60 protein-coding genes, 1 tRNA gene and 1 rRNA gene (1 of these 62 running past the window's edge) are annotated in these 57671 nt (G+C 43.5%); 31 read left to right on the top strand and 31 right to left on the bottom strand.

Features of this window, described 5'->3' with window-relative positions:
* The 16 genes from HMPREF0999_RS17825 to HMPREF0999_RS17750 all read right to left on the bottom strand — a co-directional run.
* Positions 1-529, bottom strand: the 5' portion of a protein-coding gene (locus HMPREF0999_RS17825) for a hypothetical protein (protein WP_008774118.1). 239 nt of this gene lie to the left of the window's left edge; the window shows 529 of its 768 coding nt (coding positions 1-529); the start codon lies at positions 527-529; its stop codon lies beyond the left edge, outside the window.
* A 1-nt stretch (position 530) separates the two neighbouring features.
* Positions 531-1067 (bottom strand): LptE family protein, encoded by a 537-nt coding sequence (locus tag HMPREF0999_RS17820; RefSeq protein ID WP_005861582.1) that lies wholly within the window; start codon positions 1065-1067, stop codon positions 531-533.
* A gap of 3 nt (positions 1068-1070) precedes the next feature.
* A complete protein-coding gene (locus HMPREF0999_RS17815) occupies positions 1071-2261 on the bottom strand; it encodes a sigma-54 interaction domain-containing protein (protein ID WP_005865833.1) in 1191 nt (396 codons plus the stop codon).
* A 104-nt stretch (positions 2262-2365) separates the two neighbouring features.
* Positions 2366-3193 carry a lysophospholipid acyltransferase family protein gene (locus HMPREF0999_RS17810; protein WP_005861578.1) on the bottom strand — a complete coding sequence of 276 codons (828 nt, stop codon included), beginning with the start codon at positions 3191-3193 and terminating at the stop codon, positions 2366-2368.
* 3 nt (positions 3194-3196) lie between these two features.
* A complete protein-coding gene (locus HMPREF0999_RS17805) occupies positions 3197-4084 on the bottom strand; it encodes a CDP-alcohol phosphatidyltransferase family protein (RefSeq protein WP_005861576.1) in 888 nt (295 codons plus the stop codon).
* A 7-nt stretch (positions 4085-4091) separates the two neighbouring features.
* Positions 4092-4820: an SDR family NAD(P)-dependent oxidoreductase gene (locus tag HMPREF0999_RS17800; RefSeq protein WP_005861574.1), complete on the bottom strand. Its 729-nt coding sequence runs from the start codon at positions 4818-4820 to the stop codon at positions 4092-4094.
* A gap of 11 nt (positions 4821-4831) precedes the next feature.
* A complete protein-coding gene (locus HMPREF0999_RS17795; protein WP_005861572.1) occupies positions 4832-5299 on the bottom strand; it encodes an adenylyltransferase/cytidyltransferase family protein in 468 nt (155 codons plus the stop codon).
* Between the two features lie 168 nt (positions 5300-5467).
* A complete protein-coding gene (gene pdxA, locus HMPREF0999_RS17790) occupies positions 5468-6577 on the bottom strand; it encodes a 4-hydroxythreonine-4-phosphate dehydrogenase PdxA (RefSeq protein WP_005861570.1) in 1110 nt (369 codons plus the stop codon).
* Positions 6578-6593: 16 nt separating this feature from the next.
* Entirely contained in the window at positions 6594-7631 is a 1038-nt protein-coding gene (locus HMPREF0999_RS17785) for a DUF4837 family protein (RefSeq protein ID WP_005861568.1), read from the bottom strand.
* Between the two features lie 16 nt (positions 7632-7647).
* Positions 7648-8679, bottom strand: coding sequence for a 23S rRNA (adenine(2503)-C(2))-methyltransferase RlmN (gene rlmN, locus HMPREF0999_RS17780; RefSeq protein WP_005861566.1), 1032 nt, complete (start codon positions 8677-8679; stop codon positions 7648-7650).
* Positions 8680-8815: 136 nt separating this feature from the next.
* Positions 8816-10951 (bottom strand): SurA N-terminal domain-containing protein, encoded by a 2136-nt coding sequence (locus HMPREF0999_RS17775; RefSeq protein ID WP_005861564.1) that lies wholly within the window; start codon positions 10949-10951, stop codon positions 8816-8818.
* 96 nt (positions 10952-11047) lie between these two features.
* Positions 11048-12301, bottom strand: a complete 1254-nt coding sequence (locus HMPREF0999_RS17770) for a hemolysin family protein (RefSeq protein WP_005865821.1) — start codon at positions 12299-12301, stop codon at positions 11048-11050.
* A 1-nt stretch (position 12302) separates the two neighbouring features.
* Entirely contained in the window at positions 12303-12968 is a 666-nt protein-coding gene (gene lptC, locus HMPREF0999_RS17765) for an LPS export ABC transporter periplasmic protein LptC (RefSeq protein ID WP_008774124.1), read from the bottom strand.
* Between the two features lie 2 nt (positions 12969-12970).
* Positions 12971-14335, bottom strand: coding sequence for a tetratricopeptide repeat protein (locus HMPREF0999_RS17760; protein WP_009276540.1), 1365 nt, complete (start codon positions 14333-14335; stop codon positions 12971-12973).
* An 85-nt stretch (positions 14336-14420) separates the two neighbouring features.
* Positions 14421-15701 (bottom strand): membrane protein, encoded by a 1281-nt coding sequence (locus HMPREF0999_RS17755; protein ID WP_005865814.1) that lies wholly within the window; start codon positions 15699-15701, stop codon positions 14421-14423.
* Positions 15688-16515, bottom strand: a complete 828-nt coding sequence (locus tag HMPREF0999_RS17750; protein ID WP_005865812.1) for a type III pantothenate kinase — start codon at positions 16513-16515, stop codon at positions 15688-15690. The genes HMPREF0999_RS17755 and HMPREF0999_RS17750 overlap by 14 nt, the downstream gene beginning before the upstream one ends.
* 36 nt (positions 16516-16551) lie before the next feature.
* Between HMPREF0999_RS17750 and HMPREF0999_RS17745 the strand changes: the two genes are divergently transcribed.
* The 9 genes from HMPREF0999_RS17745 to HMPREF0999_RS17705 all read left to right on the top strand — a co-directional run bounded on the left by HMPREF0999_RS17745 (position 16552) and on the right by HMPREF0999_RS17705 (position 23938).
* Entirely contained in the window at positions 16552-17598 is a 1047-nt protein-coding gene (locus HMPREF0999_RS17745; protein ID WP_009276539.1) for a DUF2776 domain-containing protein, read from the top strand.
* A 342-nt stretch (positions 17599-17940) separates the two neighbouring features.
* Positions 17941-18014, top strand: a tRNA-Thr gene (locus HMPREF0999_RS17740).
* A gap of 126 nt (positions 18015-18140) precedes the next feature.
* Positions 18141-18671, top strand: a complete 531-nt coding sequence (locus HMPREF0999_RS17735) for a DUF4199 domain-containing protein (protein WP_008774125.1) — start codon at positions 18141-18143, stop codon at positions 18669-18671.
* Between the two features lie 21 nt (positions 18672-18692).
* Positions 18693-19643 (top strand): glycosyltransferase family 2 protein, encoded by a 951-nt coding sequence (locus tag HMPREF0999_RS17730; protein WP_005865808.1) that lies wholly within the window; start codon positions 18693-18695, stop codon positions 19641-19643.
* Positions 19640-20161: a nitroreductase family protein gene (locus HMPREF0999_RS17725; protein ID WP_009276537.1), complete on the top strand. Its 522-nt coding sequence runs from the start codon at positions 19640-19642 to the stop codon at positions 20159-20161. The genes HMPREF0999_RS17730 and HMPREF0999_RS17725 overlap by 4 nt, the downstream gene beginning before the upstream one ends.
* A 1-nt stretch (position 20162) precedes the next feature.
* Positions 20163-20729 (top strand): manganese efflux pump MntP family protein, encoded by a 567-nt coding sequence (locus HMPREF0999_RS17720; RefSeq protein ID WP_008774127.1) that lies wholly within the window; start codon positions 20163-20165, stop codon positions 20727-20729.
* A gap of 44 nt (positions 20730-20773) precedes the next feature.
* Positions 20774-22498 (top strand): dihydroxy-acid dehydratase, encoded by a 1725-nt coding sequence (gene ilvD / locus HMPREF0999_RS17715; protein WP_009276536.1) that lies wholly within the window; start codon positions 20774-20776, stop codon positions 22496-22498.
* A gap of 22 nt (positions 22499-22520) precedes the next feature.
* A complete protein-coding gene (locus HMPREF0999_RS17710; RefSeq protein WP_008780771.1) occupies positions 22521-23552 on the top strand; it encodes an FAD:protein FMN transferase in 1032 nt (343 codons plus the stop codon).
* 8 nt (positions 23553-23560) lie between these two features.
* Positions 23561-23938 carry a hypothetical protein gene (locus HMPREF0999_RS17705; RefSeq protein ID WP_005861536.1) on the top strand — a complete coding sequence of 126 codons (378 nt, stop codon included), beginning with the start codon at positions 23561-23563 and terminating at the stop codon, positions 23936-23938.
* 2 nt (positions 23939-23940) lie between these two features.
* On the opposite strand, the gene HMPREF0999_RS17700 is transcribed toward HMPREF0999_RS17705, so the two are convergent.
* From HMPREF0999_RS17700 to HMPREF0999_RS17685, 4 genes are read right to left on the bottom strand one after another with little or no spacing between them, the layout of a single operon-like run.
* Positions 23941-24522 carry a Maf-like protein gene (locus tag HMPREF0999_RS17700; RefSeq protein ID WP_005861534.1) on the bottom strand — a complete coding sequence of 194 codons (582 nt, stop codon included), beginning with the start codon at positions 24520-24522 and terminating at the stop codon, positions 23941-23943.
* A gap of 37 nt (positions 24523-24559) precedes the next feature.
* Positions 24560-25081, bottom strand: a complete 522-nt coding sequence (locus HMPREF0999_RS17695) for a KdsC family phosphatase (RefSeq protein ID WP_005861532.1) — start codon at positions 25079-25081, stop codon at positions 24560-24562.
* The gene (locus HMPREF0999_RS17690; RefSeq protein WP_009276534.1) at positions 25074-25841 is read right to left on the bottom strand and encodes a Rossmann-like and DUF2520 domain-containing protein; all 768 of its coding nucleotides are present in this window, start codon (positions 25839-25841) and stop codon (positions 25074-25076) included. The genes HMPREF0999_RS17695 and HMPREF0999_RS17690 overlap by 8 nt, the downstream gene beginning before the upstream one ends.
* The gene (locus HMPREF0999_RS17685; protein WP_009276533.1) at positions 25838-26398 is read right to left on the bottom strand and encodes a nitroreductase family protein; all 561 of its coding nucleotides are present in this window, start codon (positions 26396-26398) and stop codon (positions 25838-25840) included. The genes HMPREF0999_RS17690 and HMPREF0999_RS17685 overlap by 4 nt, the downstream gene beginning before the upstream one ends.
* A gap of 121 nt (positions 26399-26519) precedes the next feature.
* Here HMPREF0999_RS17685 and HMPREF0999_RS17680 point away from each other — a divergent pair, with 121 nt between their 5' ends.
* The 6 genes from HMPREF0999_RS17680 to HMPREF0999_RS17655 all read left to right on the top strand — a co-directional run bounded on the left by HMPREF0999_RS17680 (position 26520) and on the right by HMPREF0999_RS17655 (position 33587).
* Complete coding sequence (locus tag HMPREF0999_RS17680; RefSeq protein ID WP_009276532.1) at positions 26520-28931, top strand: TonB-dependent receptor; 2412 nt, start codon at positions 26520-26522, stop codon at positions 28929-28931.
* Between the two features lie 128 nt (positions 28932-29059).
* On the top strand, positions 29060-29470 hold the full coding sequence (gene mce, locus HMPREF0999_RS17675; protein WP_005861524.1) for a methylmalonyl-CoA epimerase: 411 nt from the start codon (positions 29060-29062) through the stop codon (positions 29468-29470).
* Positions 29471-29506: 36 nt separating this feature from the next.
* Positions 29507-31060 (top strand): acyl-CoA carboxylase subunit beta, encoded by a 1554-nt coding sequence (locus HMPREF0999_RS17670; protein ID WP_005861522.1) that lies wholly within the window; start codon positions 29507-29509, stop codon positions 31058-31060.
* 21 nt (positions 31061-31081) lie between these two features.
* A complete protein-coding gene (locus HMPREF0999_RS17665; protein WP_009276531.1) occupies positions 31082-31969 on the top strand; it encodes an OadG family transporter subunit in 888 nt (295 codons plus the stop codon).
* A 21-nt stretch (positions 31970-31990) separates the two neighbouring features.
* Positions 31991-32422 (top strand): biotin/lipoyl-containing protein, encoded by a 432-nt coding sequence (locus HMPREF0999_RS17660; protein ID WP_005865787.1) that lies wholly within the window; start codon positions 31991-31993, stop codon positions 32420-32422.
* 4 nt (positions 32423-32426) lie between these two features.
* Positions 32427-33587 carry a sodium ion-translocating decarboxylase subunit beta gene (locus HMPREF0999_RS17655; protein WP_005861516.1) on the top strand — a complete coding sequence of 387 codons (1161 nt, stop codon included), beginning with the start codon at positions 32427-32429 and terminating at the stop codon, positions 33585-33587.
* A 66-nt stretch (positions 33588-33653) separates the two neighbouring features.
* Here HMPREF0999_RS17655 and HMPREF0999_RS22770 read toward each other — a convergent pair whose 3' ends face one another.
* Both HMPREF0999_RS22770 and tsaB read right to left on the bottom strand, forming a co-directional pair.
* Complete coding sequence (locus HMPREF0999_RS22770; protein WP_005861514.1) at positions 33654-33800, bottom strand: hypothetical protein; 147 nt, start codon at positions 33798-33800, stop codon at positions 33654-33656.
* 68 nt (positions 33801-33868) lie between these two features.
* On the bottom strand, positions 33869-34585 hold the full coding sequence (tsaB, locus tag HMPREF0999_RS17650; protein WP_009276530.1) for a tRNA (adenosine(37)-N6)-threonylcarbamoyltransferase complex dimerization subunit type 1 TsaB: 717 nt from the start codon (positions 34583-34585) through the stop codon (positions 33869-33871).
* Between the two features lie 189 nt (positions 34586-34774).
* Here tsaB and HMPREF0999_RS17645 point away from each other — a divergent pair, with 189 nt between their 5' ends.
* The 14 genes from HMPREF0999_RS17645 (at position 34775) to HMPREF0999_RS17590 (ending at position 46580) form a co-directional block, all read left to right on the top strand.
* Positions 34775-35647, top strand: coding sequence for a YicC/YloC family endoribonuclease (locus HMPREF0999_RS17645; RefSeq protein WP_009018783.1), 873 nt, complete (start codon positions 34775-34777; stop codon positions 35645-35647).
* A 14-nt stretch (positions 35648-35661) separates the two neighbouring features.
* Positions 35662-36228, top strand: coding sequence for a guanylate kinase (gmk, locus tag HMPREF0999_RS17640; RefSeq protein ID WP_005861508.1), 567 nt, complete (start codon positions 35662-35664; stop codon positions 36226-36228).
* 3 nt (positions 36229-36231) lie between these two features.
* Positions 36232-36411 carry a hypothetical protein gene (locus tag HMPREF0999_RS17635; protein ID WP_005861506.1) on the top strand — a complete coding sequence of 60 codons (180 nt, stop codon included), beginning with the start codon at positions 36232-36234 and terminating at the stop codon, positions 36409-36411.
* Positions 36412-36422: 11 nt separating this feature from the next.
* Positions 36423-36998, top strand: a complete 576-nt coding sequence (gene nadD / locus HMPREF0999_RS17630; RefSeq protein ID WP_009276528.1) for a nicotinate (nicotinamide) nucleotide adenylyltransferase — start codon at positions 36423-36425, stop codon at positions 36996-36998.
* 701 nt (positions 36999-37699) lie between these two features.
* Positions 37700-37843, top strand: coding sequence for a hypothetical protein (locus HMPREF0999_RS22125; RefSeq protein WP_229033872.1), 144 nt, complete (start codon positions 37700-37702; stop codon positions 37841-37843).
* A gap of 73 nt (positions 37844-37916) precedes the next feature.
* Positions 37917-38096 (top strand): hypothetical protein, encoded by a 180-nt coding sequence (locus tag HMPREF0999_RS23005; protein WP_009276527.1) that lies wholly within the window; start codon positions 37917-37919, stop codon positions 38094-38096.
* The gene (locus HMPREF0999_RS17625; RefSeq protein WP_009276526.1) at positions 38047-39033 is read left to right on the top strand and encodes a 6-bladed beta-propeller; all 987 of its coding nucleotides are present in this window, start codon (positions 38047-38049) and stop codon (positions 39031-39033) included. The genes HMPREF0999_RS23005 and HMPREF0999_RS17625 overlap by 50 nt, the downstream gene beginning before the upstream one ends.
* 19 nt (positions 39034-39052) lie before the next feature.
* Complete coding sequence (locus HMPREF0999_RS23000; protein ID WP_009276525.1) at positions 39053-39565, top strand: cysteine peptidase family C39 domain-containing protein; 513 nt, start codon at positions 39053-39055, stop codon at positions 39563-39565.
* The gene (locus HMPREF0999_RS17615) at positions 39531-40598 is read left to right on the top strand and encodes a vitamin K epoxide reductase family protein (protein ID WP_009276524.1); all 1068 of its coding nucleotides are present in this window, start codon (positions 39531-39533) and stop codon (positions 40596-40598) included. The genes HMPREF0999_RS23000 and HMPREF0999_RS17615 overlap by 35 nt, the downstream gene beginning before the upstream one ends.
* Before the next feature lie 29 nt (positions 40599-40627).
* Complete coding sequence (locus HMPREF0999_RS17610; RefSeq protein WP_009276523.1) at positions 40628-41629, top strand: hypothetical protein; 1002 nt, start codon at positions 40628-40630, stop codon at positions 41627-41629.
* Entirely contained in the window at positions 41620-42309 is a 690-nt protein-coding gene (locus HMPREF0999_RS17605) for a galactosyltransferase-related protein (protein WP_009276522.1), read from the top strand. The genes HMPREF0999_RS17610 and HMPREF0999_RS17605 overlap by 10 nt, the downstream gene beginning before the upstream one ends.
* Positions 42310-42489: 180 nt before the next feature.
* Positions 42490-44220, top strand: coding sequence for a lysine--tRNA ligase (gene lysS / locus HMPREF0999_RS17600; RefSeq protein ID WP_009276521.1), 1731 nt, complete (start codon positions 42490-42492; stop codon positions 44218-44220).
* A gap of 12 nt (positions 44221-44232) precedes the next feature.
* Positions 44233-45228 carry an NAD(P)H-dependent glycerol-3-phosphate dehydrogenase gene (locus HMPREF0999_RS17595; protein WP_005861487.1) on the top strand — a complete coding sequence of 332 codons (996 nt, stop codon included), beginning with the start codon at positions 44233-44235 and terminating at the stop codon, positions 45226-45228.
* Positions 45229-45236: 8 nt separating this feature from the next.
* Positions 45237-46580, top strand: coding sequence for a glucose-6-phosphate isomerase (locus HMPREF0999_RS17590; RefSeq protein WP_009276520.1), 1344 nt, complete (start codon positions 45237-45239; stop codon positions 46578-46580).
* Between the two features lie 71 nt (positions 46581-46651).
* Here the strand turns inward: HMPREF0999_RS17590 and HMPREF0999_RS17585 are convergent, their stop codons facing one another.
* Positions 46652-46927, bottom strand: a complete 276-nt coding sequence (locus HMPREF0999_RS17585; protein ID WP_008780759.1) for an HU family DNA-binding protein — start codon at positions 46925-46927, stop codon at positions 46652-46654.
* A 586-nt stretch (positions 46928-47513) separates the two neighbouring features.
* On the opposite strand from HMPREF0999_RS17585, the gene HMPREF0999_RS17580 reads away from it, so the two are divergent.
* Positions 47514-48269 carry an HAD-IA family hydrolase gene (locus HMPREF0999_RS17580; RefSeq protein WP_009276519.1) on the top strand — a complete coding sequence of 252 codons (756 nt, stop codon included), beginning with the start codon at positions 47514-47516 and terminating at the stop codon, positions 48267-48269.
* A gap of 64 nt (positions 48270-48333) precedes the next feature.
* Here the strand turns inward: HMPREF0999_RS17580 and HMPREF0999_RS17575 are convergent, their stop codons facing one another.
* Positions 48334-49236 (bottom strand): sugar phosphate isomerase/epimerase family protein, encoded by a 903-nt coding sequence (locus HMPREF0999_RS17575; protein ID WP_005861481.1) that lies wholly within the window; start codon positions 49234-49236, stop codon positions 48334-48336.
* A 155-nt stretch (positions 49237-49391) separates the two neighbouring features.
* On the opposite strand from HMPREF0999_RS17575, the gene HMPREF0999_RS17570 reads away from it, so the two are divergent.
* A complete protein-coding gene (locus tag HMPREF0999_RS17570) occupies positions 49392-50780 on the top strand; it encodes a DUF1080 domain-containing protein (RefSeq protein ID WP_005861479.1) in 1389 nt (462 codons plus the stop codon).
* 77 nt (positions 50781-50857) lie between these two features.
* Here the strand turns inward: HMPREF0999_RS17570 and HMPREF0999_RS17565 are convergent, their stop codons facing one another.
* The 7 genes from HMPREF0999_RS17565 to rrf all read right to left on the bottom strand — a co-directional run bounded on the left by HMPREF0999_RS17565 (position 50858) and on the right by rrf (position 57615).
* Positions 50858-52114, bottom strand: a complete 1257-nt coding sequence (locus HMPREF0999_RS17565) for an ABC transporter permease (protein WP_009276518.1) — start codon at positions 52112-52114, stop codon at positions 50858-50860.
* A 12-nt stretch (positions 52115-52126) separates the two neighbouring features.
* Positions 52127-53305 (bottom strand): ABC transporter permease, encoded by a 1179-nt coding sequence (locus HMPREF0999_RS17560; RefSeq protein WP_009018788.1) that lies wholly within the window; start codon positions 53303-53305, stop codon positions 52127-52129.
* Positions 53302-54315 carry an HlyD family secretion protein gene (locus HMPREF0999_RS17555; protein ID WP_005865742.1) on the bottom strand — a complete coding sequence of 338 codons (1014 nt, stop codon included), beginning with the start codon at positions 54313-54315 and terminating at the stop codon, positions 53302-53304. The genes HMPREF0999_RS17560 and HMPREF0999_RS17555 overlap by 4 nt, the downstream gene beginning before the upstream one ends.
* A 30-nt stretch (positions 54316-54345) precedes the next feature.
* The gene (locus tag HMPREF0999_RS17550) at positions 54346-55731 is read right to left on the bottom strand and encodes a TolC family protein (RefSeq protein ID WP_005861471.1); all 1386 of its coding nucleotides are present in this window, start codon (positions 55729-55731) and stop codon (positions 54346-54348) included.
* Positions 55732-55842: 111 nt separating this feature from the next.
* Entirely contained in the window at positions 55843-56436 is a 594-nt protein-coding gene (locus HMPREF0999_RS17545; protein WP_005861469.1) for a Crp/Fnr family transcriptional regulator, read from the bottom strand.
* A gap of 2 nt (positions 56437-56438) precedes the next feature.
* Complete coding sequence (locus tag HMPREF0999_RS17540) at positions 56439-57344, bottom strand: hypothetical protein (protein ID WP_005861467.1); 906 nt, start codon at positions 57342-57344, stop codon at positions 56439-56441.
* 160 nt (positions 57345-57504) lie between these two features.
* A 5S ribosomal RNA gene (gene rrf, locus HMPREF0999_RS17535) occupies positions 57505-57615 on the bottom strand.
* Positions 57616-57671 lie beyond the last annotated feature (56 nt).

The following is a 57671-nucleotide window of genomic DNA, read 5'->3' as shown; positions in this document are numbered from 1 at the left end:
CTCGGATTTCCAGCCCGCTACCCGGCATACGCTGTTGGTCATTTTTAATGAACGAATCGATCAAGTCGTGATGTCGAAGCCTATTCTCCGCATCCTCTCCAGATGGCTTCTCTTCTTCCTCTTTCGATAATGACCAAAACATATAATCTGACGATACCGATGGCTGGAACAGGAACGGGGCTTCTTTCTTAGGCTCCGGTTCCTCGTTACGGTTAGAGAGGAATGCGTCTATCAAGGAGAAAGTATCCTCTTTTCGCATATCCGGCTCATGCTCCACACGGGAGTTCAAGCCATATTTATCTCCCTCTATCAGTTGGAACAGCATTTTCCGGTCCGGCAAGAATATCGCCATCTTCTCCAGCTCCGAGGTAAAACTCATATCATTTAATACGGCCAGATTCTTTAGATACAACATCCGTGCCACTTGAAAATACGGGTAATCCTCCACGATTCGTCGCAACTCAAGAAGAGTCCCCTCGGTCAATTCCGAAGGCTCCTCCATCAAACGATATAAATCCTCCGCCCTCATTCTACCAATTGGCAACCGTAGCGTTATAGATTTGGTCTACTATTTCCTCTATGATCTCCTCGCATAATGTTCCCTCTACCTGCTGCGGCATCAAGTTACTGTCGAACTCGCGGTAAGCGGAGAACGACTGCTCGAAATCCTCATCCGGGTTAACCCGGTTGGAGTAACGAACCCGCACCGTGATCGTCAACCTCGTCTGCGAGGCGATAGCATCCTCCTTCACGGCCATTGGAGCGAAATCGTAACCAGTGATCTCACCCTCCAACTCAAGGTCGCCATTGCTCGGAACCAGTTGCAGACGAGTCTGACGGATGTAAATATCCTTCAAATCCTCCGTAAACTGCGGCGCAAGGGTCGGATTCACGTAGGGAGCTTGGTTCGTGAAGTCACGAATCGTAATGGTCTTCACCTTCGTATAATCGATAGAGGCTCCATTAAACTTATAGGAAATAGAGCAAGCCGTAGCCAATACCGTCAAAAATGAGAGTATAAGCCAATTGGCTGCCGACAAACGTATGTTGACAATCTTCTTTAGCATATTTTATTCCAAATTGTATTCCTTGATTTTTCGATATAACGTACGCTCCGATATCTTCAAGTCGGCCGCCGCGTTCTTCCGTCGCCCGTTATGCTTCTCCAGAGCCTTACGGATCATCTCCTTCTCCACCTCTTCCAAGGATAAAGTCTCCTCTTCCACATCCTCGGCATCTTGGATCGTCGGGTGCATGGCATGAACCGCCGCCGGATGGATCGGATGCGCATAAGGGGTATCGTCCGCCACCGTTGGCATCGGGATATTCCCTCCCATGATATCATGCACTAATTTCTTTAGCTCGTTCACGTCCTTTTTCATATCGAACAAGACTTGATAAAGGATCTCCCGCTCGCTGTTAAATATCTTTTGATCCGGATCTTGCTTCACCAATACCGGATATTTCTCAACGTTCACGTTCGGCAGATAAAGGCGCAGGACATCCGCCGTTATATCCCGTGTCTCCTCGATTACGGAGATACGTTCCGTGATATTTTTCAACTCACGCACGTTACCCGGCCAACGGTAAGAAACCAATAATTGACGGGCCTCATCATCCAAGCGGATCGGCGGCATCCGGTATTTCTCGGCGCAATCACTGGCGAACTTACGAAATAATAAGACGATATCTTCCGGACGCTCCCGCAAGGGAGGCACTTGGATAGGCACCGTATTCAAACGATAGTACAAATCCTCACGGAATTTACCTTCCGAAACCGCCTGCACTAAATTCACGTTCGTAGCGGCAACGATACGCACGTTCGTCTTCTGTACCTTGGAGGAACCGACCTTGATAAACTCACCCGTCTCCAACACACGAAGCAAGCGTGCTTGCGTAGGAGTTGGCAGCTCTCCTACCTCATCCAAGAAGATCGTTCCACCGTCCGCTACCTCGAAATACCCTTTACGGTCGGCTAACGCCCCGGTAAAAGAACCTTTCTCGTGCCCGAAAAGCTCCGAGTCTATCGTCCCTTCCGGAATGGCGCCACAGTTTACGGCTATATATTGTCCATGCTTACGCTGACTGTTCTGATGAATAATTTGAGGGAAAGTCTCCTTTCCGACACCACTCTCTCCTGTAATAAGAACAGATAAGTCGGTTGGCGCTACCTGGAGCGCAACATCGATCGCACGATTTAATCCGGGGTTATTACCAATAATCCCAAAACGCTGTTTTATCTGTTGTACATCAACCTTCATCACTCTTTCACTTTTAAAATCTGTAATTATTTCAGTTACTCTGCCAAAATTACAAATCTTAATTCAAACTACCACTATTGATAACAGATTCTATCGGTCGTTTCTTATTTTTTAGCACCATATGTACGTTTATACAAGAACTCGGCAAGATCCTTGTCTTCCGGGATGGCGGCGATCTCTTCCGGCGAGATAGGCTCACCGATATATACATCCGCTTTCTTTCCACGCTTATTGAAAGCCTCTGTAGGAATACGCAAGGTACGTATTTGCCAGCTGATATTCCCTAGCCAATAGAAAAAATGGGTATTTTGGAAATCAAAATAAACAGGGTATACCGGTGCTTTCGCCTTACGAACTAAGCGGATCACGCTATGCGCCCACGATAAATCCCGTACCTGTTTCTCTTTTTTATTATAAAATGAGATCGCTCCAGCAGGGAAGAAACCCATCGGATGACCTTCTTTCAAGCGTTGCAGGGATAGTCGAACGCCATTGACATTCGCCGGATTCGCCCCTCGCTTGTGGGAATCGGGCACCACGGATATGAAATTATCCTCCATCGCCCCGATCTTGGTCAAGATGCCATTCACCATCACCTTAAAGTCCGGACGGCGGGAAGCGAAAATATCAATCAGCATGATTCCATCCAACGACCCGATCGGATGGTTGGAAACGGTAACAAAAGCCCCTTCCGGCAGATGATCTAAAATCTCCTTATTATGAACCTCATAGCTGAGATCGATAATGGGGTCATGCAATAAAGCGGAAGTAAACTCAGCGCCCCGTAAATGACAATTCCGGGCATGTACCTTATTAACCAGATCCACACGTAAGCACTTTATCAGCAACTTACCTAACCATGTCCCCACTCGCCCCTTGAAGAACGGGGCCATCTCTTGCAAATCGTAAATGTCAACAACACTCTTCTTCATACTTTATCCTAAAAACGAGGCACACATCTTCTCATGTTTCCTCATCACTATCGCTAGTACGATGTTCAACACGATGATCTCGTATAGGTAATAAGCCCAGACCTGTCCCGTTAGTACGATCACAAACATAACCATCGTCCGGCCATTAAAGGTCAACAAGTCTATGTAACGCATTAAATGACGACTCTGTTTACGAAAGTCCACACGGATATTCTCCGGAATATTATCCCCATACTTCGCATGCAAATTTTGTAACATACTCTGTAAGGTAGGCGTAGCCTTCACTTGCAACATCGTATACCAACGATATAAGAAGTAGAAAAACTTGTTAATGCCATACTTCATCTCCTTATGTTTCGCCTCCACCTGCTCCAAAGACTGAAACTCCGAGCCTTTATCCTTACTGATAAAATAAAGGTGAAGCGTCTTATAATAATCCGTGATATTCGCTTGGACTAAATGAGACAAACCGGATAAGACCGCCAAGGCAAAGAACCAATCCGTACCGTAATCATGAGACAAACGAAGAGCGAATCCGATATAGATCGAAGCGAACCAGATATCCCCGGCGAATCCGTCCAAGATACGCCCGATAGCGGACTTGATTCCTGTAAGACGTGCCAGCTGCCCATCCACGCAGTCGAGGATATTGGCAAATACCAACAATAATATACCGCAGATATTATATGTCAAATTATCGTGATAAAACATAAATCCGACCGCCGCACCCACGAAGATCGAGATAACCGTAATCATATTCGGGGTAATCCCCGTGCCTCGCAACATACGAGCAATACGAAATCCTATCGGACGATAAAAAATTCGGTCTATCTTATTTTCTGTTTCTATCGACTTTAACGATGCTTCGTATTCCTTATCCAACTCGCTCATTTGTTTCTTATTTATACGAGTAACCGCCATCCACAACGACTACCTCGCCATTAAAATAACTATTCTCTATCAACATTTTATAAACTTCCGCCAATTCATCCGGGTCGCAGAACCGTCCCAAAGAGACCTTGTTCTCTATATTCCGACGGATCTCGGCAGGCTTTGTTTTCTGCCATTCCGTATCGACAAAACCGGGAGCCACGGCATTCACACGCAGTTCATAGGGAACTAAGAACTTCACCATGTTTTTGACCAGCGCATGAACAGCACTTTTCGTCACTCCATATGCCAAGGATACCGAATGAGGCTGTATTCCCATCAAGGAACCCGTAAACACGATACTTCCCCCCTTATTAATCCGTCCAACAATCTTCTGTAAAAGGAAGATCGGGAAATGGATATTAGCAAAGAAAACCCGGTCCCAATCCTCGAATGAAAGTTCCTCAAAAGGATCCCGACAGGTCATTCCCGCATTGAACACAAGGCCGTCCAAACGTAGCCTATTCTCCTCCAAGAAAGAATCGATAACCCCGATCGTATTCCGATCCGAGATATCGGCCCGCAGAATAGAAACCTGTATATCGAAACGACCCACCAACTCGCTACGTACCTCCTCGGCGGTCGCTTGGTCGGAAGCATAAGTCAGTATAAGGTTATATCCGGCCTTTCCTAAACAGGACGCTACCGCCTTTCCTATCCCTTTTGTCCCACCGGTAATTAAAATAAATTTATCCATGAAACTGATCGTTATTTAGCGGCAGATCCTTTCACTGTTTCCGGCTTCGCCTGACGTTGGGTTGTCAGATTCGCCTCATAAGAATCATGTATCGTTTTTTTCAGATTCGAGGAGGAAACCCCCGTTCCGTAAGGGAAATAAAATACCTGAACGCCTAAATCCTTCAGATAGTCGTACTTTCCGAACCAGTCATCACCTACCACGAAAGCGTCGATATTCAGCTTCTTCACGATTTCCGTATGATCCAAGGAATGTTGTGGAATAACGATATCGGGAGTCTTCAACGCCTCGATGATCTGCAAACGTTCATGGAACGGAATGATCGGCTTCGCTTTATAAGAAGAGACCAACTCATCTGTACTAACCCCGACGATCAATATATCCGCCAAACTACGGGCGTAATTGATCATCCTAAGATGATTATAATGGAACATATCAAACGTTCCGGATGTATATACTATCGTTTTGTCTTTAAACATAATCGTAATTTTCGTTTTAAACCGCAAACTTACGCAAACTTTTCCTATCTTAAAAGTTTAAAACCAAAAAGCGTCCCACGTCCCATACAAAAATGTCATGTCAATAACATCCATTCGTTATTAACATGACATTTTATGTATTTATTGAAACTTGTCAGGAAAGATCTACTATAATCCGTCCGTATCGTCGTCTTTCGTCAAATCCAATTTCTCATTATCTCCCCCCCTATCGAAATATTGCTTACGCAACGGGTTGGCGGTAGCCTCCTGATAACGTAACCGGTTCCGGAAGATATCCAACGCCGCATATAAGGCTTGGCGGAACGACTCTTCTGAGGCCACGTTCTGCCCGGCTATGTCATAAGCTGTTCCATGTGCCGGAGAAGTCCGTACGATCGGCAATCCTGCCGTATAGTTCACCCCGTCATCCATCGCCAACGTCTTGAAAGGAGCGAGCCCTTGATCATGATACATCGCTAAGACACCATCAAATTTATCATACATCTGCGAACCAAAGAAACCGTCAGCCGCATAAGGGCCAAATGACATTACGCCTTTTTTCTCCGCCTCTTGCATTGCCGGTATGATAATCGTCTCCTCTTCCGTACCCAGCAATCCGGCATCACCCGCATGAGGGTTTAAGGAAAGAACCGCGATGCGTGGCTTCACAATACCGAAGTCTTGCTTTAACGACTGATTGAAAATACGCAGCTTATTCACGATATCGCCCACGTTGAGGGAAGACGCAACTTGCGACAATGGAATATGCCCCGTCACCAAAGCGACACGAAGATCATCTTTCATCAAGATCATCAAGGCTTTTTTATCCAAGCCACCGAAGCATTTCTCCAAATACTCAGTATGCCCGGGAAAATGAAAATCCTCGTTCTGGATATTATGTTTATTGATCGGGGCGGTAAGCAGTACATCCACTACTCCCCGCTTCATATCCGTAACCGCCGCTTCCAACGCCTTGAAAGCCGACTCACCGGCAACCGGCGTAGATTTCGACAACTCCACCTTGGTCTCGTCCTCCACGCAGTTAATAATGTTCACCCGGTTTACTCCCGCATCCTCCGCATGTGAAATAATATTCATATTGATAGGAGGAAGCTCCAATGCCTTCCGGTGATAAGCGGCTATCTTGGACGAGCCATAGATAATCGGCGTGCAAAGCTCCGCCATGCGGGTATCGGAAAAGGTCTTTAATATCACCTCATAGCCGATACCATTTATATCTCCGTGGGTGATCCCCACTTTAATCAGTCGTTCTTCCATATATTTTGTTTGTTTATTACTTTTTCTCTTTTGGGATATCCAATGTCTCAGTTACCGGTTCATCAAATTCACCCGGCAAACGTAACGTAAATAAGGCAGCTTCTATTCTACGCATGAAATTACGCTTGTCTGTCTCCGGAGCATACACAAATCCCTCGGCTACAACCACACGATGATTCTTTTCATCCAAGCGGGTGTGGCTTACGAACGGGCCTCCCATCATATCGCCTTGCATTCTCCACAAACCGCGCATCACGCCACAATATTTACCATTTAAGGTTATTGGCGTATACTCCACTCCCGCACGCGTTTCTGTTTGCATATAGGAACCCGGGAACGAACCCGGCAGATTCGCCTTCAATACAGAATCTCGTTTAGCGACCAGATATTCCTCCGTAAACGTATTCGGATCAGTATAAGGGAAAGTATATACGATTAAGTCCATACGGCCTGTGTTAGCGTTATTGGAAGACCAGAAGAAATCTGTCGTATCCTTATAGTACGTGAAGTTTGCCGGAGCGTTTAACATCACGTTCAGGTCGCTTTTCAGGTTATCCATAACCACCATACTATATTCCTTTTGTAATTGCTCTATCGCACGATTCATCTCCACCTTTACGAAGAAGTTGACCAACGCCTTCTCATGGGTCTTTGAATACTCGACGATCGACTCCGTATTAGGAGCTTTCAGCGAAACAACCACCTGTCCTCTAGCCCAGACATTATTCTCGTAGCCTACAGAAACTTTCGTATAAGCGGTGGGATCTATCGTAACCACTAATATATTCCTTACATACCGTAACAGACCTGTAAAATCCTTTGGTTGTACGTAGGTAATCTTCAAAGAAGGCTCGGCTTGCGGCAGTCCGGGCACCGAAGAGGCCAACTCAGACTTTATGGCTTCTCCCGCAGGGCCTTTCCAATCCTTTTGATCCATAACCACGACAACCTCATATGCGAAGCCCGTAGCTTGAGTCATCACAGAACCCGAATTACATGCTCCCATCAAAACAAGAAGCAGCAACATACCGATGAATAAAGAACGTGTTTTCATACCCGTGTGTTTTATATTATACAAATGTAACATTTTTTGCGGTAGAAAGCATTCCACAAGCGGCGAAAATATCCTCCCCTCGTGATGCCCTTATCGTACATACAACTCCTTTGGCGTTTAAGAAATCCCGGAACGCCTCCATTTTAGCGATATCGGAAGTCTCTAAAGACACATTCGGTATCGCATGAAAACGGATCAAGTTTACCCGACAAGGTATTCCACCTAATAAACAACTCAAAGCTTCGGCATGTTTCAAGCTATCGTTCAAATTTTTAAAAACAATGTACTCAAAAGAGACACGTCGTTGATGCGAAAAATCATATTGTTTGATTAAATCGATCACCTCCCTCGCTGGGAATGCCTTTTCAACCGGCATCAAGGAAAGACGTTCCATAGGATAGGGCGAGTGCAGACTTACGGCCAGATGACATTCGCTCTCCTCTAAAAAGCGTTTCAAGCCTTTCGTCACACCGATGGTTGAAACCGTGATACGCTTCGGGCTCCACGCATATCCATACGGGGCCGTGAGTATTTCCAAAACCTTGAAAAGCTCGTCTACGTTATCCAGTGGCTCCCCCATTCCCATGAAAACGATATTCGTCAATGAATCGTTTTCCGGCAAAGACTGGATCTGGTTCAATATCTGGTTCGCTGTCAGGTTTGCCGTGAAGCCTTGTTTTCCCGTCATACAAAACAAGCAATTCATTTTGCATCCGACTTGAGAAGAGACGCAAAGAGTCGCCCGATCATCCGTAGGAATATAAACAGACTCAACAAAACGCCCCGGTCCGGCAGCATATAGATATTTGATCGTACCGTCTTTCGACTTTTGATACTCAGATGGCGGATAAGCCCCGATCTCGAATGAATCCTCTAATAAAGCACGTTTGGCTACCGCTATATTCGTCATCTCCGAAATCCGGGTTATTTTCTTCTTATAAATCCAATCGGCCATTTGCTTAGCCGCATATGCGGGAAGACCCACCTCAGACGCTACACCTTTCAGTTCCTCCAAGGTCATCCCTAATAATTGTCTTTTGTCAACCATTCTATCGATATTTTCTTATTCGCGAAAGTACGAGAAATATTCCACAAAATAAAGATCCCCTGTTTTGCCGTCAAGATATATTTATTTTGACGGCAAAACAGGGGATCTTTTTTATCTTAAGTATAAATACTCTTTATTAATAGAAACGGATACGGTTGTCTTCCACCTTAGCGTTGTTGACCATAGATTGGATAGCTTGGAATCCTACACGATACGCATTCGAAGCATCCAACGCACGGATTTCCTCAGCCTCGTTGAACTCCTTACCATCTTTATTTCTTGCGTATACTTTGAACACATATACACCGTTGTTACCTTTAACCGGAGCACTTACTTGGTCAACTTGAGCCATAGAAACCATAGCGTTCAAGTTCGGTTCGATACCGATACCAGCGATACGGCGAGTACCAAAGTTCACGAACTTCACAGAGTCTACAGAAGAACCCATCGTTTCAGCATATGCCTCAACTGAAGTTAAATTCTTAGCAGCCAATTCCTGAGCGATCTTATCGCCTTTCTTCTGGGCAGCCAATTCAGCTCTCAAAGCCGGAGCGACCATATCAACCGGACGATACCCCTCGGAAATACTTCCTTCTACAGCAGCCACGACAAATTTATCACTACACTCGAAGATCTCAGAGATAGAACCTTTATCGTTCTGGAACGCCCAACGAATTACCGGACGTGAATTCTTGATAGAACCTAACAACTGATCATCTGTAGTAACCGTTGCACCTGAAATCAAGTTATAACCGGCTTCCTTCGCATTCTCCTCCAATTTAGCCATAGAGTTGTTCTTAGATACGAACTGATTCAACTCATTGTAGATGTTGCTATAGGTCTTAGAGCTAGGAGATACAGTCATGTCGATATCTGCGATCTTATATTTTTCAACATTTCCTGTTTTCTCTGTTACTTTTACAAGGTGAGTACCATATAAAGATTTCACAACCGCTACCTCATTCAATGGAGTTGAGAAGACAGCCTTCTTAAAATCATCATTCACACCTCTCAAAGCGGTAACCTCTGTAAACCAACCTAGTTCACCACCATTCTCGGCAGCTTGGTCTGCTGAGTATTTCTTAGCTAATTCAGCGAAATTAGCGCCACCTTTCAACGCCCCCATCAAGCTATCAGCCAAAGCTGTTGTCTCAGCCTCAGATTTACCGGCCAACATGATGTGGCTAACTTTTACTGAGTCCGGAGCGACCGTCTTATCGACTAGCTTAAACATTCTGTATTTGTCATTCTCGAATACAGGACCATAAACAGCGCCAACCTCAGAAGTCGTAGCGAATTGTTTCATCTCAGGATCCAAAGCCTTCTCCGTGAAGAAAGCGTCAACATAAGGAACCTCAGAGTTCTCGTTTACTACATCAGCCACTCTTTCAGACGTAGCTAGCTCCTCTTTCAAGCTCTCGATCTCGGCCTGTGCCTTATCATAATCCTCTTTACTCGGACGGATATCTACGGCGATATATTTAATTACCTTAGATTCTTTTTGTTTATAAAGCTCCTTGCGTTGGTTATACAATTTCTCGATCTCGCTCTTGCTTACCTCAATCGTTGAATCCGGAATCGTAGCATATGATTGCATAGCGTAAATGATATCCGAATTCTCGGCATTATCATTATAAGCTTCCTTAGCGTCCAATGAATTCGCGGAAATAGCCTTACTCAATAATGTCGTATATTTTTGCTCCAAACGTTGACGTTTGATGTTCTTCTCCCAGAACAACCAGAAGTTCTTAGCTTGAATCAGCTGTGCCTGTTGATCTGCCGGATAGCTAGCGATATTATCGGAATCGATTTGTTTCAAGAAATTCAACAAAGCGGCCTTATCAAAAGCACCAGTCTGAGGATTCGTAAACATTTGCATTTGTTGGATCAACGGAGAGATATTCTCACCTTGAACCATATCAAACAATTCTTCCGGACTTACTCCCATACCTAATTTAGCAGTAGCCTCGTCCAACACGACCTCTTGTACCATCGCATCGAATACGGACTGGCGAATCTGTGTCATATATTCCTCGGGCAGGCTGGCTGAACCAGATTGCATCTTATACATCTCGGCCATCTCATCAACGCGACCTTGATAATCTTGAATTTTTACAACCTCTCCATCAATCTCGGCGATCCGTTCCTGTGATTGCCTAAAATAAGTAGAACCAGAGTTTAAAAAGTCTCCAATGATAAAAGCGAACAATGCCAAACCCACCACGAGTACCAGCAGTCCTGCTTTGCTTCTAATTTTTTCCAGCGTAGCCATTTATCTTTATTATTTTTTAAAGTTTATTATTTCACATTTTAAGGGCACAAAGATATGAAAAAAAGGAAATTCCACAGCATATAATCCTTTTTTTTATCAAATCCCTACTTTCATACGTACAAGTTCGATCTTCGTAGCCGTTACTTTGATTATCTTAAACGAATATTTATCGATCTGGACAGTCTCGTTCAATTTCGGGAATTTTTGATAGAAGTGCAAGATAAAACCGGCGATGGTGACATAATCATCCGACTCCGGAAGATCCAACCCGAACATTTCGTTCAAGGTATCAATCTCCATCCTACCCGACAGCAAATACTCATTGTCCGATACTTTTTTAGCCACATGCGACTTCATATCGTGCTCGTCCTCAATCTCTCCGAAAATCTCCTCCACCAAATCCTCAAGTGTCACGATACCCGACGTACCGCCAAACTCATCCACGACAACAGCCAAGCTCTTCTTCTCTTGCATCAGCAGTTTCATCAATTTATTCGCCGCCATCGTCTCCGGAACGATCGATACGCTACGGATATGCTGGGTCCAATCCTCCGGATTCTTGAAAAGCTCGGAAGAATGGATATACCCGATAATATCGTCAATATTCTCGTTATACACCAATATCTTCGAAAGTCCTGTCTCGATAAACTTAGAACGCAATTCCTCTATCGTAGCCGACGTATCACAGGCTACAATCTCCGTCCGGGGCACGATACAATCCCTCAAACGGACATTCGAGAAGTCTAAGGCGTTTTGGAAAATCTTAACTTCCGTATCCATATCCGAATTTTGCGGAGCATCTTCCAGACTTTGCTGTATAAAATAATCCAAGTCTACCTTGCCTAATGCCTGAGGTGAACTTTTCAAGTTCTTCACGCCCCCTAACTTCAAAATCAAAAAAGATAGCAGGGATGAGAACTTGGAGACCGGATACAGGATGATATATATGATAAATAATGGTATCGCAAATATATTGAGTGATAAATTAGGATTCAACTTAAATATGGTCTTGGGAATAAACTCCCCGGCAAACAAGATCAAGATCGTAGATATCACGGATTGGATAAAAACGATCAATGCCTCATTCGCAACCACCTTGGCTATAAACGGCTCCAATACGATTGCCATCTGAAGACCATAAACGACCAACGCAATATTATTTCCTACCAACATGGTAGAGATAAACAAATTTGGATTACGATAGAAAATACCCAGTATCTTACTGGATAGACTACGTTCCTTCTTATCCAGCTCGAAACGAAGCTTATTGGAGGAGATAAAAGCGATCTCCATCCCGGAAAAGAATGCGGAAAATGCGAGGGAAATTAAAATATAAGTCAGCGTCCCCACCTTAATTACTTTTTATTGAATCTATTTGTGACACATCTACCCGGGCACTATCCCCCTGAGCTGTCCGTGTCGTATCGGCCGGAGCATCGCTCACCGGGAAAATACCTTGTGAGTTAAATATCTTATACTGAGTCATATCTTGGTTCGACTCAAAACCTATGCCTGTTATGATCTTATCTTCTTGCTCGATACGCATAAACTTATCAGAATAAACCTTCTCTTGCTTCTGGTCCCAGAACAATTGGGAAGTCTCAAAATGCTCCCCTTGCAGACTTTCCACCTCTACATTACCGATCAGCTCCCAAAGCCCTTTTTTATCATAATAATAGGCTGTATCCGCCTTAATACTCGCTTCTGTCTGGAATAAGGTATCGAACTTCTCCACGTAGATCCCCTCGGGGAAATACCAATGGGGTTCCGCCGCCTTCCCATAAATCTGCCACTCTTTCGCTTTCAAGCGATATCTCGTGATACCAGAATCGGAGATCAAGGATGACACATCCGTAGCCTTCATCGTATAAGTCTTGTCCGGGTCAAACTCAACATCAACCACCTCCTTATGCTCCTTACTGCAAGAGGCAGAAAACAAAAGAAGCATAACAACCACCACGAAGGTAGTTGTTATGCCCATATTTTCCGTTTTACAATGAAAACGATTTCCTATCATAATTACCGAATCGTTGTACGCTCTCCGATCCAACCACCGACAGTGAAAGGTTTGCCCTTCTCCAAATCCGGGTGCATGAAGATCTCCTCCGTAGAAGGAAGGTGAGCACGATAAGATGATATCAAAGTATTAGCCTCTTCAGCAACACTCGGATCTACCTGTTTCGCTTTCTCAAATTTATCGATAGCGGCATTATAAGCAGCTCTTGCCAATACTCCATCATTCGGGAAGACAGATTTAGAAGTAGCGGCATACATCTTGCCGATCAATAAATAAGCATTGCCATAGTTAGGATTTACCTCCAAAGCTTTCTGGCAATATTGTCTAGCCTTTGAATAAGCATTTTGCTCAAACAGCAACAATGCGATCATATAATAATCATCAGCTTTTGAAGTCGCGTCCGTTTCTAAATTCGCAGCCTCATCAAAGTATTTAATAGCCGTATCATAATCCTTTATCTTAACGGCTTTCTTTCCTAGCCCAACAGCAGCCTCGGCACTAGGTTCTTGACGATAAGCATAGTCTGATGCCAAAAAGTAAGCCTCGATTTCTTGGCAACCTGTTCTTCTCAACAAGGATATAGTCTCTTTCAAATAAGGTAAGTTGTCCTTATTCTCCTCGATCTTAGCAGCATACAAATTCTGCAAAGTCTCGCAATCGGCAGCACCACTATTCGCAAAGGCATTATCAACACCACTCTTATATGCGGTCAAGGCATTCACTTCTTTTTGATTGTTTGCAGCCTGCGCAGCTTTTAACTGAGCATCCAAGCCACCAGAAACCTTCAAATAATCTTGAATATACTGTTCTTTGAAATTCGGATCGTTAACCATTTTCTTCATAGAAGAGAAACTAAACAAGGAGAGACCTAGAGCCTCCGTATCAGCACCTTTCTCATCAACGATCTCCTTCAACCAAGTATAGGCCTGATTATAGTCGGCATTATCGCCAGTTTGCGCTAAATAATCTTGCACTTTTCGAGCAACGATCCAGTCTTTTCCATACCGGCGATCATTTCCAAAATATTTCACACGCTTGTCGTAAACTCCCATCAAATCATCAATAAGAGCTTTCTTCTTAGCGGGATCTTTCTCTTGGGTGATCTTCCAGCCCATAATTTTCACACCGTACAAATAGATATCTTTTGTAGCGGCAGGACACTCATCGTACACGATCTTCCAGAAATCAAAGGCGTCTTTGAAGTTTCCGGCTTTCGCGTAAGGAACGAACAAGCTGATATTGGTAATACAACGCACGCTATCCTCACCGGAACCGAACTGTGTACCATTATCTACTCCTTTCTGCGCATAAGCGCCTAACGTACCCATAGTACATCCAAGCGCTAGTAATAAAACTTTGATCTTCATATCTCTTTCTATTAAAGTTAGCTATAATATTTATATTCCTTCAAAAAAGTATCATACTCATTAGACCCTTTCGGCCATTCCCGGTTTAATCCACTTTTCGTTTAAAAAACCATAATTCGTTAAATGTATAGTTCACCGTAAACCGGAAATACTGCTCATCAATCATTGTACGTAATTCCGGACGGATCTTCACGTATTCAAATGACAGGTTCACTAATGAACGGTTATCGATCAATGGAAGCCCAAAACCGACACTCGCCCCATATTCATTATAACCATGTCCTTTATAACCATTCTCCTCGGAGCGACTGACTCTTAAGTACGAATTGCTATAATGAAAACCGGCACGGTATCTGATACGTCCCAGATAATTACGATTATCATAACGAGGAATAAATTCGGCACCAGCCGCTACACGTGTACGATTCTTGAATTGACCTTTCTCGTTATCAAAATAAGCGTTCGCCCAGTCCTCATATAAGAAGTCTGCGGCTAATGTCAACCGATTCTCTTTCACATAGGAGATACCCGCTCCGTAAGAGTTCGGCATATCAAACCGATAATTCTTAATTGTATCGTTCCTTGTATATCCGGATGTAGCCGAAGAACCGACAAGCTGAGTATCATACACAGTCGTATTCAACTTTTTTCCGGGAGAGTAAACGAAACCTACCGTGACATGCTCCGTCTTACTCAAAGGATGCGTATATTGAATACCAAAATCTAACTTTAAATCACGAATCTCATAACGTTGGTTTCTATACACATCGTCCGCCCCTGTCGAGCTCGGGAAAATCAAGTTGCGGGAATGTGTTATATTTCCAAATAAAAATCCGGCGTTCACACCAATGGAAAGACGCTTCTTCCAAATATCATAGGAGAGCCCTAAATAGGCATCGCTTAAGCCACCTTCGCCACTAAAGCTTTCTCCCCAACTTAAACCGCCCTCGGTACGGCTCTCGCCGAAATCATATCCTACATATGAATAAGGTAATAAACCGATACTCATCGCTAAACGCCGGGTGATCGGAAATTGCATGGCGATATACTCCACGTTTCCATTCATCTGTCGTTGCTTGTTCGTACCGTCATAGAACCAAGACACCTGACCGGACGCACCAAAATCAAAAAGGAATGTCAACGAATCCATGCAACTATAAGATGCTGGATTTAATGGATTTATCTGTTTAGAGGACCTTAATCCATAACCGACTCCACCCATCGCCCTTCCGGCACCAAAAGATCGATCCGCCAACTCTCCATATCCAAATCGCGTATAAGGCGAGTTCGTGTTATTTTGAGCCCACAATGGCAATTGTGTAAAGATAAGAAAACTTATTATTACTACCTTATTAATTTTCAACATTATACTCTAAGATTCTGTTTAATCCTGTCAACACTAAATTAATGTCTGCAAAGATGGAGTTTTTTAGCCGTCTTTCAAAATAAAACGAATGACCGCCTGTTAAAAAAACCAAAAGATCCGGATATTTTACTTTCAGCTCGTCAATATATCCGTCCATCTCGTAAACAATCCCATTCACCACACCCGCTTGGATAGCCGTTTCCGTACTTCTCCCGATAAGCGGTATATCATCCTCTTCCGTTACCAAAGGCAGTTTCTTCGTAAAATGGTTCAACGCTCGAAAACGGGTTGTCATCCCCGGAGAGATATTCCCCCCCAGAAAGATACCCGGCGCTTCTATCACCTCATACGTGATAGCGGTACCGGCATCGATAACCAGCAGATTTTTTCCCGGCCGCAAATAATTCGCCCCCACGACAGCGGCCAAACGGTCCTTGCCTAGCGTTTTCGGCGTCCCATATTCCACCTTGATCGGTAAAGCTACATGTTCATCCAGAAAGACAAAACGCTGAAGCTTATTTTTTAGATAAGCGATCAACTCATCGTCCGTATCTATCACCGTCGATAAAATGCCTTGCGTAAAAGCGTACTTCTCAAAAAGAGCAGCGACCACAGATACACCGAATTGCTTGTATACAAAAGAAGCCTCTATATGCCCATTTTTATACACAGCGACCTTTGATGACGTGTTACCTTGTTCTATAATAAGATTCACTTCTCTGATATTTTCCGCAAAGAAAAACAAAAATGATGAAATAACACGCAAAAACATCGCATAACCTCTAAAATTCTTCTTGAACAAAAAGGATCGCATCTCTGTTTGAAGAAAAATCTAAATAAAAAACAAGTTATGAATTACGGGATTAGTGTCTTATTCAGGGCGATTCCATTGCTAATGGCCCTCTTTTGTTTCGGTTATGGATTTTTTGTCTTTAACTATGGAGTGGACTCCAGCAGATTCGTCGCCGGACCTGTCGTATTCTCTCTTGGCTTTATTTGTATAGCTTTGTTCGCTACGGCAGCGACCATTATTCGTCAAATTATCCACACATATAATAATGTAGCCAGATTCGCTTTGCCTATCCTTGGATATCTCTCGGCAACCATCACTTTTCTGGCGGGCTTTATCTTACTCATGTCCTCACCGGCGCCAGCAGACTTTGTCGCGGGCCATGTCATTTGCGGGGTGGGCCTTATAACCGCATGCGTAGCGACAACGGCTACCGCCTCTACCCGATTCACCTTAATACAAATGAACGCCAAAAGCGACGATCCCAGAATACCTGACAAAGCGTTCAACTTTTGGCAGGGGGTATTCTTGATCCTTGTAGCATCATTTATATCCATAGTCGCATGGATTTGGGCTTACCGGTTGCTAGCGCATAGCGACGAGCATTCCCAATACTTTGTCGCCGGGCACGTGATGGCCGGACTAGCATGTATTTGCAGCAGCTTAATCGCTTTAGTCGCCACGATCGCCCGACAAATAAGAAACACATATTCCCGATTGGAAAAAAGGCTATGGCACCGTTTTGTCATCCTGATGGGATCTATCAGTCTGATATGGGGTCTCTTCGTATTAGGAGATAGCGACCCGGCTAATGCCTCAACCGGATATATCATGATCGGCCTTGGATTAGTTTGCTATAGTATCTCCAGCAAGGTGATCTTGCTGTCTAAAATATGGAGGGAAGAATTCAAGCTTGCCAACCGGATTCCATTGATTCCTATATTCACGGCTTTATTCTGCCTTTTCCTCTCCGCTTTCCTTTTCGAGACGGCGGCCGAGCATAGTTATTATGCCATTCCCGCACGGGTATTGGCCGGACTGGGAGCGATCTGCTTTACGTTGTTCTCCATCGTCAGCATATTGGAAAGCGGAACCTCTTCCAAGTAAACTGTTTTTTCATCGTGATGAAAATACTTTTTCTTCACGGTGAAAATACTTTTTCTTCATGATGAAAATGTTTTTCCTCACAATGAAAAAATCAACATTCTTTGATAAACCATCGGCCACAACACATAAAACATTCTTTAACACTACCAAAAGCATAAGGTTTTCAATTCTTTATAAACAATTATCATCCCAAGAGTAAGAAAACGCTTGCAAAGTAAAAAATAATATCTACTTTTGCACCCGGGTAAGTCCTACACGGCATGCTCCCTCGGAATCCCCCAGGGCTTGACCGCAGCAAGGGTACTTGGTTGTAGCGGCGCGATGTAGTAAGCTTACCCACCTGCCTCTTTAGCTCAGTTGGCCAGAGCACGTGATTTGTAATCTCGGGGTCGTTGGTTCGAATCCGACAAGAGGCTCAGATAAAACACAACTTAAAAGGAAGCTTATACGTAGGCTTCCTTTTTTCTATTTTAGACATAATATAGTTGCGCATTTGCATTAATATATTAACTTTGCTGATAAGAATTCAAAACAGCAACATCATGGAAGAGAATAAGAATTTACTTTTAAAAGGCGCTATGACTTATGGTTTGGCCATGGGCATATATTGGGTAGTGAAATACATCTTTTTCATCTTCAGCGTTTCCGTCCCCTCCTTGAGTCTTGTCTATTGGCTATTGACGCTCGCCGTCCCTTTCATCGCCTACTACATGACGAAAAGATATCGGCACGACATCGGTGGAAGGATCAGTTTCTTTCATGCATGGAGATTCGGCACGATGTTGTATTTTTTCGCCGCATTGATCGTCTCGCTTGAATACTTTGTCTTTTATCAGTTCATCGCCCCACCTGATTTCGTGGCAAATGCGATCGGACAATTAACGACTGCATTAAAAGATAGCCAAGTTAGCTCGGATATGCTCGACTCGCTCAGCAATATTCGCATCTCGCCAATCCATATGGCCATACAAGGAATATTTAATAACGTATTTTACGGCATCATACTTTCTATACCGGTAGCGGCTCTCTTGTGCAGGAACAATTCGACTGGTTCCATCACTGAAAACCGCTAAAAAGTTAATTACAGACAAATAATGGACATATCAGTTGTTATCCCGTTGTATAACGAAGCCGAGTCTTTACCCGAGTTATTCTCGTGGATAGAGCGGGTGATGAAAGAACATAATTATACCTACGAAGTCATTTTCGTGAATGACGGTAGTACGGATAATTCTTGGGAAGTGATCGAGGAGTTGAAACAACGTTCTCCACATATCCGGGGAATCAAGTTCCGTCGCAACTACGGCAAGTCGCCGGGATTGCACTGCGGATTCCAGCGGGCTAAAGGTGACGTAGTCATTACCATGGACGCCGATCTACAGGACAGCCCGGATGAGATACCCGAACTTTACCGGATGATCACCGAAGACGGGTACGATCTGGTATCCGGTTGGAAAAAGAAAAGATATGACCCGTTGTCTAAGACGATCCCCACGAAATTATTCAACGCGACAGCTCGTAAATTCTCGGGAATAAAGAACTTACACGATTTCAATTGCGGATTGAAAGCGTATAAGAATGTTGTCATTAAAAATATAGAGGTGTATAACGATATGCACCGTTACATACCTTATTTAGCTAAGATTGCCGGATTTCACAAGATTGGCGAGAAAGTAGTGAAACATCAAGCCCGCAAGTACGGAACTACTAAATTCGGGTTGGATCGCTTCGTGAACGGTTATCTTGATTTGATCACGCTTTGGTTTACTTCCAAATTCGGAAAGAAACCGATGCACTTCTTCGGTTTATGGGGAAGCGCTATGTTCTTCATTGGTTTTATCGCTCTAGTAATCGTACTCAGCATGAAATTGATCTCGATGTACTCTGGAGATCTAAGACCTTTGGTTACAAGTTCCCCTTATTTCTATATTTCATTGACAGCGATGATTCTGGGAACCCAGATGTTCCTAGCGGGCTTTATCGGGGAGTTGATTTCCCGCAATTCTCCGAATCGCAATAACTATAAAATAGAGGATGAGATATGAGTTTCCTAGAATTAGCGAGAAAACGTTGCTCTATCCGAAAGTATGCCCCCAAAAACGTAGAGCAAGAAAAGATTGATTATATCCTAGAAGCAGCTCGTTTGGCCCCTTCGGCGGTAAATTATCAACCTTGGTATTTTGTATGGGTTCAAAGTGCGGAAGGAAAAGCTAAATTACAAGAATGCTATCCCCGGGAATGGTTCAAGCAAGCGCCTTATTACTTGATCGTTTGCGGAGATCATCAGCAATCTTGGAAACGGAGCGATCATAAGGATCATATGGATATCGATACGGCTATCGCCACGGAACACATTTGTTTAGCCGCTGCCGAACAAGGATTGGGTACTTGTTGGGTTTGCAATTTCGACACGGAGCTTTGCCGTAAACATTTTAAAATTCCGGAAACGATCGAGCCTGTTGTACTGATACCGTTCGGCTATCCTTCCGACCCGGCATTATTCGATGAGACTCCAAAGAAACGTAAGCCCATAGAAGAAATTATTAAACGGGAATCATTCTAGTATGTTATACATTGAAGTTCTGCTACTAGCGATCGGCTTATCCATGGATAGCCTAGCAGTATCAGTTACCGGCGGCGCAGTTCTTAAGAACAACTGCACCGCCGGTAATATTATTAAGATAGCGAGCGTGCTCGGTATATTCCAAGCCGGAATGACCGTGATTGGTTATACGATGGGATTAGGATTCGAAAAATACATTTGCGCCTTCGATCATTGGATCGCATTTACCCTCTTGCTTTACTTAGGTGGAAAAATGATATACGATAGCACGAAGGAAGAGGAGGAAGACGGGAAATTCGATCCTCTATGTAACCGGACATTATGCGGATTGGGAATAGCGACAAGTATCGATGCCCTCGCCGTAGGAATCTCTCTGGCGATCTTAAAATCACCGCTCTTGCTGCAAGCCTCGACTATCGGTGTTGTCACCTTCGCTATCTCTGCCTTCGGCGTCTATTTCGGTAACCGATTCGGCAAGAGAATCGACTTGAAGCTGGACCTCATCGGAGGTTTAATCTTAATCGGTATCGGTACAAAGATTTTGATAGAGCATGTATTCTTTAGCTAGGGATACCTTATTGAATAAATAACCTTATACATTAATTAATAGACATGAAAAGCCAGCAATTACGAAAACTAGCGCCGGAGCTGGATTCACTCCGGCTAGGCAGCGGTTGGAAAATCGACGAATTGAGTAAACCGCAAATCATTGTAGAAAGCAGTTACGGACATAGCCATCCGGGAAGCGCCCATCTGGATAAATTGATGGACGAGGCCGGAATCGGTATAAAGGAAAAGGGGGGACGTGCCGCAAACTACTTCGTCACTGATATTTGTGATGGAGAGGCGCAGGGACACGATGGTATGAACTACTCATTAGTCTCCCGTGATATCATGGCCGCCATGATGGAGATTCATGTAAAAGCGACTCCTTTCGACGCTGGTGTCTTTATAGCCAGTTGCGACAAATCCGTCCCTGCGCATTTGATGGCGATAGCCCGGCTAGATATGCCTGCTATATTCATGCCTGGTGGTATAATGAAAGCCGGTCCCAACCTACTCACGTTAGAACAAATCGGTACCTATAGCGCCCAGTACGAGCGAAAAGAAATAACGGAAGAACAATTCATGGTTTATAAGCGTGACGCATGTCCGGATTGTGGAGCTTGCTCTTTCATGGGCACTGCCTCTACGATGCAAGTAATGGCAGAAGCGCTAGGCATCGCTTTACCGGGTTCCGCCTTGATCCCCGCCCATTTACCCGAGTTAAAAGAAACCGCCCGTAAAGCCGGAGAACATGCGCTCGGACTGGCGAGAGAAGAGTTAAAACCCTCCGATATCATGACGATACAAGCGTTTGAAAATGCGATCATGGTACATGCCGCCATAGCGGGTTCCAGCAACAGCCTGCTTCATCTTCCAGCTATCGCCCATGAACTGGGAATCCAGTTATCACCGGATTTGTTCGACAAGATACATCGTAAGATCCCCTACCTTTTAAATATACGTCCCAGCGGTTTTTGGCCCGGCGAATATTTCTGGTATGCGGGAGGCGTACCGGCGATCATGAAAGAAATCAAGGAATTCCTCCATCTCGATGTCAAGACCGTTACCGGCAGAACATTGGGAGAAAACTTAAAAGATTTACAGCTCAACGGCTTCTATGAGAATTGCCATAAATATCTTCCTGCCCTAGGAGTAAAGGTTGGCGATATTATCAAACCTCTTCACACACCGATCAAGGCACAAGGAGCCATCGCTATATTGAAAGGAAATTTAGCGCCCGAAGGGGCAGTCGTAAAACATTCGGCGATTTCACCCCGCTTGATGCAAGTCACCCTGAAAGCGAGGGTATTCGATTGTGAGGAGAACGCTATTGAGGCGGTATTACAAAAGAAAATCCACCCGGGAGAAGCGGTATTTATCCGTTATGAAGGACCGAAAGGAAGTGGAATGCCAGAAATGTTTTATACGACAGAAGCGATCGCCTCCGATCCTGAGTTGGTAGAGACCATCGCATTGATCACCGACGGTCGTTTCTCCGGAGCGACCCGAGGCCCGGCGATCGGACATGTATCCCCGGAGGCTTCCGAGGGGGGACCGATCGCCTTGGTAGAGAACGATGACTTGATCCGTATCGATATTCCAGCGAGAAGATTGGATATAATCGGTACCGGCGGTATCGAGAGAAGCGCGGAAGAAATAGAAAAGATCCTATCCGAAAGGCGTGCACATTGGATAAAACCAGAGTCACAATATAAAAAAGGAATCCTTGATATTTATACACACAATAGCGTCTCCCCCATGAAAGGGGCATATATGGAATTTTTTATGTAAGTTCGCGACATAAAATTTCATAATGATGCGCAAGAATATTTCCATATTAGTCAGCCTGTTGATCTTATCGCTTACGGCTTGCTCGGACAAGGGCCAATATTTCGAAGAGAGTGGTTCTGTTTTTCATACAAGTTACCACATCAAATACAAGGCCAAGCAAATCCTAACCGATAAGATCGACAGCGAGCTGCAACGTTTTAACCTCTCCTTAAATCCTTTCAACCCCAACTCCACGATCGCTAAAGTCAATAATAACGAGGATGTGGAGGTAGATGAATGGTTTACCGAAGTATTCATTAAGGCGGAAGAAATCTCAAAAAAATCAGGAGGAGCTTTTGATATTACTTGCGCTCCATTAATTAATCTATGGGGATTCGGATTCAGTAAGATGGACAGCGTAACCCCGCAGATGATCGATAGCATCAAGGCTTTCGTCGGTTATCAAAAAGTAAGATTGGAAGGAAAGAAAATCATCAAAGAAGATCCCCGGATTCTATTGAATTGTTCGTCCATCGCAAAAGGTTATGCTTGCGATGTTATCGCCCGCCTGCTGGAAAAAGAAGGCGTAAAGAACTACATGGTAGAAATAGGTGGTGAGGTCACCATGAAAGGCGTAAATCAACAAGGTGACTGTTGGCGAGTCGGCATCAACAAGCCGGAAATAGGGACAAGTGGCGTAACAAATGATGTTGAAGAGATCGTACAATTATGCCAAAAAGGGGGGGTGGCTACTTCTGGTGACTACCGAAACTTCTACATCAAGGATGGTAAGAAATATGCCCATACGATCAATCCAGCGACCGGTTATCCCGCTGGACAAAATATTCTTAGTGCGACAATCGTGGCGGAAGATTGTATGACAGCAGACGCTTACGCTACGACTTTCATGGTTTTGGGAGTCGAGAAAGCGAAGCTACTGGCACAATCCATCCCCCAAATAGAGTATTTCATTATTTATGCGGACAACAACGGACAACAGAAAGTCACCTACTCAAAAGGTATGTTGGAATACCTTCCTAACAGAAAAACATTGGCTATCCTCGAAAATCCTTAAGTTCCTACATGAAGCGTTATCTAAATCAACTTGAATGCAAAATACTGAGAGCCGGAGATTCCCTGTTTAATTCCACAACCACGGATAACCTATTAATCTTCGTATTTTCGGGAAAACTTATTATTTACAGCCAAGAAGGGACACATATAGCGGAAGTGGCAAAAGATCATTTCATGCTACTTGCGCAAAACACCAATCATAAGGTTATAGCCTCAGCCCCTACCCGCCTTATCTTAATACATGCGGGCAGTCTATCCGACATGATCATAAATGACCCGGAATGGAATGTGGAGAAACCGGTCGTCTTACCGATTCCCCCAGCCTTAGCGCACACATTAAATCAGATAGAATATTATATGAAGGATAAATACTTTACCTTGAATTGAGATTAAAAATGTTTCAATTCCTGATAAAGCTTTTGCACAGGTAATCCCATCACGTTATAAAAACTACCATTGATAGCCTCTACCCCGATATAACCGATCCACTCCTGAATGCCATACCCTCCCGCTTTATCATAAGGTTTATATTTATCCAAATAATAATTAATCTCTTCATCACCCAATTTAGCGAAACAAACCGCAGATTCGACGGAAAAGCCTACATTTTTGTCCTTCGTCATGATACAAACACCGGTTATTACCTGATGTACATGATCCGACAAAGCATGAAGCATAGCATAAGCTTCCTCTCGATTCGCAGGCTTTCCCATAACCCCGTCAAACGTCCAAACGATCGTATCTGCCGTGATTAGCAATTCATCATCCGCCATAGTCGGTTTATAGGCCTCCGCTTTCGAACGGGCAATATATAAAGGGATCTCCATGGAGTCAATAGAATCCGGATAAGACTCGTCAATATCCGAAATTACCCTCACCTCGAAGTCGATATCCAGACCAGATAACAAATTCCGTCGTCTCGGAGAATTAGAGGCTAAGACGATCTTGTACTTTTTTAAATTCTCTAACATAACCTATTCGATTAAGCGTTACACATTCACCAAAATTTTACCACCCAAAAGCCTCCTCGCCGAACCAGTGTCCTTGAGCCCGCATCGTTTGCTCGATCACGTCCCTAGCTACGCCTTCGCCACCTCGCCGGGAGGATATATATTTCGCTATCTCCTTGATCTCCGGAGCCGCATCCGCAGGCGCCACCGGCAATCCGACTCGCGTCATTACCTCATAATCAGGAATATCATCACCCGCATACATGATGTGCTCAGGAGACAAGCCCGTTTTTTCCATGAAATCCTTAAAGTCATGCACCTTTACAGCGCTACGCATATAAATATGTTGTATTCCTAAACGAGAAAAGCGAATCTGTACGGCTTCCGTATATCCGCCCGTAATTATAGCGACCTCATAACCTTTCTTCACGGCCAATTGCAAGGCATAGCCATCCTTGATATTGACAGTACGCATCGGATCGCCATTCGGGTGAAGCGGAATCACATCGCAGGATAGCACCCCGTCTACATCAAAGACAAAAGCCTTTATTTTTCTCAAATCATAGTTTATACTACTCATGTCGAGCCTCCTTATGTATACTTCGGCTAATCAGCTCATATAGATTTCGCATATCCGGATCTTTAAGCATAGCCATATGTTTGTTTATCACATTCTCGTCATATCGTATAGCTGGTCCCGTTTGGGCTCGCACCGGCGACATTACATGTACCTTAGCGGCTGTCTCGTCTATCAAAGGTAGCAAGACCTCTCCCGGTATTTGCTGTTCTTCCAAGATCTTTTCAGCTAGCGCATACATATGATTCGTAAAATTACAAGCGAAAACCGCCGCTAAATGTAAGTTCTTTCGCTTCTCGGAGGAGAGGAAACGGACATCACTGGAGAGCGCCCTAGCCACCTCGCCCAGCACCTTCTCATCTTCAGACGAGTTCGCCTCTAAAAAGAACGGTATTTTCTTGAAATCCACTTCCCTACTCTTACTAAACGTTTGTAACGGATAAACCACCCCATATCTAGCCGTAAGACCTTCAAATACAGAGATAGGCATACTCCCTGCCGTATGCACCCACAAACCGTTATTCGGTTTTACACGGGCGATAACATCTTGGAGCACGGCATCTTTCAAAGAGAAAACATACAAGTCGGCATCTTCCACAATCTCTTCCGGGATCACGGTCCACCCACATCCCAATTCATCAGCTAAAATCTTAGCATGCTCGCTTGTGTGACTATATACTTGCCCGATACTCATTCCAGACTTACGCATTTCCAACGAAAGCCGGGTAGCTAAGTTTCCGGCACCAACAAATACGACTCTCATTCTCCCGTCTCTTTATTTTCTTCCGGAAGAGAGAACTTTCCTATATGTATCTTCTCCCATTGTAAATGGGATTCATCAAAAGGCTTACGAACCTGATCCTTATAACCGATACCAATGATAGACAAGACATCCAATTGATAAGGGATATCCAGCAACGAACGAACATAATTATTCGAATCCTCCTCGTCCTCTGTTACCCGGTTCCGGATCTGACACCAGCAACTGCCCAATCCCAAATCCTCTGCTTGCAATTGCATATAAATAGAAGCGACCGAAGCGTCCTCGATCCAAACATCGCTTTCCATCACATTCGCCAAGACAACCACGGCCAAGGCACAACCCTCCAGAAAAGCGGAACCATTTTTCTTACACCCGGCAAGTTTCTTCAACATTTCCTTATCTTCCACGACCACGAACTGCCAAGGATTACTACGTTTTGAGGCCGGAGCCATCAACGCCGCCTTCAAGATCAGTTCTACCTGCTCGGGTGAAAGTAGTTGTTCGGTAAACTTACGTGTACTTCTTCTATTTTGTATAAGTGTTGCAAAACTCTCCATTTTTTTCGTTCTTTGTACTCTTTTAATATTAAGATTCGCAAATATAAATATAATTTTTTGCACCCATATATACGTATCGTTCTTTTTTCTCGTTAGTATTTTTATAATTGAACAATAGATTATGAAGATTCGTGCGATAGCCGCGCTGCTATTTATACTTATTTCCGTGAGTGCCTTTGGCGAAGGCCGCATAAAAATCACTGGTTATGTCCGTGACGCCGACGGTAACCCTCTGGAATTAGTGAATGTCCGGGTTAAGAACACGTTGATCGGCTCCATGACCAACGAGAAGGGATATTATTCCTTTTCCATATCGCCGGGGGATTCTATCTCCATTATTTACTCTTGTCTGGGATATAATAAAGCTGAACGTATCATTCCTTCAGCACAAGCCGATATGCGCCTGAACGTACAGATGAACTATACCTCATTTGATTTAGGGGAAGTATCTGTTACTGCCATCCGCAAGCAGACCACGACCATGGAGTCCCTAAATGCGGACAAAATCAAGTTATTGCCCGATCCTTCCGGAGGTAGTATAGAGAGCTTGGTCGTTACGTTTGCCGGAGTATCGTCCAATAACGAGTTAAGTTCCCAGTATTCCGTACGTGGAGGTAGTTATGATGAAAATATCGTTTATGTGAATGGGATCGAGGTATTCCGTCCACTTCTGATTCGCTCGGGACAACAAGAGGGCCTTAGCTTTATCAATCCGGACCTAACGGAGGCGGTCAATTTCGCCGCCGGTGGCTTCGAGGCTCGTTACGGAGACAAGATGAGTTCTGTGCTGGATATTACCTATAAAAGACCTAAGATATTCGAAGGCTCGGCTTCTGCGAGCTTGTTGGGCGCGAATGCTTATGTAGGCAGTTCTATCGGTAAATTTACCCAAGTAACGGGTTTCCGCTTTAAAAGCGGTCGGTCTATTTTGGGTACCATGGATACAGACGCAGAATACGACCCTAAATTTATCGATTTGCAAACTTACATCACGTACCAATTGGCCCCTAAATGGGAAATCAATTTCTTGGGAAACCTCGCTAACAATAATTATAAATTCACCCCTTATAGCCGGGAAACCTCTTTCGGTACAGCCGAGCATCCCAAGAACTTCAAAGTCTATTTCGACGGAAGGGAAAGAGACCGTTTCCAAACCTTATTCGGTGCGCTTACATTGAAACACAACCCCAATGAGAACACAGAGTTGGGACTTCAAGCCTCCGCTTTCAAAAGCAAGGAAGAAGAGGGATACGATATCGCCGGAGAATATTGGCTGAGCGAGAACGGAGCGGAAAATCCGAATGACGACGCGTCAGCCGCCATGTCCGTAGGCCGTTATCACGAGCACGCACGAAACCGTTTGAACTCCACCGTCATGAATGTCGGGCACTATGGGATGGCCCGCCTTTTAAACAATACGTTGAAATGGGGAGCCACGGTACAAATGGAGAAAATCAATGATAAGATCAGTGAATGGGAAAAAAGGGATTCCTCAGGTTATTCTTTGCCCCAAACCGGTAATAACGTAAGTGTATATTCGAACCTCTTTTCTGATAATCAGATAGAAAGCACACGCTTTTCCGCTTATGCGCAAGACGCATTCAAATTCAGGACCAAGCAAGGTCTGTTCACGTTAGTCGCAGGGGTTAGAGGTAGTTATTGGACTTATAATAAGGAGTTCCTTTTCAGTCCCCGTGCCTCATTGGGCTTTATCCCGAACTTCGACCAAGACTTGACGCTCCGTTTCGCCACCGGACTGTATTATCAATCGCCCTTCTACAAGGAATTACGTAAAGTAGACAAAGATAAGAACGGCAATAATATCACGGTATTGAACAAAGATCTAAAGTCACAACGCTCCATCCATTTCATATTGGGAGGAGATTATACGTTCCGTGCCGTAGACCGGAATTTCAAGGTGACCGCCGAGATGTACTATAAAAAGCTGGACAATCTGAATCCCTACACCGTAGATAACGTCAAGATCCGCTATTACGGTGAGAACTGCGCCAAAGGTTACGCCATGGGACTCGATGTCAAATTCTTCGGAGAATTCGTACCGGGTACCGACTCATGGATCAGCTTCTCCTTGATGAAAGCCCAGCAAACCATCCGGGAAACAACGACCGTTCCTATGGCCAATAGCCAAGGCTACAACATCTCACTCTTCTTCCAAGATTATTTCCCGGGCTATAAACGAGTCAAGCTAAATCTGAAAGGAGTTCTATCCGGAGGACTTCCCCAGACAATCCCGGGCAAAGGATACGAAGCCGGCTATTTCCGTACGCCCGCCTACAAACGTGTAGATATCGGCCTCTCCTATCAATTGGCAGGAGGCACGGACGCTATCATGGACAGGGGCTTCTTCCGCCATTTGAAAAACATTTGGCTAGGTCTGGATGTGTTTAACATATTAGACATCAAAAACGTTAGTTCCTACTATTGGATAACAGATGTATATAATGTCCAATACGCAGTTCCAAACTATCTGACCGGACGTCAATTGAACGTTCGTCTGATTGTCGATTTTTAATAAAATGTATCTTTAAACACATTTACTGGGAGATAAAAACAAAAAATTATTTCCTCATTCATAAAAAGTAGTGTACATTTGCACACAATAGAAACAAACATTTACTAAATCTTTAAATTATTATTGACATGGAACTTACACATATCGAACATTTAGGTATCGCAGTGAAGAGTATCGAGGCTTGTTTACCCTATTATGAAGGCGTTCTTGGATTAAAATGCTACAATATCGAAGTAGTAGCAGACCAAAAAGTAAAAACCGCATTTTTCAAGGTAGGACAGACTAAGATTGAACTACTAGAGCCGACCAGCGAAGATAGCACGATCGCGAAATTTATCGAGAAAAAAGGTGAAGGTATCCACCATATCGCATTCGCGGTACCTGATGTACAGGCAGCTTTGAACGAGGCTGAGGAAAAAGGCGTTAAATTAATCGATAAAGCTCCTCGTGGTGGCGCGGAAGGCTTGAACATCGCTTTCCTTCACCCGAAATCAACTTGCAGCGTATTGACAGAACTTTGCATGCCGGGCAACAAATAATTAATCCGTTCATTTCTAACAACAAATCAAAATACAATGAGTAACCAGCTTGAAAAAGTAAAAGAGCTCATCGCACTTCGTGAGCAAGCTCGCTTGGGTGGAGGAGAGAAAAGAATCGAATCACAGCACAAAAAAGGCAAATATACCGCTCGTGAGCGTATCGCCATGTTGCTTGACGAAGGTAGTTTCGAGGAATTCGACATGTTTGTTCAACACCGTTGTACAAACTTCGGTATCGAGAAAACTAAATATTTAGGCGATGGTATCGTAACAGGTTATGGTACGATCGACGGACGTTTGGTATATATCTTCGCTCAAGATTTCACCGTATTCGGTGGAGCCTTGTCTGAGGCTTTGGCTATGAAAATCTGTAAAGTAATGGATCAAGCCATGAAGATGGGCGCTCCCGTTATCGGTTTGAACGACTCTGGTGGAGCTCGTATCCAAGAAGGTGTAAACGCCTTGGCAGGATACGCAGAGATTTTCCAACGTAACATCTTGGCTTCCGGTGTTGTTCCTCAGATTTCCGGTATCTTCGGCCCTTGCGCCGGTGGAGCCGTTTATTCTCCGGCTTTGACAGACTTCAACATCATGACACGTGGTACCAGCTATATGTTCTTGACTGGTCCGAAAGTCGTAAAAACCGTAACAGGTGAGGATGTAACCCAAGAGCAGTTGGGTGGAGCCAGCGTACACACTACAAAATCGGGTGTAGCCCATTTCGCTGTTGATACGGAAGAGGATGGTTTGCAATTGATTCGTAAATTGCTCAGCTTCTTACCTCAGAACAACTTAGAGGAAACGCCGTTAGTTGAGTGTAAAGACCCGATCGATCGTTTGGACGATGTATTGAATGATATCATTCCCGATAACGCTAACCAATCTTACGATATGTATGAGGTTATCGGTACAATCGTCGATAACAACGAGTTTCTAGAGGTTCATGCGGATTACGCTAAGAATATCATCGTAGGTTTCGCTCGTTTCAACGGACAATCTGTCGGTATCGTAGCCAACCAGCCGAAGGTTATGGCAGGATGCTTGGATAGCAACGCATCTCGTAAAGCAGGTCGCTTCGTTCGTTTCTGCGACGCTTTCAATATTCCTTTGGTAACATTGGTTGACGTTCCGGGATTCCTTCCGGGTACAGGTCAGGAATACAACGGTGTAATCCTTCATGGCGCTAAATTGCTTTACGCTTATGGTGAGGCCACCGTTCCTAAGATTACCGTTACATTGCGTAAGTCTTACGGTGGAGCTTATTGCGTGATGAGTTCTAAACATTTACGTGGTGATATGAATTACGCATGGCCGACAGCCGAGATCGCTGTTATGGGCCCGAGCGGTGCCGTAGAGGTTATCTTCGCCAAGGAAGTAGCAGCCGCTGAAGATCCGAAAGCATGCGCAGCAGAGAAAGAAGCTGAATATAAGAAAGCATTCGCTAATCCTTATAACGCAGCTCAATACGGTTATATCGACGATGTTATCGAACCACGTAACACTCGTTTCCGTATTATTCGTGCTTTGCAGCAATTGCAGACTAAGAAGTTAAGCAATCCTGCTAAGAAACATGATAACCTGCCTCTATAATCCGTAAAACAGGAGATGAATATGATAAATAAGAAAATAGGGGTATTGCTACTGTTCGCTTTGCTCATTTCATTCGGGGCAAAGGCACAGCGCGCAACCTCCATGCGAATTAATGAAGTATTGGTTATCAACGAGGATAACTTCGTTGATGACTATGGCAAACGTCATGGCTGGATTGAGTTGTTCAACACTTCGGCCGGAACGGTAAATATCGCGGGATGTTATTTGACAGACGACAAAAACAATCCCATGAAATATCCGATCCCGAAGGGAGACGTATTAACTCAGATCCAACCCCGCCAGCACACACTATTTTGGGCTGACGGACAGCCGGACAGAGGTACATTCCACGTTAACTTCGTATTAGATCCCTCTAAGGAGAATTATATAGCTCTGTATGATGCAGATGGTAAAACATTGATCGACGAAGTTACGATCCCTGCCGGACAAATGGCTGATATCAGTTACGGTAGAGTGATCGATGGTAAAGATGAATGGGCACAGCTGAAGAAAGTTACTCCCAGTACGAATAACCTAACATTGGATTCTAATGAGAAAATCGATAATTTCAAACAGAATGACTCTTTAGGTATCGGTATGACCATTACCGCTATGGCTGTAGTGTTCTTGGGATTATTTTTGTTATACATCATCTTTAAGCAGATCGGTAGATTGTCTATATCCGCAAGCAAACGTAACGCTCAGAAAGCTGCGGGAACAACAAGTGTATCGGTTGACGCCGGACAAGAGTCTGGTGAGATCTTCGCCGCTATCGCTACCGCTTTGTACGAGATGAGTGATGACAATCATGACATCGAGCACACGGTTCTTACGATCCACAAGGTACAAAGGACTTATTCTCCTTGGAGTTCAAAACTCTACGGTTTGCGTCAAACCCCACATAAGTAATTATCTAAAAACGAACAAAGAATGAAAAGTTTTAAATATACCATTAACGGTAACGTATATAAAGTACACATCAATTCTGTAGTGGATGACATCGCAGATGTTGAAGTAAATGGTACACCTTATCAAGTAAAATTAGAGAAACCGGCGAAGAAACAAATGGTTACATTGAAACGTCCGGCTCAAGCACCGACAACAGCAAGTGGCGACCCTGTAGTTACTCGTCCGGCAGCCTCTACTACACAAGGCGCTGTTAAGACTCCGCTACCAGGTGTTATCTTGCAGGTTAAGTGCAACGTAGGTGATACAGTGAAGAGAGGTCAAACATTGATTATCCTTGAGGCTATGAAGATGGAGAACAACATCAACGCAGACCGTGACGGTAAGATTATAGAAATTAAAGTACACAAGGGAGACTCTGTGCTAGAAGGTGCTGATCTCGTAGTAATCGGATAAGACTATGCAAGAGAGCTTTTTAACATTCTTAGGTGAGAACTTACAACTGTTCCTTACCTATACAGGTGTATACAACGCTACTCCGGGACATCTCATCATGATTCTGGTAGGTCTGTTGTTTATATTCCTGGCGATTAAATATGAGTTTGAACCGATGCTTTTGATCCCTATCGGATTTGGTATCTTGATCGGTAATATTCCTTTCAAGGACGCAGGTCTTCAGGTAGGTATTTATGAGCAAGGGTCTGTACTGAACATCCTCTATCAGGGTGTGACCTCTGGATGGTATCCGCCATTGATCTTCCTCGGTATCGGGGCCATGACCGACTTCTCCGCATTGATCTCCAATCCTAAGTTGATGTTGATCGGTGCAGCGGCTCAGTTCGGTATCTTTGGTGCTTATACGATTGCTCTTCAAATGGGATTTGAGCCGAACCAAGCAGGTGCTATCGGTATTATCGGTGGTGCTGACGGTCCGACGGCTATCTTCCTTTCTTCTAAGTTAGCGCCAAACTTAATGGGTGCGATCGCGGTATCCGCTTACTCATACATGGCGTTGGTTCCTATTATCCAACCGCCGTTCATGAGATTGCTTACGACTAAGAAAGAGCGTTTGATCCGTATGAAACCGCCGAGAGCCGTTTCTTCCACGGAAAAAATTATCTTCCCGATCGTTGGTTTGTTGCTTACTTGCTTCTTGGTTCCGTCCGGTTTACCATTGTTAGGTATGCTATTCTTCGGAAACTTATTGAAAGAAAGTGGCGTGACTCGTCGTTTGGCAGAGACTGCTCGTGGTCCGCTGATCGATACAATCACGATCTTATTGGGTATCACGGTAGGTGCTTCTACCCAAGCTACTCAATTCTTAACATTGAACTCTATCAAGATCTTCGGTTTAGGAGCATTGTCTTTCGTGATCGCGACTTGTGCCGGTGTATTGTTCGTTAAATTGTTCAATTTAATATTGAAAGACGGTAACAAGATTAACCCGCTTATCGGTAACGCTGGTGTATCTGCTGTTCCAGACTCAGCTCGTATCTCTCAAGTCGTAGGTTTGGAATATGACCCGACCAACTACTTGTTGATGCATGCTATGGGTCCGAACGTAGCAGGTGTAATCGGTTCCGCTGTAGCTGCCGGTATCTTGCTAGGATTCCTTGGTTAATAAAACAACTATCTATATTAAAAAAGGCGAGGTCCGAAAGGATCCCGCCTTTTTATGTTATTGTTCTCAGTTAGCTTGCTCTATAGGAACCGGACTAATCTCCGTACTCGTATCCTCCACCAACGTTGTCCCGAGGAACAACCAGATCATCAAAAGGATTATAGCGACAACCACACCAAATACCAATAGCGTATTCACACTTTTCTTTCTCATGTCTTTAACTGATTTATTCATTTTAGAATAAACAGCCGGAACATGAATTTGGTTGTGTACCCTTACTCTTATTTGTTTTTCCCTAACGCCTCGTTCAGCACTTTGTTCTTAGCGATCGTTGCTTGGAATTCTTTCAAATAGAAAGGCTCAAAATAAGCCACATTCTCAAAACGGCCATCATCATATGCTTTCTGCGACAAGGATGCCATATTTACAGCCAATGGATAGATACCAGCCATAAAACAGGCGTTCGGAGAAGTGATTACCATCTCACATTTAGCGGCACCGTCTCCAAAGAAACAAACCTTACCGTTCTCTAAAAAAGAAGCATACGAATCAGCATCTACGATATCAGCAGTCGTGGCACGTATCGTGTTGAGATGGGAATCATAAATCGAAGAGTAGACTTCCATACGGCGGGCATCCAACATAGCGCAATACAAGCAATCGGCCTCCTCCTTATTTTTCCGGATAGCGGCAGACGCTAAAATATCCAGCGTATGAATACCGATCAAAGGAATACCATACCCAAAGCATAATCCTTTAGCCACAGACACCCCGATGCGTAATCCCGTATAAGATCCGGGTCCGCTACTTACCGCCACGGCATCCAGTTTCATCCCTTTCGACTTCGCGGCCTCTAATGCCTCTTCCATATAAACGCCCAATAACGCCGCATGAGACGGCCCCTCAAAGGAAGCCTTCTCAAAGACCACCTCCTCCCCTTCCGACAGGGCTACTGAACATACGGAAGTGGATGTCTCGATATTTAAGATCAATGACATAATAATTAACTATTAACAATTGATAATTGAACGAACAAACAATCTCAATCCTTCAATCTGATTAGGTTGCGAAGGTATACAAAAATTCATTATACTATCAAGGCAGCCCTATGAGAAACATCTATTTATGAGAAAATAAACATCAAATCTAAAAGGAAACCACTATCTTTGCGCAAACTTTTGAGAAAAATGATACAATCAATGACTGGGTTCGGTAAGGTTACTGCCGAGCTCCCTTCAAAAAAAGTAACCGTAGAGATAAAGGCTTTAAACAGTAAGCAATTGGATTTGTCCACCCGTATCCCTTCCATATACAAGGATAAGGAAATGGAGCTTCGGAGCCTGTTACTTCAATCTTTGGAGCGGGGAAAAGTTGAGTTCAATATCTTTATAGAATATATAGGCAAAGATACTCCTACACAGATCAATCTTGCCGCCGTAGAGAATTATTACAACCAAATCAAGGAGATCGCAGAGAAACTGAATATCAGCGTTCCGAACGATTGGTTCCAGACCTTGCTCCGGATGCCGGACGCAATCAAGTCCGAGACCGTAGAACCGGACGAATCCGAATGGGGGGTGGTTTTAGAAACGGTAAAGGACGCTATCAAGCACCTGTGTGATTTCCGTATCCAAGAAGGAGCCATGCTTCAAAAGCTTTTTGAGCAAAAGATAGCCAATATCGCCACTCTGTTGAAAGAAGTGGAGAAATACGAGGGGGAACGTATCGAGAAAATCAAAGCTCGTATCATGGATAACCTGCAAAAGATAGCCGAGAAGGACTATGACAAGAATCGTTTCGAACAAGAAATGATCTATTACATCGAGAAGCTGGATGTCAACGAGGAAAAGAACCGTTTGGACAACCACTTGAAATATTTTATCTCAACCATGGAATCCGGTCACGGCCAAGGCAAGAAGCTCGGTTTTATCGCTCAGGAAATGGGGCGTGAGATCAATACGCTCGGATCAAAGAGCAACCACGCCGAGATGCAGAAGATCGTGGTCCAGATGAAAGACGAGTTGGAACAAATCAAGGAACAGGTACTAAACGTATTATAATAAGATTAACGAGAATGGCTGGCAAATTAATTATCTTCTCCGCACCCTCGGGTTCCGGAAAATCAACCATTATTAATTATCTTTTGAAACAAGATTTACACCTTCGTTTCTCCATCTCGGCTACCAGCCGGGCTCCGCGGGGAACCGAGAAGAATGGTGTGGAATATTATTTCCTTACGCCGGAAGAGTTCCGCAGTCGTATCGCTAATGGAGACTTCTTGGAATATGAGGAGGTGTATACCGATAAATATTACGGTACGTTAAAGAGCGAGGTAGAGCGTATCTTGAACGAAGGGGATAACGTGATTTTCGATGTGGATGTGGTAGGCGGATGCAATATCAAGAAATTCTATGGAGACCGTGCCCTGTCTGTCTTTATCCAACCTCCTTGCATCGATGACCTACGGAAGCGATTGGAAGGACGGGGAACAGACAGCCCGGAAGTTATCGAAAGCCGTATCGCCAAGGCTGAGTATGAATTAGGGTTCACGGGACAGTTTGATAAGGTTGTCGTAAACGATGATCTGGAGACTGCCCAAAAAGACGCGTTGAAGATCATTCGTGAGTTCTTAAACAAATAGTCTATGTCTAATATATTCAAGAATACCCGTTTTATGATGGGGCTTTCTATCGTTTGTGGGATAGCGAGCCTCGTATTAGGTGGTATTAGCCTGTATTATAAGGAGTATATCATCGGGGGTGCCCTGATATTTAATATATTCATTTGTTTCATCAACTATAAGGGTTGGCAAAAGAAGGGCTAAGTAAAAATCGTATGGGACTCAAGACCGGGATTTACAGTGGATCATTCAATCCCATTCACATAGGCCATCTCGCCTTGGCGAACTGGCTATGTGAGTTCGAGGGATTGGATGAGGTGTGGTTCGTAGTCACGCCTCACAATCCGCTGAAGAAAAAGGATGACCTGCTCGATGACTCACTACGGCTGGAAATGGCCCAAGCCGCTATTGACGGATGTCCTAAATTCAGGGTCTGCGATATTGAGTTCTACCTACCGAAACCTTCTTATTCCATTGATACCCTACGAACCTTATCCCGTAACTATCCAAATCGGGACTTTTATTTTATCATGGGAGCCGATAACTGGCAGCTTTTTCCCCGATGGAAAGAACACGAAAAAATACTCCAAGACTACAAACTGCTGATTTATCCCCGCCTAGGATTCGACATCTCGATCCCTGCCATTTATCCGAACGTGAAAAAGGTAGACGCTCCCTTGATGGAAATCTCCTCCACATTTATCCGTAACGCTTACCAAACCGGCAAGGATATCCGTTTCTTCCTGCCGGAAGGAGTGCGGCCTTATTTCGGGTCAGTAGCAAATCAGTGACATACCTGCGATAGAAGATATACTTACTTGGGCTATGAAGTATATATCCTATGCCACTTGAAGTATATATTCTTCGAGAAGGGAAGTTATACCGTGATTATTTACAGCTTTGCCATCTTAGGGCAATCTGCCAAAATTCCCATTAAAACATGTTTTACAGCACAGCCGTTAAAGATGATCCCCGTAACATCAAAACAGGCTCACCCGATAATCTTTTTGGAGTATCCAAATATATAATTTGAGCCTTGTCAAGTGAATAACTAATGGCTAGTCAAGTGAATAACTAACGGTTAGGGGTAGCCGTTAGTTATTCACTTGGGAAGTGATTAGTTATTCATTTGGGAGGCTTTGTACCTATAGCTTACGCTATTACATAAAACACTATTACATAACAAATTACATCAATACAATAAGTCATTTCTCGAACAAATTAAACGTGGGACAGAACAATCGAATTCACATAGCTAACTTATATGCATATCTCCACTAATTTTCTACTGTAGCAATAGAAAGACAATATACATTAAACAACAATAAAAAAGACATAATATACCCCATGTTTGATATTTTTTAATTTTCTTTGTAATATCAAAGTATTACACATCTATTAACTTTTTAAATCTTTCAAATTATGGACAAACTCAAAAAAACTGACAAAAGTCGTACTAAACCAACAAAGTAAAGTTCTTCCAAAAGAACAAATGATGAAAATCTTAGGGGGAGGAAGTGCGTATTGTCATTGTCATAATCTTTCTTCCTCAATTGAAGTAACAAGCTGCTCTGAATGCAGTAATAAATGCTCAAATTATGGCGGCGTACAAAACTGTAACACTACAGGAGGTTAGCAACAAAAGAAAGGGCTGGTTTTAGCTGGTGATATCTGCTAAAACCAGCTTTTTTCTTAAAACAAAAATGACCATGATCTATCTTCTATTTTTAGTCACTCTTTTGCTTATCAGTTGTAATCCGGATCAAGCCAAGGATAATGGCAAGGACGAAACAATCGAGTATTTTATTCCACTCTCACATCGGGTAGAAAAAGACGTGGATGAAATGTTTGAGGAATATCGGTATGTCCCCCTTGGAAACAAGGGATGACGCATTGATAGATGTGCTTTACAATGTTAAAAACATCGCTATCTTTCAAGAGGATATTTACATAGGCTCCGGAGAGCAATTAATCGTTTGGGATAAATATGGAAAATTCAAACGAGTCTTATCCAAAAAGGGAAATGATCCGCAATCATACCTCCACTTTAACCATTTCATGATATGGCCCAATGGAGATCTATCGATCGCTTCTCCCATTGAAATCGTAACCTATTCAAATTCACACCAATTCATCAACAAAAAGCGTTGCGAGAATGTCGGCTATATAGAGGCGATCACTCTTTTGAACGATAGTCTATACATCATAAAATGTATGCCTACCCCCGAACAGCTACGATACCGTATCATCAACCATCATACGGGAGCCATTATAAACTCGTATGATTCCATCATCAACTGCAATCGATATATCAGTTCATTCACAAACTCATTTGAACGGTATGAAGGACATATTATCTCTCATGGTTATCAAAGCAACGACATCCTTGAATGCACTTTGGATAGTTCAAAAATACGATACAAAATAAACGTAGATAACAGGATACCGCCCGCCGGCTTTTACACGCAAGAGGGAAAAGAAGGCATGCAACTCATACAGGAAGAAGCGGAGAAAGGATACATCGGCCATATCCCGGACTACGTGGAGTCCAAGGAAACGATATTGCTCTCCTTTAAGGGGAAAAGAGAAGACCTAAACGGAATAGCCTTAATCGACAAAAAAGACGGAAACGCAAGAGTTTTAGAGAACATCAAGTTCGATGACAACTTCCGGTGGTTGCCCAAACAGTTCTTCTCGTTAGATGAGGGCTGGTGCGCCATGCTGATGTATCCGGAAGACGTTTTGAAGAAGGAAGAGTTCGCAAGGCGTTTCCCCGGACTGGACGAGGAGAGTAACCCGGTGTTGTTCATTGGTAAACTAAGGTAATCATTAAAGACCTAAAGCAATGGAACATGACAATCTATTCATCCAAATTTTAGAAATCTTATCGATAAAGTACACGGAAGATTTTACCATAAGATTCTACGAGAGCCATCCACACAAAAACAATCTGTTTGGACTGTCCGAGATGCTACGTTATTATAATATAGAGAATGTAGCGGCCGAAATTCAAAAAACACAAGAAAACTTATCCTCATTAGATGTACCCTTTGTGGCTTACGTAGATCATGAGTTTGTATTGGTGCGACATGTTTCTACCGAGGCAATCATCTATTCATGGCGAGGTAAAAACATCACATTATCTATCCCGGTATTCTTGGAACGATGGTCAGGAATCGTCCTTCTTTTCGAATCCACCGATGAATCTATTAACCGGATTATAAAGAACATAGAAAGAATACTTACGACAGCGGATAGTAATCGTATGTTTCGTATCATTACTTCTATCATTAATAGGGTGTGCCCTTATCACCAACAGAGGAATGGAGATAGGAATCTGGGGGTTATGGGGTGTTAATGTGATCGGAGCATCTTTCTGCGGTATCCTGCTTTCTCGAGAGATCTTAGGCTCGGATAAATATGTCAACAAAATTTGTTCCCTGTTTTTGAAATCCAGTGATTGCAACGGGACATTGGATTCCCAAGCATCTCATTTCTTGGGGATCAGTTGGAGTGTCTTCGGCTTAGGATATTTTCTTTCCGCAATATTGTTTATCGCCTTGTTGCCCCAATATGTTATATATGCAGAGACTCTGAATATAATCGCATTACCTTATACAGCGTGGAGCGTATGGTACCAAAAATTTAGGGTAAAACAATGGTGCGCTTTATGTTTATCTGTACAAGCTACCGTATGGATCACCTTTCTTATCTCTCTATTCGCGATAGGCATGGATTTCAATCAATGGGATTTATTTGATTTCACTACCATTGGATGCGTGTATGGGCTCGTCATTCTATCACTCCATTTTACTGTTACATTATACGTAAAAGAAAAGCAAATCCAACGAAGCAACAATAAACTTAGCAGCATAAAACTGAATGCCTCTGTATTTAAGAGCTTATTAAACGAACAGCCTCAATATGACATTGACAAAAATACAGGAATATTATTGGGCAATAGGGATGCCAAAGAGTGGATTACCATTATCTCTAATCCACATTGTGCTCCTTGCGTAAAATTACATCTCCAAATAGAAAAGTTACTCAAAGAATATAAAGAAGAGATTTGCATACAAATCATCTTGACCTCTTTTAGCAAGGAATTAGAACCTAGCGCCATGCTACTGACCTCCATGTATCTACTAAATAATGAATCGGATTATTTACGATTCCTATCTGACTGGTATGCAAAAGGGCGTCATAAAAAAGAGGATTGCTATAAAAGATACAGATTAAATCCTAATGACAAAGATATGTTAGCCAATTTTCAAGCACAAAACGAATGGGTTAGGCGCAATACAATAAGTTCCACTCCAACAGTTTTGACAAATGGTTATTTATTGCCGGAAGAATATGAGTTAAAGGATATGTCGTATTTAATAAATTAGCATCACAAATAGATTCGCTAAATAAGCATTTGATAGGCTCATTACATACAAGCTACCCTTTCGGGTTGGCTCATGGCAAAATGGGATCACTCATCTATTTATACCATTTGTATGATTATACGCAAGAAGCTATTTATAAAGAGAAGGCTGAGCGATTGCTGGACGATCTCTTGGAAAACGATCTCTCTAAAAACGCAGAACTCACCGTGGAGGAAGGTTTATGCGGAGTTGCGTTAGGATTGGATTATATTGTAAAAAAGCAATTTGTAGACGGTGATATTAATGATTTGCTAAGTGGTATCGATGATTTGCTATTCAAGAAGCTGGTTTTCGGAAATATGGAATCTAGGTATTCCCTGTCTCAACTCATCCATTTCTTATATTACATTTATAAAAGGCTGGAAATCCAGACAAACGATAATGAGCGTTTCCCTTTCGAGGGCTTAGCAATCAAGTTAGTTAATCAATTGGCCGATTTGATAGACGCCTCCTTTTTCGAGGAATCCTATACGTTTTCCATTTACCAATATCACGTACCGATATTGATGAAAACCCTGTCCTGTCTTATACAATATGATTTTTACAAGGATCGGATACAAAAGGTTTTGGAACAACTATCTCTGTATATGTTCTCCCATTTGCCTCATCTGCATTTGAACCGACTATATCTGTTATGGGGCATACTACCTTTACGGAATTGTTCGCCGGATTGGCAAAGATATGTGAACGAACTAAGAAAATCAATCAATCTAGACATAATATATAATAGAGAGATCAAAGGCAAGGATATCTATATCAGTAATGGATACGCTTCTCTATATTTCTTGTTGGAGGGATTAAAAAGGGACTTCCCCGAATACACCATCCCTTTCAATCCGCACCTAATTTACGATCGGATCATCTCGTCTGACGCTTGGGATGCCCTAATGGAGAACGAATACTACTATAATATACACAGAGGATTGCTGAATGGTTTCCCCGGTACGGTGTTGGCATTGTTAAACATTAAGCAAAGATATTTATGCGAATAGACTTGACAGATACAACATTTATTATTCCTGTACGGATCGATTCCATGATCCGTTTGGAGAATCTGTTGATGTCCGTGGACTCAATAGTACGTTATTTCCGGACACGCATCTTAATTCTGGAGGCCTCATCATACCAAAATGAGATTATCCCCTCGTTAATAAAAGATGATACGGTGAAGTACACTTTCCTCGTGGATAAAGATCCTGTATTCTACAAGACCAAATACTTGAATATCCTCGCAAAGCAGGTTGATACTCCACTTGTTTGTATTTGGGACGCAGATGTGATACTGGACCACCTTCAAATATTGGATGCGGTGAAACAGCTTAGAACTAGGACTTCTGATGTCGCTTATCCATATGATGGTAATTTTTTAGATACGTCAGATATATTGAGGGAACATTATTGGCTCCATCGTGACTTAGATTTCCTAAAAAAACATCAAGCAAAGATGAACTCTTTGTACACAGTAGAGGGAGTGATAGGCGCAGTCGGGGGAGCGGTCTTCGCCCAAACGGAAAAATACCTGCAAGCGGGTATGGAGAATGAGGATTTCTATGGCTGGGGCTTGGAGGACGGAGAAAGACATTACCGTTGGTTGAGTTTTGGCTACCGGATTTATCGGAGTGAGGGCTGTTTATTCCATTTGTCTCATCCCCGGGATCAAAACGGGATGTAAAGATAAAATTATTGGGTCTTAAGTTCATTGGCCTACAAACCTAAGATACTTCACCAAGGATCCTAAGATACTTTATCCATGAACTAACAAGATCGGTGACCTCAACCTTTTACCACATAAGTCAGCATAAATCAGAAATATTTTGTACTTTTGCGCCGTATTATACAAAATAATAGCATAATGAATCTATTAGAACTGAGTGAACAGGAAATAATAAGACGTAATAGCATGGAACAGTTGCGTCAGATGGGGATAGAGCCTTATCCCGCAGCTGAGTATGTAACGAACGCATTTTCCAAAGAGATAAAAGAGACATTCAAAGATGACGCTGAGCCACGCCCGGTACGTATCGCCGGCCGTATCATGAGCCGTCGTATCATGGGAAAAGCCTCTTTCATGGAGTTGCAGGATTCCGAGGGCAGAATACAGGTCTATATCTCTCGTGACGATATTTGTCCGGACGAGAATAAAGACACATACAATGTCGTTTTCAAGAAATTACTGGATATCGGTGATTTCGTCGGGATCAAGGGATTCGTTTTCCGTACTCAGATGGGAGAGATTTCCGTTCATGCGCAAGAATTGACAGTTCTGTCTAAATCACTTCGTCCGCTACCGGTCGTTAAATATAAGGATGGTGTCGCTTACGACGGTTTTAATGACCCGGAGCTTCGTTATCGCCAGCGTTACGTGGATTTGGTAGTAAACGAGGGTGTAAAAGATATTTTCATGAAACGTGCGGCTATCATCAAGACCATGCGTACCGCCTTGGATGAGGCCGGATATACGGAGGTAGAGACTCCGATCCTGCAATCTATCGCCGGAGGAGCTAGCGCACGTCCGTTTACGACACATCATAATTCCTTGGATATCGATTTATATTTACGTATCGCTACCGAGTTGTATTTGAAACGATTGATCGTCGGTGGATTCGAGGGTGTATACGAGATCGGTAAGAATTTCCGTAACGAGGGTATGGACCGTACGCACAACCCGGAGTTCACCTGTATGGAACTTTATGTTCAATACAAGGACTATAACTGGATGATGAGCTTCACCGAGAAGCTGTTGGAGCGTATCTGTATCGCCGTGAACGGTACGAGCGAGAGCACGATCGACGGTAAGACAATCAGCTTCAAGGCTCCTTTCCGCCGTTTGCCGATCTTGGAGGCGATCAAGGAAAAGACGGGTTACGACTTGGAAGGTAAGAGCGAGGACGAGATCCGTACGATCTGCAAGGAATTGAAGATGGAGATCGACGATACGATGGGTAAAGGTAAATTGATCGACGAGATCTTCGGGGAGTTCTGCGAGGGTACGTTTATCCAGCCGACCTTCATCATCGACTATCCGGTTGAGATGAGCCCACTGACTAAGATGCACCGTAGCAAACCGGGATTGACCGAACGCTTCGAGTTGATGGTAAACGGGAAGGAATTGGCGAACGCTTATAGCGAGCTGAACGATCCGATCGACCAAGAAGAACGTTTCAAGGAGCAATTACGCTTGAGCGAGAAAGGGGACGACGAGGCGATGTTCATCGATCAAGATTTCTTACGCGCCCTTCAATTCGGTATGCCTCCTACGTCGGGTATCGGTATTGGTATCGACCGTCTGGTTATGTTGATGACCGGACAGACAACGATCCAAGAGGTATTGCTTTTCCCTCAAATGCGTCCGGAGAAAACCGTAAAGAAAGATAACGCCGACAAATACGTGGCCTTGGGCATTTCCGAGGAGTGGGTTCCCGCTTTGCAGAAAGCCGGCTACCTGACGGTTGACACGCTGAAAGAAGCGAACGCCAACAAATTAAGACAAGAGCTTTGTGAGCTTAATAAAAAATATAAGTTAGAACTGCAAAATCCTACGATCCAAGAAATAGAAGCTTGGATAGCCAATGTAGGAGAATAAAAGCGTGATACGATGGATTTGCCCGGAAAAATCGCGATAATGGGAGGTGGTAGCTGGGCTACCGCCTTAGCCAAGATCGTACTTTCAACTCAAGATAGTATCAACTGGTACATGCGTAGGCCCGATCGTATCGAGGAGTTCAAGCAGTTGGGACACAACCCGTGTTACCTCACCGCCGTGAAATTCGACACGAACAAGATAAACTTCTATTCCAATATCAACCAAGCGATCAAGGACTCGGATACCTTGATCTTCGCTACGCCTTCCCCTTTCTTGAAACAACATTTGAAGAAGGTGAAGACCTCTTTGAAAGATAAGTTTATCATCTCGGCGATCAAGGGTATCGTACCGGATGAGAATATGTTGATTACGGATTACTTCGCGGAGTATTACAAGGTTCCAACAGAAAATATAGCAGTTATCGGTGGTCCCTGTCATGCGGAAGAGATCGCTCTGGAACGGCTCTCGTACATTACGTTGGCTTGTTCCGACATCGAGAAGGTCCGTACGATATCCCCCGTTTTCAAGAATCAATACTTAAAGAATTCCTTCTGTAAGGATGTGACCGGTATCGAATACGCCGCCGTACTGAAGAACGTGTACGCTATCGCCGCCGGTATTTGCCATGGAATGAAATATGGTGATAACTTCCAAGCCGTATTTATCTCGAACGCTATTGAGGAGATGCGTAATTTCGTGGACGCCGTACACGGGCTGGAGCGGGATATCACCGACTCCGTCTACCTTGGCGATTTGCTGGTTACCGCTTATTCCCGGTTCAGCCGTAACCGTACTTTCGGAACCATGATCGGTAAAGGATATTCCGTGAAGACAGCGCAGCTGGAGATGGAAATGATCGCCGAGGGATATTATGGAACCAAGTGTATGCGTGAGATCAACGAGAAATATAAAGTGAACATGCCGATACTGGACGCTGTTTATGATATATTGTACGAGAAGAAATCGCCGACAACGGTCATTCGTCAATTAACGGAAACGTTTAAATAAAATAGCATATGAAAAACATCAGTTTAAACATCGACAAGGCTCTGGGCACTGTCTCCAAGGAACAGGTTTACGCTCAAGAGGCCAAGGCAATGGAATGTATTGCCACATTACATAACGGTAACGGAGCAGGTAACGACTTTTTGGGTTGGTTGCATCTCCCCTCTTCTATTACGGACGCAGAGTTGGCCGACATCGAGAATACGGCGAACGTGCTTCGTTCTAAATGTGAGGTGGTCGTAGCCATTGGTATCGGTGGTAGCTATTTGGGTACCAAAGCGGTAGTAGAAGCGTTAAACAACAGCTTCGACTGGTTGCAAAACGACCGTAAAAACCCGGTTATGTTATACGCCGGACACAATATCGGAGAGGATTATCTTTATGAATTAAGCGAAGTCTTGAAAGGTAAGCAATTCGGTATTATCAATATCTCCAAGTCTGGTACGACTACAGAGCCGGCTTTGGCTTTCCGTATCTTGAAGAAACAATTGGAAGATGCTGTTGGCAAGGAAGAGGCTAAACATCGTATCGTAGCTATCACGGACGCTAAGAGAGGCGCTTTGCGGACCTTGGCGGATCAAGAAGGTTACAAGACTTTCATCATCCCTGATAACGTAGGTGGACGTTTCTCTGTTTTAACTCCGGTAGGTTTGCTTCCGATCGCCGTGGCAGGTATCAGCATCCGCGACTTGGTTGCTGGAGCTGTTTCCATGGAAAAAGCTACAGATGCGAGTGTTCCTTTCGCTGATAATATGGCCGCTATCTATGCCGCTACTCGTAATGAGTTATATAAGAACGGTAAAAAGATTGAGATCTTGGCTAACTTCCATCCGAAATTGCACTATATCGCAGAATGGTGGAAACAACTTTACGGAGAGAGCGAAGGTAAAGACGGTAAAGGTATTTTCCCAGCATCCGTAGATTTGACAACCGATTTGCATTCCATGGGTCAATGGATTCAAGACGGTGAGCGTACGATTTTCGAAACGGTTATCTCCGTGGAAGCTACAGATCATAGCGTATTGGTCCCTACAGATGAAGCCGATTTAGATGGCTTGAACTTCTTGGCAGGCAAGCATGTAGACGAGGTAAACAAGATGGCCGAGTTAGGTACTCAGTTGGCTCACGTAGATGGTGGTGTTCCTAATATCAAGGTTAATATGCCGGAAGTAAGCGCATTCTATATCGGTCAGTTATTCTATTTCTTCGAGAAAGCTTGCGGTATCAGTGGTTATATGTTAGGTGTGAATCCTTTCAATCAACCGGGTGTCGAGGCTTATAAGAAGAATATGTTCGCCCTGTTGAATAAGCCGGGATACGAGAAAGAAAGCGAAGCTATCAAAGCACGTTTATAATACGATTTACCCCATAAAAAAACGGTTTTCTCATCACGAGGAAACCGTTTTTTCGTTTGAATAGTTTTTTATTACTCATTTAATTCTTTAAGTAAATCGCTCCCGGCTTTGAATTTGACCGAGACACGTGGAGTAATCATTACTTCCTCCCCTGTTTTCGGATTACGTGCCAATCGCTCGGATTGTTGCCAAGGTACAAAAGATCCAAATCCTTTCATGGAAATAGATTCTCCTTCCCGTATTCCTTTCGCCACAACAGTCGGTAACGCATTCACTACGGCCCTAACAACATTTTTCGGCAATCCTGTTTCTTCCACAAGAGATTGTACTAATTCTCCTCTATTCATACTAGATAATAAATATACCATTCTTCACCAGAAAAGAGTCCGATGAGAACTCTAGTTAACGCATTAATAACGAATTTTCAAAGGCTATAACTTGCTATGAATAAGTGATATCATAATACTGTATACTATTTCTTATTAATTATATTTCTACCAAAGTCTCACTTGTCTATCAGAAAGGGGTTCAATTATACCTGTATTTAGGTATATAATATTTCTGTATGCATTGATTTTTAATATATGATATTTTGATATTCCCCAAATATTCATATATTTGCAATGATTAAACAACTAAGTTCTCATCGAACTACGTCATAATTTATTGATTAATTATCTCAACGAAATAAATTTATATCCCTTATTTTTCAATACATCTATCAACTCATCCAGATAATTATAAAATTTATCAATCCGGTTAGGGTGTACATGTAGGTGGATCAAAAGTAAGCACCCATTTAAACCATTTTTGTTTCATAAAATGAAATTCCATTATATATCATATTTATTTAATTTCAAGAAGCTTTCCTCCCATTTCTGTTAATTCCGATTTATTACGTACCTTTGTATTGGTTTTTAAGAAGGTAATAACATGATTCAAGAAGCGATTATCCGATATCTGCGTAAACACAGGCAGGAATCCCTTTCTCCCAAAGCTGTTCTTTTCGATATGGATGGTGTATTATATGACTCTATGCGTTTTCATGCACGGGCATGGCATGAGGTAGCGACCCACCATCAGCTAACTTCTCGGCCGGAAGACTTTTATATGTTCGAAGGACGTACTGGGGAAAGCACGATCAACGAGCTATACCAACGCACTTTCCAACGAGACGCTACCGCCGAGGAGAAGCAAACGATCTATAAAGAGAAAGCGGATCTATTCAATACCTATAATGACGGTGCCCCCATGACCGGCGCCGCAGAGGTTCTAAAAGAAGTGGAAGCATCTGGACTGCAACGATTGGTTGTCACCGGTTCCGGCCAACATAGCTTGATCGATAAGCTAAACCATACCTATCCGGGACATTTCAACCGAGAGAAAATGGTTACGGCTTTCGACGTGAAATATGGCAAGCCACACCCCGAACCTTATTTAATGGGACTTCAAAAAGCGCATGCGAAGCCTAACGAAGCTTTTGTGGTAGAGAACGCTCCCATGGGAGTAGAAGCTGCCGTGGCAGCCAATATCTTTACGATAGCCGTAAACACCGGACCTCTCCCCGATCAAGTTTTATTAGATGCCGGAGCGGATTTACTATATCCGGATATGGAAAACTTAGCTAAAGATTGGAAACAAATCATCGAGCTTGCGAAATCCACCCGATTGAACGAGTATTCCAAATAAGCGAACATAAAAAAAGAGGCTACCCGATAATGAAGTAGCCTCTTCTTTTTTATCATCGAACGGATTATTTCACATAATCAGCCTTATTCAAGAAATCATAGCTCTGCTGAACGCTGGCAACCGGATCATTGTTTGTATATTGCTCAACTTCAACATACCAATCCTTTACGTTATTAGCGTACATTTGATCGAAGATAGGCTTGAAATTCATCTTGCCACTTGCGCCGATCTCTTTCTCATCCTTGATATGGATAGCCTTGAACTGGCTCGGACGGTTCTTCAAGTAAGCGACAGGATCACCACCACCCATCATTACCCAGTATACATCCATCTCGAAGAATACGTGGTTCGGGCTTACGTTATCCAACAAGAAATCATAGATCAATTGATCGTCGATCTTACGGAACTCGAAGTCGTGGTTATGATAACCGAACGCAATGCTAGCGGCAGCGGTCTTATAACCAACCGTGTTGAAATAATCGCAGTACATCTTCAAGTCATCCAATGTAGTCTTATCGTTAACCGGCATCCACGGTTGAACCATATATTTAACGCCTAACTCATTATGAGCATCAATCGCTTGATCCCACCAACTCATAACCTCGGCTTCTTTTTCTTTCGTAAATGCCTGTCCAAGGTGAGCGCTCGTACACTTCATACCTAGGTCATTCACCATTTTCTTAAATTCAGCGGGAGCTAAACCGTAAATCTTTCCGTTATCATAGCTTGCTGTCTCCAGATTCTTATAACCCATCTTAGCGGCGGTTTCCAATACTTTCTGGATACCTTCTTCTTTTACAAGGTCTCTTAAAGAATACAATTGAAGCCCTATATATTTAGAAGACTCCGATGCTGTAGCGGCAGCTTGTCCTGATTTACCGCCACAAGAAGATAATAACTGCGGGGCTACCAACCCACCCGCAAGCATCAAAGAGGCTTGCTTCAAAAAATTACGTCTGTTCTGCATAGTACTATTAATTAAGTTTGATTGAGAATTTTTACAAAAGTAAGACTATATTCTTAGGTTTATATCTTTATGGAAGTTAAAATCTTCAAAAAGGACATTGTATTTTAATTTTCGTTATCTTTGGAGGATATATTATTACTTAAATCATTTATATCATGAAAAAATTATCAATTCTAGCGATGGGCCTTCTCTTTGTCCTGACCACAGCCTGTAGTGTTTCCGGCAGTGGTACCTTATTCGATGGCAAAGATAGTAACAAATGGAAAATGACAGGCGATGTCTCCGTTCAAGACGACATAATGACCTTGAAAGGTACGGATGCACTGGCCGTACTGAAAAACGGCAAATACAAAAACTTCGATCTGACCCTTGATTTACGTACTACCCCGGGAGGCAAAGGCGCCGTCTGGTTCCATACGGACCCAACCTTGAAGAAAGGATATCGTATCGCTATCAATAATGACCGGGCTGATAAGGTTTGGTGGAAAATGACAGGAAGTCTTGTTTCCGTGAGGAATTTGACCAAAAGCTTCGTAAAAGAGGATCAATGGTTCAAGATGGATATCCGGGTTGCCGGACAAGAGATCGATGTAAATATAAACGGCGAACCGGTTGTAGAGTATATCCAACCAACCGCACCGTATCGTACGGACGCTAACGCCTATGCCTTATTATCGGAAGGGACATTTGCCATAGAGAGTGATGGTAGCGGTGAGATCCAGATCAAGAACATCACCGTGAACGTAATTGATGAATCCACGATCGATATCAACGCACAATTGGCGGAAGCTAACGATGAGCAAAATGATGAGATCATTAAATTACATCAATCGGATTTCCCGGTATTAGATTATCACGTGCACTTAAAAGGTGGCTTAACCAAGGAAGTTGCCGCTAAGCAATCCCGCAAGACCGGTATCAATTATACGATCGCACCGAACTGCGGCATCGGTTTCCCGATCACGAACGACCAACAAGTCATGGATTACCTAAATGAGATGCGCTCACAGCCTTTCATCCTTGGCATGCAAGCGGAAGGACGCGAATGGATAACCACATTCTCTCCCGAGACTCTTAAAGAATTCGACTATGTGTTTACGGACGCTTTGACGTTCAAGGACAATAAAGGTCGCCGTACCCGCCTATGGATTCCGGAAGAGACTTGGATCGAGAATGAGGAGCAATATATGGACATGATCGTAGATCGTATCTGCTCCGTATTGGAAGAGCCGGTAGATATCTATGTAAATCCTTGTTTCTTGCCATCTCCGATGGATAAGCGTTTTGACGAATTCTGGACAGAGGCCCGCATGAACCGTTTCGTCGAGGCATTGGCAAAAAGCGGAAAAGCTTTAGAGATCAACGAACTATACAATATTCCAAATAAAGCGATCATTATGAAGGCGAAAGCCGCCGGCGTTAAATTCACGTTTGGAAGTAACAACGTGACACCAAACGTCAGCGATCTGTCTTACAGTATCCGCATGATGAAAGAATGTGGCCTGACCGCTGAGGATATGTATAAACCGAAAGTTAAAATCTAATCACACATTTACCCTCACCCTAATCCCCCGTTTAGGGACACCCTAAATGAGCGATTAGGGTAGACCTAAACGAGGGATTATTCTCTTTCTCGCAACATCCGTCGCATCTTCATATACCGATATTGCTTTATAATCATCTTGCGGCTACGTATGATCTGATAACGGTAAATGATACAAGACAAGATGAAATATACACCTGCCTGAATCCATAATACCCGGTATTCATGCGCCACCTCATGCAAGGAAGCGCCAGCCGTATTGATACGGATAAATCCCTGGATACCCGGAGTAGAAGGAAACAAATAACCCACCACTTTCCAAAACGGAGGAATAGCCGCCTCCGGCCAAGAGACACCCGAGATAAATAATAAGATGACAGACGTGAAAACGAACACCAACATAGGCGATTCGCGACTCGTCATAAATCCCGATAGCGTCATAGACATAAAAATACAGGCAAACAGGTAAGGCAGTAAAAACAACAAAATAGTCAGTGGCTCACCAACCTGAGGTAAGGAGAATAACTTAGGGACAATAGCCAATACCCAGATGCAAACCACCACATACAGCAAAAGATAAGTCAGCGACTTGCCGAACACGATACGCAAAGTCCCGTTAAAATGCCTGCAAATAGGTACCAGACTATGGAAACGATTCTTTTCCCGTGCCGTTCCTCCCAACATTCCGATGCCCAATATCAAGGTCTGTTGCAATACCAAGATCAAGATAGCCGGTACCAAAAAACTGGCAAAACCATTCTGGGAATTAAACAACGCTACCGATTCATACGGGATCGGGTCTACCGTGATCTGGTCCATCTTATCCGTAGACGACGGATTATTATGCATCCGAAGTTCCTTACCCATATCCAACGATACCTCTGTCGCCGCCAAAAGGAAAGCCTTATAAAACAATAAGGCGCTCATATCGCAATACAACGAGACGGTTGTCTGTCGCCCTTCATGCAGGTCCTTACTATAATCCGGGGGAAAGAGCAAAATTCCATAGGCCTTCTTCTCATCTAACATCTTCTTGGCTTCCGCCATATCCGGACAAACACCCACTACTTCCACATCCGGCGTGGCGTTAACCCGTCTGGTAAACTCACGACTCAAATAGGAATCACTTTGGTCTACCACCACCATCTTCGCTTCGTGTACTACCTCGTTATTATATATAAATGAATAAAGCAGCGGATATACGAAAGGCACCAAGAAAAAGAAGATCATGACCCCCGCATCCTTAAACACGTTTCTCAATTCATCTTTCCAAATATAAAGCGTATCCAGAAGACCTTCCTTTATGATATATCGTAAACGATGTTCTCTTTTCATCACATACAGTTTTTACGGTAGATATTTGAAATCCAACAACGCTCTCTTCAAGTTCCGCCCGATAAGGAAGGGCAGGATCAAGAATCCCAACAACCAAGCGTACTCGCCCAACGTATAGAATAGCGCCCGCCCGTTCAAGGCTTGATCGACATAAATCAAGAAATAATGCCGCAAAGGGAACAAACGAGCCAACGCTTGCAACGTAGGGTCCATACCTTGTACTGGAAACGAGAATCCGACAATGGAGAACGAGATCATTCCGAACAGGCTGGCGAAGCTAAGCCCTAAACGGGGAGTCGGTAATACGCCGATCATAAATACGCCTACCGCCTGAGAGGATATAATCAGCAAAAACATCGCCAAAAGCATCGGAAACCAACCGCTATTTAACGGGAAAGAATTAATTCCATACAACACCGCACAATACATAAAGCCTACGACCGTAAAAATAGCTGTCTGCGGCAATAACTTTCCCAACAAACTAACTGCGATGGAATTCCCTCCCATATCCAACCATTTACGGGACGTGGAATATTTAATTTCCGTACCGATACTGAATACTGTCACCAGAAATACCATCAACTGAATGATACCCGGCAAAACCGTATTATTCAAATATACCGAATAATTCAACCACGGATTGCCGATCGGGTGCGTATCGATCACGATCGGTTGTAGCTGTCCCATGATCTGCGCTTCGGTATATCCTTTAGCTTGTCCGGTCTGTAAACCCACAGCGGCCCCCGCCAATACCGACATCGTTTTCATATCCCGAAACAGCAAAGAAGCGGCGATCAAATAGGTACCATTCGTATAGAAAGACAACCGGGGCTGCTTTCCAGATGTGGCGTCCACGGCGAAACCGGATGGAATGTAAAAAATTCCATATACATTCCCTTTCTGCATTTCCTGACGAGCCTCGGTAAACGACATGGTTTTCATATACACCTCTGTCTGCTCAAAGGCATCCAACTGGCGAATCAAATTGCGTGAAGTAGCAGAGTTATCCATATCCACCACTGCTATCGGCAGATCGGTCGGCAATCCCTCATGCATCAACGATACAAAGAAAATGACACAGATAGCCGGAGCGATCAACATACAAAAGAAGTAAATCGGTTGAGCCACCAGCCGATGCACCTCACGCTTCGCGATAAGCCAGATTCTATGCAAACTTTCTTTATAGGTCATACGATCTCTTTCCCTTTTTTCTTTAAGATCACGGACATTCCCGGACGAAGATCAGCGACTTTCTCCAACGGACGGGCACGCACCTCGAAAGTCTTCGAGTCATATTGTCCATTCGTCTTTGTCGCTTTCCATGCGGCATACGAGCCCATATCCTTCATATAATAGACTTTCAACTTCACCGGTAGGTCCCCCAACGCCGGAATAAAAGCATTTACTTCCGAGCCAATCTTGATATCTTTCAACAGATCCTCACGAATACTGAAAGTTACCCATACATCATTTAAATCAGAGATATTCATGATCGGAGCGCCTGTACCAACCAACTCGCCGACTTCCGGGAACCGTTCTGAAACCTCCCCGTCAATCGGAGCCACCAAAGCGCTCTCGCCCACATACGACTCCACTTCGGCGATAGCACCTTCCGCACGTTGGACCATAGCGGCAGCGGCAGCCTTATCTTCCTTACGGGCACCTTCTTTTGCCATCTCATATTGAGAACGGGCAGCCTTCTCTGTCGCTACCATAGCGTTATAATTAGCCTCCACCTCGTCTCTTTTTTGAGCGGACATCACCCCTTTCTCGTATAAATTCTGAATACGATCGAAAGATTTCTTAGCGATAGTTAATCCGGCTTGCGCCTTTTGCCACATCTCATAAGCGGCCGTAATTTCCTGTTCACGGGCTCCTTTAATCGCTTTAGCGTTCTGCGCCTCCGCTGCCGCACGAGCCGCCTCCGCTTGTTTCAGCTTCGCCATAACCTCGGGCGTATCTAAAAAGACCAAAGTATCTCCGGCTTTTACCTGATCGCCTTCGCCAAAACGATAAGAAGCGATACGTCCGGGAACCTTACCGGAGATACGAACTTGGGTGGCCTCGGCCTGCCCCATTATAATATCGTCAGGCGGTGTAAGCAGGAAGAAACCCGCCAAGGCTACCAATCCGATCACGACCAATACTGTGATAAAAGCTAACATCATGTTACTGATAGAAAACTTCTTGTTCTCGTTCATCTCTGTGTATATTTTTATTTGTTATTACTCTTATTCATTTGCGGACAGTTTACCCAAAGCCTTGCTTAGATAAACTTCTGTTAATTTCACCTCGATTTGAGCATCAATCAAACTAGAGCGAGCAGAAACCCATGCTGTCTGCGCCTCCATTAAGTTCAAAGCCGGGATAACCCCTTCCTCAAAACCGAAATTCGCACGCCGCAAATTCTCTTCCGCATTTTCCATATTACGGGAAGAAGCGATCAACTTTTTGCCCGCTTCATTCACTTTATAAACGGATTGATTTACCTGCAACTCAATCTTTTCACGAGCATCCTGCCATTCCAGTGTTTTTATGCGCGTTTCCGCTTTCGCCGAGTTACGCCTATAAGTGCCTTCCCACCAACCGGACAAGGGTACCTTTACCATAACTCCGACATTAAACATACCAGCGAAATCATTTTTAAAACCATTAAAAACATTCGGATTCGTGACGAAGTAATTCGCCGCTAAAGCGACATTAGGCAACATCTCTGCCAAAGCAATACGTTCTTTTCGCTTATAGATTTTCGTTGCCAGATCCAAACTTCTCAGTTCATTACGATTCATGAAAGCCTCATTCAGATCAGCCGAGGCTTGTGTTGTCTCTACCGGAAAATTATCCAGCTTCTCGTCTGCAAGCGATAAATCCTCCTCTAAAGACAGACCACAAATTTGCGCTAAAAGCATTCGGGTTAAAGCCAGACCATTCTCAACCTTAGTCTGAGCCATCTCCGCCTCATTCAGTTTCACCTTGACAGAAAGCCCATCGGCCTCGGTAGCGACTCCCTCATAGATCATAGCGGTCACATCACTATCCATCTTACGGAGCAAATCCACATAAGCGTCCGCCAATTTCTTCTTATTCACCAAAGATATGACCTGCCAATAGGTTTCGTCAGTCTTATAAATCAAGTCCTGCAACTGTAAATTATTCATTGACTCCGCTAATTGCTTGGCAAACTTAGTGATTTGGTTATAATTAACGATCTTCCCACCCATGAATACAGGCTGCACCAACGATACATTACCCACCCAGATATTCTGCACATCCAAATGTTGCATATCGTTCACCCCACTCATCAAATGTTGGATCATCGGTAATTGGGCCAAGCCACCTAAAGAAGAGCTCAAGGATGAGGACAAAGCGCCCATGTCCAGTAAGTTTATATCCTTCTGGTTCCACATATAGGCACCGTTTGCCGATAATTGAGGAAAATACTTGGTAAAAGCGGCTTTCTTCTCGTTATCCGCCATCTTGATCTTTTCGCCAGAGATTTGTAGCTCCTTATTGTTCTGGATCGCCAGATTCCGGCACTCTTCCAATGTCAACATTCGCTGAGCGTGCATACAGCTCACCGTGACTACAAATGTTAATAGTAAGATAGTTCGTTTCATCTTTATATCGTTTTAACCTACCTATATAATGCCATCATATTCCCTATGTGACAAAAATATAAAAACCCGCACAAAAGTATAGGTTTAAAGCGAATATAAAATTGAACTAATTCAATAAAGGATACGTTTCTTCAACTTACAATACCAAGAATCACTAACCCCCATATATTGAGCTATATATTTATCAGGGACCCGGCTTACGATCCATTGGTGGTTCGTATAAAGATATTTCAGGAATTCTTCCGCCTTACAGGTTTGACGGACAGCGAACATTGAATAGAGCTTGGAAATAATCATCAGCATCACATTCTGATAACAGGTAGCGAAAGCTGGATATCCCAACGACAAACGTTCGATATCCGTCCGGGAAAAACAGAGCAATTCACCATCCTCGATAGCTTTCACCTCAAACTCGGAAGGGACTTGTGTAAAATAACCTATTGTAGAAACAAAAGGGTACATACTATCCGAGGAGAAACCGGTTACGCATTCATTCCCATTCTCATTAATATATTGATTGATAAAAAGCCCTTTATTAATAAAATAGGCATCTTGGCACAACTCGCCCGTACGAATCAAATAATCCCCTTTCCGGATTGTCACACCTCGAGTACAACTTTCCAAATCCTTTAGGAAAGATTCATCTCGAGACAGAATCTCCGGAATAAAACTTAGGAACTTCTCAAAGTCGGGAGATAATTTCATAGTTAATCATCCAAGGTAAATCTCTTCTGTCCGATCAAATTACCGTCAGAGAAAATATCCACACGGTAAGTACCCGGAGATAAGAATTCCTCGATATTCCAATACATGGTCACTGCCACCTCCTCACCTTCATATTCTATCATTTTCTTCATAGAATAATTGATTTCCTTTCCTTCAAAAGCGAATACATCCGCACGGCTTTTCACCAATATATCGTCATCCGGTTTCATGATCCGTACATATACCATCTTTTCGCCGACAGGAGCGGTAATGTTCTTCGCTATCTTGAAAGTCACGACGAATTGCTGCATCTTCTTAATACGCTTAGCGAGTTTACCTCGAGAGTTCACAGGAGTCACGTTAATATCCGTCGCATCCAAACGACTAGCTAACGTTACTCTTTCCGTCAATTTCTCTTTTTCCTTTTTCAAGGTAGCAGCTTGTGAAGTAGCCCTCTGATATTTCTGAACAGCCTCTTTCTTTTCAACCTTCAATTGCTCATTCTCACGATTCAAGGAATCGATTTGGACAACATAGTTACGCATGATTTTACGTAAGGTATCCAATTCCTTTTTCAAGCGAGCTATTTCCTTCGCATTCGTAGCCTTCACCGTACGCAATTCTTCCAATAAACGTTGTACCTTTGCTTGCTCCGTAGATAATAGGGCAACAAGGGAATCATTGCCTACGCTAAACTTATAACCTTCATATTGAAGAGACAATTCATTATATTCATCCTCCAAAGATTCTTTCTCAAGATCAAAGGTTTCCACCAAATCAGTCATTTGCTGCTTTTGATGATAAATATAATAACCGGCACCAGCAATAATCAGTACCAATACTATAACTGCTACGATAAGTAGCGAAAGTTTATTTACTTCTTTATTCTCTTTCTTTTCAGTATCCATATGAGGTTCTTAGCTATTACAAAAGCACAAAATTACAATTTCTTATCCATCCGAACAACAAAGTACACCTAAAAATAGAAAAAGGCAGAGAGGATATATACCAAAAAAAGGAGTCACCCCTTACGGACTGACTCCTCTCCATCGGCTTTCGCCTTTCTCAAGACGGCGGCTACCTACTCTTCCACTGTTACGCAGTACCATCGGCGTGACGAGGCTTAACTTCTCTGTTCGGAATGGGAAGAGGTGGATCCCTCGTGCTATAGCCACCTTAATATCATTATCAAGATTTTGACCGGACATCAATCCGAAGAGACCAGCTTCGCCTTA

This window comes from Parabacteroides sp. D25, assembly GCF_000307475.1.
Taxonomy (GTDB): Bacteria; Bacteroidota; Bacteroidia; order Bacteroidales; family Tannerellaceae; genus Parabacteroides; species Parabacteroides distasonis.
This window is presented reverse-complemented; position numbering and strand designations above follow the sequence as displayed.

What these genes read in the sequence shown, in the direction of transcription:
- HMPREF0999_RS17820 (WP_005861582.1), bottom strand. Translation starts at nt 1,067, where the DNA reads ATGCTAAAGAAGATTGTCAACATACGTTTGTCGGCAGCCAATTGGCTT.
- HMPREF0999_RS17815 (WP_005865833.1), bottom strand. Translation starts at nt 2,261, where the DNA reads ATGAAGGTTGATGTACAACAGATAAAACAGCGTTTTGGGATTATTGGT.
- HMPREF0999_RS17810 (WP_005861578.1), bottom strand. Translation starts at nt 3,193, where the DNA reads ATGAAGAAGAGTGTTGTTGACATTTACGATTTGCAAGAGATGGCCCCG.
- HMPREF0999_RS17805 (WP_005861576.1), bottom strand. Translation starts at nt 4,084, where the DNA reads ATGAGCGAGTTGGATAAGGAATACGAAGCATCGTTAAAGTCGATAGAA.
- HMPREF0999_RS17800 (WP_005861574.1), bottom strand. Translation starts at nt 4,820, where the DNA reads ATGGATAAATTTATTTTAATTACCGGTGGGACAAAAGGGATAGGAAAG.
- HMPREF0999_RS17795 (WP_005861572.1), bottom strand. Translation starts at nt 5,299, where the DNA reads ATGTTTAAAGACAAAACGATAGTATATACATCCGGAACGTTTGATATG.
- pdxA (WP_005861570.1), bottom strand. Translation starts at nt 6,577, where the DNA reads ATGGAAGAACGACTGATTAAAGTGGGGATCACCCACGGAGATATAAAT.
- HMPREF0999_RS17785 (WP_005861568.1), bottom strand. Translation starts at nt 7,631, where the DNA reads ATGAAAACACGTTCTTTATTCATCGGTATGTTGCTGCTTCTTGTTTTG.
- rlmN (WP_005861566.1), bottom strand. Translation starts at nt 8,679, where the DNA reads ATGGTTGACAAAAGACAATTATTAGGGATGACCTTGGAGGAACTGAAA.
- HMPREF0999_RS17775 (WP_005861564.1), bottom strand. Translation starts at nt 10,951, where the DNA reads ATGGCTACGCTGGAAAAAATTAGAAGCAAAGCAGGACTGCTGGTACTC.
- lptC (WP_008774124.1), bottom strand. Translation starts at nt 12,968, where the DNA reads ATGATAGGAAATCGTTTTCATTGTAAAACGGAAAATATGGGCATAACA.
- HMPREF0999_RS17760 (WP_009276540.1), bottom strand. Translation starts at nt 14,335, where the DNA reads ATGAAGATCAAAGTTTTATTACTAGCGCTTGGATGTACTATGGGTACG.
- HMPREF0999_RS17755 (WP_005865814.1), bottom strand. Translation starts at nt 15,701, where the DNA reads ATGTTGAAAATTAATAAGGTAGTAATAATAAGTTTTCTTATCTTTACA.
- HMPREF0999_RS17750 (WP_005865812.1), bottom strand. Translation starts at nt 16,515, where the DNA reads ATGCGATCCTTTTTGTTCAAGAAGAATTTTAGAGGTTATGCGATGTTT.
- HMPREF0999_RS17745 (WP_009276539.1), top strand. Translation starts at nt 16,552, where the DNA reads ATGAATTACGGGATTAGTGTCTTATTCAGGGCGATTCCATTGCTAATG.
- HMPREF0999_RS17735 (WP_008774125.1), top strand. Translation starts at nt 18,141, where the DNA reads ATGGAAGAGAATAAGAATTTACTTTTAAAAGGCGCTATGACTTATGGT.
- HMPREF0999_RS17730 (WP_005865808.1), top strand. Translation starts at nt 18,693, where the DNA reads ATGGACATATCAGTTGTTATCCCGTTGTATAACGAAGCCGAGTCTTTA.
- HMPREF0999_RS17725 (WP_009276537.1), top strand. Translation starts at nt 19,640, where the DNA reads ATGAGTTTCCTAGAATTAGCGAGAAAACGTTGCTCTATCCGAAAGTAT.
- HMPREF0999_RS17720 (WP_008774127.1), top strand. Translation starts at nt 20,163, where the DNA reads ATGTTATACATTGAAGTTCTGCTACTAGCGATCGGCTTATCCATGGAT.
- ilvD (WP_009276536.1), top strand. Translation starts at nt 20,774, where the DNA reads ATGAAAAGCCAGCAATTACGAAAACTAGCGCCGGAGCTGGATTCACTC.
- HMPREF0999_RS17710 (WP_008780771.1), top strand. Translation starts at nt 22,521, where the DNA reads ATGATGCGCAAGAATATTTCCATATTAGTCAGCCTGTTGATCTTATCG.
- HMPREF0999_RS17705 (WP_005861536.1), top strand. Translation starts at nt 23,561, where the DNA reads ATGAAGCGTTATCTAAATCAACTTGAATGCAAAATACTGAGAGCCGGA.
- HMPREF0999_RS17700 (WP_005861534.1), bottom strand. Translation starts at nt 24,522, where the DNA reads ATGTTAGAGAATTTAAAAAAGTACAAGATCGTCTTAGCCTCTAATTCT.
- HMPREF0999_RS17695 (WP_005861532.1), bottom strand. Translation starts at nt 25,081, where the DNA reads ATGAGTAGTATAAACTATGATTTGAGAAAAATAAAGGCTTTTGTCTTT.
- HMPREF0999_RS17690 (WP_009276534.1), bottom strand. Translation starts at nt 25,841, where the DNA reads ATGAGAGTCGTATTTGTTGGTGCCGGAAACTTAGCTACCCGGCTTTCG.
- HMPREF0999_RS17685 (WP_009276533.1), bottom strand. Translation starts at nt 26,398, where the DNA reads ATGGAGAGTTTTGCAACACTTATACAAAATAGAAGAAGTACACGTAAG.
- HMPREF0999_RS17680 (WP_009276532.1), top strand. Translation starts at nt 26,520, where the DNA reads ATGAAGATTCGTGCGATAGCCGCGCTGCTATTTATACTTATTTCCGTG.
- mce (WP_005861524.1), top strand. Translation starts at nt 29,060, where the DNA reads ATGGAACTTACACATATCGAACATTTAGGTATCGCAGTGAAGAGTATC.
- HMPREF0999_RS17670 (WP_005861522.1), top strand. Translation starts at nt 29,507, where the DNA reads ATGAGTAACCAGCTTGAAAAAGTAAAAGAGCTCATCGCACTTCGTGAG.
- HMPREF0999_RS17665 (WP_009276531.1), top strand. Translation starts at nt 31,082, where the DNA reads ATGATAAATAAGAAAATAGGGGTATTGCTACTGTTCGCTTTGCTCATT.
- HMPREF0999_RS17660 (WP_005865787.1), top strand. Translation starts at nt 31,991, where the DNA reads ATGAAAAGTTTTAAATATACCATTAACGGTAACGTATATAAAGTACAC.
- HMPREF0999_RS17655 (WP_005861516.1), top strand. Translation starts at nt 32,427, where the DNA reads ATGCAAGAGAGCTTTTTAACATTCTTAGGTGAGAACTTACAACTGTTC.
- HMPREF0999_RS22770 (WP_005861514.1), bottom strand. Translation starts at nt 33,800, where the DNA reads ATGAGAAAGAAAAGTGTGAATACGCTATTGGTATTTGGTGTGGTTGTC.
- tsaB (WP_009276530.1), bottom strand. Translation starts at nt 34,585, where the DNA reads ATGTCATTGATCTTAAATATCGAGACATCCACTTCCGTATGTTCAGTA.
- HMPREF0999_RS17645 (WP_009018783.1), top strand. Translation starts at nt 34,775, where the DNA reads ATGATACAATCAATGACTGGGTTCGGTAAGGTTACTGCCGAGCTCCCT.
- gmk (WP_005861508.1), top strand. Translation starts at nt 35,662, where the DNA reads ATGGCTGGCAAATTAATTATCTTCTCCGCACCCTCGGGTTCCGGAAAA.
- HMPREF0999_RS17635 (WP_005861506.1), top strand. Translation starts at nt 36,232, where the DNA reads ATGTCTAATATATTCAAGAATACCCGTTTTATGATGGGGCTTTCTATC.
- nadD (WP_009276528.1), top strand. Translation starts at nt 36,423, where the DNA reads ATGGGACTCAAGACCGGGATTTACAGTGGATCATTCAATCCCATTCAC.
- HMPREF0999_RS22125 (WP_229033872.1), top strand. Translation starts at nt 37,700, where the DNA reads ATGATGAAAATCTTAGGGGGAGGAAGTGCGTATTGTCATTGTCATAAT.
- HMPREF0999_RS23005 (WP_009276527.1), top strand. Translation starts at nt 37,917, where the DNA reads ATGATCTATCTTCTATTTTTAGTCACTCTTTTGCTTATCAGTTGTAAT.
- HMPREF0999_RS17625 (WP_009276526.1), top strand. Translation starts at nt 38,047, where the DNA reads ATGAAATGTTTGAGGAATATCGGTATGTCCCCCTTGGAAACAAGGGAT.
- HMPREF0999_RS23000 (WP_009276525.1), top strand. Translation starts at nt 39,053, where the DNA reads ATGGAACATGACAATCTATTCATCCAAATTTTAGAAATCTTATCGATA.
- HMPREF0999_RS17615 (WP_009276524.1), top strand. Translation starts at nt 39,531, where the DNA reads ATGGAGATAGGAATCTGGGGGTTATGGGGTGTTAATGTGATCGGAGCA.
- HMPREF0999_RS17605 (WP_009276522.1), top strand. Translation starts at nt 41,620, where the DNA reads ATGCGAATAGACTTGACAGATACAACATTTATTATTCCTGTACGGATC.
- lysS (WP_009276521.1), top strand. Translation starts at nt 42,490, where the DNA reads ATGAATCTATTAGAACTGAGTGAACAGGAAATAATAAGACGTAATAGC.
- HMPREF0999_RS17595 (WP_005861487.1), top strand. Translation starts at nt 44,233, where the DNA reads ATGGATTTGCCCGGAAAAATCGCGATAATGGGAGGTGGTAGCTGGGCT.
- HMPREF0999_RS17590 (WP_009276520.1), top strand. Translation starts at nt 45,237, where the DNA reads ATGAAAAACATCAGTTTAAACATCGACAAGGCTCTGGGCACTGTCTCC.
- HMPREF0999_RS17585 (WP_008780759.1), bottom strand. Translation starts at nt 46,927, where the DNA reads ATGAATAGAGGAGAATTAGTACAATCTCTTGTGGAAGAAACAGGATTG.
- HMPREF0999_RS17580 (WP_009276519.1), top strand. Translation starts at nt 47,514, where the DNA reads ATGATTCAAGAAGCGATTATCCGATATCTGCGTAAACACAGGCAGGAA.
- HMPREF0999_RS17575 (WP_005861481.1), bottom strand. Translation starts at nt 49,236, where the DNA reads ATGCAGAACAGACGTAATTTTTTGAAGCAAGCCTCTTTGATGCTTGCG.
- HMPREF0999_RS17570 (WP_005861479.1), top strand. Translation starts at nt 49,392, where the DNA reads ATGAAAAAATTATCAATTCTAGCGATGGGCCTTCTCTTTGTCCTGACC.
- HMPREF0999_RS17565 (WP_009276518.1), bottom strand. Translation starts at nt 52,114, where the DNA reads ATGAAAAGAGAACATCGTTTACGATATATCATAAAGGAAGGTCTTCTG.
- HMPREF0999_RS17560 (WP_009018788.1), bottom strand. Translation starts at nt 53,305, where the DNA reads ATGACCTATAAAGAAAGTTTGCATAGAATCTGGCTTATCGCGAAGCGT.
- HMPREF0999_RS17555 (WP_005865742.1), bottom strand. Translation starts at nt 54,315, where the DNA reads ATGAACGAGAACAAGAAGTTTTCTATCAGTAACATGATGTTAGCTTTT.
- HMPREF0999_RS17550 (WP_005861471.1), bottom strand. Translation starts at nt 55,731, where the DNA reads ATGAAACGAACTATCTTACTATTAACATTTGTAGTCACGGTGAGCTGT.
- HMPREF0999_RS17545 (WP_005861469.1), bottom strand. Translation starts at nt 56,436, where the DNA reads ATGAAATTATCTCCCGACTTTGAGAAGTTCCTAAGTTTTATTCCGGAG.
- HMPREF0999_RS17540 (WP_005861467.1), bottom strand. Translation starts at nt 57,344, where the DNA reads ATGGATACTGAAAAGAAAGAGAATAAAGAAGTAAATAAACTTTCGCTA.